We start from the raw sequence: 53700 nt of genomic DNA, 5'->3' as shown, positions 1-53700 counted from the left end.
GGACTTACCCGCGTTGGTGTATCCGGCGATGGCGACCGAGGGGACCTTGTTCCGCCGGCGCTCCTGCCGCTTGATGTCACGGCCGGTCTTCATCTCGGCGATCTCGCGGCGCATCTTCGCCATCTTCTCGCGAATGCGGCGCCGGTCCGTCTCGATCTTGGTCTCACCGGGACCACGGGTGGCCATACCGCCGCCCGAGGAGCCGGAGCCACCACCACCCATCTGCCGGGACAGCGACTGACCCCAGCCGCGCAGCCGCGGCAGCATGTACTGCATCTGCGCGAGGGAGACCTGCGCCTTGCCCTCTCGGGACTTGGCGTGCTGGGCGAAGATATCGAGGATCAGGGCGGTGCGGTCGACCACCTTGACCTTGACGACGTCCTCGAGGTGGATCAGCTGGCCGGGGCTCAGCTCACCGTCGCAGACGACGGTGTCGGCGCCGGTCTCGATCACGATGTCGCGCAGTTCCTCGGCTTTGCCGGAGCCGATGTACGTGGCCGGATCCGGCTTGCCACGGCGCTGGATGACCCCGTCGAGCACCAGCGCGCCCGCGGTCTCCGCAAGGGCTGCCAGCTCGGCCAGGGAGTTGTCCGCGTCGTGGATCGTGCCGGACGTCCAGACGCCGACCAGCACCACGCGCTCCAGGCGCAGCTGCCGGTACTCGACCTCGGTGACGTCCTCGAGCTCCGTGGAGAGTCCCACCACGCGCCGCAGTGCGGCACGCTCGGAGCGGTCGTACTGATCGCCGTCACGCTCCTCGTCTATCGCGTGACTCCAGGCGACGTCCTCTTCCATCAGGGCGTCGGCCCGAAGGCTCTCGGCGGTGCGCTGCCGGTCCTGCGGAAGGGAAGAGGAGTGGGTCAATGGAATCCTTACGTCGTGGGACATTCTCTCTCGACAACGCGTGACGGGGCCGCGGGATTCCCGCGTCCGGTCGCGTCGCCGACCCATCGATGGTCCCACGGGGTGGCCGGGGCGTCACTCGGGTTTCACGGGCGGACGCGGGGCGCGGCGCCCCCGTGCCCCCGCCCGACCCCGTCCCCCACTCCGGTTCCGCCCGCCGCCCCCGCCCCGGTTCCGGGCCCCGTACGCACCTTCCGGCCCGCCTTGGCGTCCGTCCCCGTCCCCGTCCCGGTCCTCGGCGCGGCCTTCCACGTCGGACGGCCCGGCATCGGCGGTGTCTTCGTCCCGTACAGCCAGGGGTTCAGGAATCCGGCCACGTCCCGGCCCGCCACCTCCGAGGCGAGACGCGTGAAGTCCGAGGTGGAGGCGACTCCGTCCCGGTGCCGGATCACCCACTGCCGCTCCAGCCGTTCGAACGCCTCCCGCCCGATGTGCTGCCGCAGCGCGTAGAGGACCAGGGCGCTGCCGTCGTAGACCACCGGGCGGAAGATGCCGATCTGCTGGCCGGGTTCGGCGGGTCTGGGCGCGGCGGGCGGCCCTCCGGCGGCGCGCCAGCCGTCGGACTGCCGGTACGCCTCGCGCATCCGCCGCTCCAGGCTCGCCTTGCCCCGCTCGTCCGCGTAGAGCGCCTCGTACCAGGTGGCGTGTCCCTCGTTGAGCCACAGGTCCGACCAGCGGCGCGGGGCGACGCTGTCCCCGAACCACTGGTGCGCCAGCTCATGCACCATGATCGATTCGAGGTACCAGCGGGGCAGGCCGTGGCCGGTGAACAGACCGCGCTCGAACAGCGACAGCGTCTGTGTCTCCAGCTCGAAGCCGGTACTGGCGCCCGCGATCAGCAGACCGTAGGTCTCGAAGGGGTACGGTCCGGCCTTCCGCTCCATCCAGGCCAGCTGCCCCGGGGTGCGCGCCAGCCAGGGCTCCATCCGCTTCCGGTCCGCGGCGGGCACGACGTCGCGCACCGGCAGTCCGTGCGGCCCAGTGCGGCGCAGGACGGCGGAGCGTCCGATGGAGACCTGGGCCAGCTCGGTGGCCATGGGGTGGGCGAGGCGGTACGCCCAGGTGGTGCGCGCCCCCTTGCGCACCCGCTCCAGCGGCAGGCCGCCCGCCACCACCGTCAGGTCGCGCGGGGCGGTGACCCGGATGGTGAACCGGGCCTTGTCGGACGGATGGTCGTTGCAGGGGAAGACCCGGTGGGCGGCGTCCGCCTGGTTGGCCATGGCGAGACCGTCGCGGGTGCGGACCCAGCCGCCGTTCGCCGTGTCGCGCGGATCGCTGGTGTGCCGGACGGTGACCTCGAAGGCGTCGTCCGCGCCGATCGGCTCGGTGGGAGTGATCACCAGGTCCTCGTCGGCGGTGGTGAAGCGGGCCGGGGCACCGTTGACCCGGACGGAGCGCACCCTGCCCTCGGCGAAGTCGAGATTGATGGTGGGCAGCGAGGTGGTGGCGCGCGCGGAGATCGTGGTCACGGCGCCCAGCGGACGGTTCGCGCGCCGGTAGTCGAAAGCGAGGTCGTACGCGGAGACGTCGTACCCGGGGTTTCCGAGGTTCGGGTACAGCGGATCACCGATGCCCAGGGCCCTCGGTCCCCGGGAGTCCCCCCGGCCCGATGCCGTGATCCGGCCCACCGCGGAGGACGGACCGAGCGCGATCAGCGCGGCGGCCACCGAGACGGCCGCGAGGGCGGTCCTGCCGCGCCCGGATCGGGGCGAGGGCCGCGGGCGTCGCCCCGGGGAATGGCTCATGCCCTACGGCTACCAGCGCCCCGGCACGGGCGCAGTTCCACCGGACCCGGATCCACCCGAAGGAGTTGCGGAAAGCCGCGGAGCCCGGGAACACGGGGGCACGGGCGCGGAGGGGCGGGGTCCGGTCGTGGAGGGGTGCGGTCAGGAGCGTGTGCCCGCCATGCTCCGGCTCTCGCGCGTCACGTCGTAGACGCCGGGTACGTTGCGCATCGCCCGCATCAGCACCGGCAGCCGCCCCGCGTCGGAAAGCTGGAGCGTGTAGGTGTGCCGGACCCGCTGCTCACGGGGCGGCTCGACGGCGGCGGCGACCACCTCGGCGCCCTCGGCGGCGATGGCCTCGGTGAGGTCGGCGAGCAGATGCGGACGGCTGAACGCCTCGGCGAAGAGAGTGACGCGGTAGTCCCCGCTTCCCTCGCTGTCGCCCTCGTCCGCCCACCGCACCCCGACGGTCCTGCGCCCGGCCGCGATCATCCGCCCCACGCCCGAGCACTGCTCACGGTGGACGGTCACGGCTCCGCCGCGCACCGCGAACCCGGTGACCGTGTCCGGCGGCACCGGGGTACAGCAGCGGGCGAGCCGTACGGTGGCGCCGGGCAGGTCGACGACGATGCCCGCCTCACGGCGTCCGGCGCCGACCGCCGTGGTGACCACCCCGGCGGTCGGGGACACCGTGTCCTGCTCACCGTCGGCCTGCTGTTCCCCGCCGCGGTCCCGGGGCTGCTGGGTCTGCTGCTCGGGGTGGGCCGGATGGGCGGCCAGCCAGCGGTTGATGGCGATGCGCGCGGCGGGGGTACGGGCGTGGTCCAGCCACTTCGGCGACGGACCGTGCGAGGCCGCGTCCTTGGTGTCCGGGGCCATCAGCAACTGGAGCGTGTCACCGTCGCGCAGCACCGTGCTGAGCGTCGCGATGCGGCCGTTGACCCGGGCGCCGATACAGCCGTGGGCGTCCTCGCCGAACTGGGCGTACGCCGCGTCCACACAGCTGGCGCCCGCGGGCAGACCGAGGGTGCCCCCGTCGGACCGGAAGACGGTGATCTCCCGGTCCTGGGCGAGGTCGTCGCGGAGCGAGGTCCAGAAGATGTCCGGATCGGGGGTGGCGCTCTGCCAGTCGAGGAGCCGGGACAGCCAGCCGGGGCGGGTGGGGTCGGCCCGCTCGCCCTCCGGGGCGTCGGCGGTGTCGCTGGGGGCGTAGGGATTGCCGAGGGCGATCACCCCGGCCTCCGCCACCAGGTGCATCTGGTGGGTGCGGATGAGGATTTCGGCCACATCGCCGCCGCGCCCGGCGACCGCCGTGTGGAGCGACTGGTAGAGGTTGAACTTGGGGACGGCGATGAAGTCCTTGAACTCCGAGATGACCGGAGTGAAACAGGTGTGCAGTTCGCCGAGGACCGCGTAGCAGTCGGCGTCCTCGGCGACGAGAACCAGCAGCCGCCCCAGATCGGCGCCGGTCAGTTCGCCGCGTTTGCGCCCGACCCGGTGCACGGATACGAAGTGCCGTGGCCGGACCAGGACTTCGGCGCTGATGCCCGCCTCCTGCAGTACCCCGCGTACGTCCTCCGCGGCGCGGGCCAGCGGGTCGGGGCGGCCGGCGTGGGTCTGGAGGAGCTCACGGGTGCGGGTGTACTCCTCGGGGTGGAGGATGGCGAAGACCAGATCCTCCAGCTCGGTCTTGAGCGCCTGGACACCGAGCCGTTCGGCGAGCGGGATCAGCACATCGCGGGTGACCTTCGCGATGCGGGCCTGTTTCTCGGGGCGCATCACACCGAGGGTGCGCATGTTGTGCAGCCGGTCGGCGAGTTTGATGGACATCACCCGGACGTCGTTGCCGGTGGCGACGAGCATCTTGCGGAAGGTCTCGGGCTCGGCCGCCGCCCCGTAGTCGACCTTCTCCAACTTGGTGACACCGTCGACGAGATAGCGCACCTCCTCGCCGAACTGCTCCCCCACCTGATCGAGGGTCACCTCGGTGTCCTCGACCGTGTCGTGGAGCAGAGACGCCGTCAAGGTCGTGGTCTCCGCGCCCAGTTCGGCCAGGATCAGCGTGACGGCGAGCGGATGTGTGATGTACGGCTCACCACTTTTCCGCATCTGACCGCGGTGGGAGGACTCGGCGAGGACATACGCCTGGCGCAGAACGTCCAGATCCGCGCCCGGATGATGGGCACGATGAACCTTGGCCACATGCTCGATCGCGTCCGGCAGCCGGCCGCGGGCCGTCGGCCCCAGCAGGGCCGCCCGGCTGAACCTGCGGAGATTGCGCAGGTCGATGCGGGGGAGGCCGCGCCTGCGGCCGAGAGCGGCGTGATCGGTGGCCTCTGCGCTCATGGGCACCTCCGGCGGCGTCGAGCGTCAACCGGCGTGGGCACTCCCCCGGGGCCGGTGCTTGATGCTATCGAGCCCATCACGCACGGCCGACCGGCTCTCGCCCAGAGTGAAACGGATCACCCATTCGAGGGAGGTGTCAGCCGAGGGCCGTGTCCAGCCAGGCGGCGTCGAACTCCCCCTCGGCGACGATCACGGCAGGGCCGGTCATCTCCACCGTACCGTCAGGCCGCTCGCTGATGACAAGGCGCCCTCCGGGCACGTCCACGGTGTAGGTGACGGGGTGTCCGGTGACCGCGGGGTCAACTCCGTCGCGGCGCGCGGCGGCCACCATCACGGCGCAGGCGCCGGTACCGCAGGAGCGGGTCTCACCGGAGCCGCGCTCGTGCACCCGCAGGGCGACGTGCCGGGGGCCGCGGTCCACGACGAACTCGACGTTGGTGCCGTGCGGATAGGCCGCGGCGGGGCTCACGGCGGGTGCGGTGAACAGGTTTCCGGCGTGGCCGAGGTCCTCGACGAACGCGACGGCGTGCGGATTGCCCATGTTCACGTGGCGGGCGGGCCAGCTGCGCTCGCCGACCGTGACGGTGATCGCGCCCTCGGGGCCCGGCTCGGGCAGCAGGGCCTTGCCCATGACGACGGTGACCGCGCCCTCGCCGTCCCCGGCGGCCCCGTCCGTACTGTCAGATGCCTTGGCGATGTGGACGTGGCGCAGTCCGGCCCGGGTCGCGATCGTGAGGTCGCCCTCCTCCGCGAGCCCGGCCCGCTGGAGGTAGCGGGCGAAGACGCGCACGCCGTTGCCGCACATCTCGGCGATGCTGCCGTCGCTGTTGCGGTAGTCCATGAACCACTCGGCCCGGTCGGCCATCTCCCGCGCCTCGGGGTGCGCCGAGGACCGCACGACGCGGATCAGCCCGTCGGCACCGACTCCGGCGCGGCGGTCGCAGATCCGGGCGGCGGCGGCCGGGGACACGTCGAGGTGCCCGTCCGGATCGGGGACGATGACGAAGTCGTTCTCGGTGCCGTGCCCCTTGAGGAAGGGCAGCCGGGGCGTGGTGCTCATCCCTCGATCCTACGGGTGCGCCCCGGACGGCGTCGCCCGGCGCCCGACGGGCGGACACGGCAGCGGCCGGGCCCCGGTGCGGCGGGCCGGACACGCCCTAGCGGAGGCGGGCGACCCGCCAGAACGTGAGCGCGGCGAGCACTGCCACGATCCCCACGTAGAGCAGCACGAAGCGCCAGTCGGGGCGGCGGCCGGAGCCCCGGGGCGGCAGACCGGGCCAGGTGTAGCCCACCCGGCGGGCCGCCATCAGGCCCCAGCCCGCGGCGCAGCAGCTGAGCAGCAGCCCGAGCATGGCCACCACCGCCCCGCCGTCGCCGAACTCGAAGGCGAGCGGGAAGGCGAACATCAGCGAGCCGAGGATGCCCAGGCCGACGATGGGCGCGAGCTGCCAGACCCGCAGTCTGCGCGGCGGACGGAGGTCACTGAAGGACTCCTCGGACACCGGCTCACCGGAGTCGTCGAGAACCGGATCGCCGAGCATCGCGTCGTCGAGGGCCGGATCGCCGAGGACCGGGGCTCCCGGCTCGATCGGCCCGGCGTCATCGGGACCGTCCGTGGTCAGTGGCCGCGGGTCGCCGAGCGGCGCCTGCTGTGATGCGTCACGAGGGCCGGCCTCCATCGCCACACGCCCTCCCAACTCCAGACACCGCGGCACGATCGGAGCTCGATGATGGCATGCCCGCGGGGGGCCGAATGACGAGCGGAGCGTCCCGATGCCATCACGTGATCAGGCTGTGACCGCCCGTTCAACCAACGCGAGCGCGCTCGGCAGCAGTTCCGCGCGCCGCTCGACAGCACCGCTGAGCCAGTGCACCCGCGGGTCCCGGCGGAACCAGGAGTCCTGGCGACGGGCGAACCGCTTGGTGGCACGCACCGTCTCGGTCCTCGCCTCGCCCTCGGTGCACTCCCCCGCGAGAGCGGCGAGCACCTGCTGGTAACCCAGCGCCCGGGAGGCCGTACGCCCCGACCGCAGCCCGAGCTCCTCCAGCCGACGGACCTCCTCCACCAGACCGGCTTCCCACATTCGGTCCACCCGCAGGGCGATCCGCTCATCGAGCTCGGGCCGCTCGACGTCGACCCCGATCTGGAGGGTGTCGTAGACGGCCTCATGGCCCGGCAGATTGGCGGTGAAGGGACGTCCGGTGATCTCGATGACCTCCAGCGCCCGCACCACCCGGCGGCCGTTGCTGGGCAGGATCGCCCGCCCGGCCTCGGGGTCGGCGGCCGCGAGCCGGGCGTGCAGGGCTCCCGGGCCGTGCTCCTCGAGCTCGGCCTCCAGCCGGGCCCGGACCGCGGGGTCGGTGCCCGGGAAGTCGAGCGCGTCGATGGCACCGCGGACGTACAGGCCGGAGCCGCCGACCAGGACCGGGGTACGGCCCTCGGCGAGCAGCCGGTCCATTTCCGCGCGGGCCAGCCGCTGGTACTCGGCGACACTGGCCGCCTGGGTGACGTCCCAGATGTCCAGGAGCTGGTGCGGCACCCCCTGCCGCTCCTCCTCCGTCAGCTTGGCGGTGCCGATGTCCATGCCGCGGTAGAGCTGCATGGAGTCGGCGTTGACGACCTCGCCGTCGAGGTGTCGGGCAAGAGCGACGCCCAGATCGGACTTTCCGGCCGCGGTGGGGCCGACGACGGCGATGACTCGCGGCGGGTGGCCTGCTGTATTCACCGCACCAGTCTCCCAAACCCCCGAGGGGTTCCTCGAACGAGCGACGTGACGGGACACCGCCGGGTTCGTTGCCTGTTGCGAGATTCCTAGGACCGGAACGGGGAAACCGGTCTCCGCGAGCGCTGCAATGGGACGCTCCGAGCGGCACGGGATTTCGCCCACACGAGTAGGCTATGGAGTAGATATGGGCGTGTTTTCCAGGTTTCGTCGTAGGTCGAAGGAGGCGGGGCACTCGTCCGAGGGGGCGCCATCCGAGAAGACCACGGCCGACCCCGTGACGGCGGAGCCCGAGTCCGGGACGGCCGCCGCCGAGGAGACGGCGGAGGCGGTGCGGAGCGAAGAGGAGACCGTGGCGAGCGAGGGTGCCGGGATCCCCAAGCAGCTGTCGGCCGAGGAATCGGCGGACAGCGAGGCCGGCGAGAACGCCCGCACCTAGCCATTCGATGAGGGAAGGTGGCCCATGGGCCTGATGGACAATCTCAAGGCCAAGGCCGGTGCCATGAAGGGCAAGGCCGGCAGCTTCGCGCAGCAGCACGAGGAGAAGATCGAGCGCGGGCTGGAGAAGGCCGCCAAGACGGTCGACTCCAAGACCAAGGGCAAGTACACCGGCAAGATCGAAACCGGCACGGGCAAGGCGAAGGACGCCCTGAACCGCCTCTCCCGCATGGATGAGCACGAGCACAAGGAAAAGGGCCGAAGCGACGACCAGGGCGGGGGCAAGACCTCCGGCGGCGAAGGGGTCTGACCCCCGCCCGCCCGGTTCCCGCCGGTGCGCGGCCGCGGAGCACCACGCCCCGTGGCCGCGCCCGCGCGCGCCCGGAGCAGCGCCCGGCCCGGCGTCCGGCTGCGGACCGGGGCTAGGACCAGTCGGCCACGAAGTACCCCACGCCGTACGGCGCCTCGTCATACCGCAACTCCCCCTTCAGCGCCGCCCCCTCACCCGCCCCCGCGAGCACGTGCAGCGGCGCGCGACCGGCTGCCTTGAGCTCCTCCGCCAGCTCCTCGTCCAGCGCGGCCAGGGCCGCGGGGTCGGCCGACCCCAGCGCCCGCGCCACCGCGGCGTCGAATGCCGCGGCCCGCTCGTCGAGATAGCCCGGGGCCTTCAGCGTCCGGCATGCGCTGCCATCGGCCATCACCAGCAGCGCCAGCCGCTCCGCCCCCGCGGCGAGCTCCCTTCCGACTTCTTTACACCGCTCGGCCGCGAGAGGTTCCCCCACACCCAGCCCCTCGACCGGCACGGCGCCGTCCCACCCCGCGTGTTCCAGGAGCCAGGCACCGACGGCGAGCGACGGCGGCAGCGTCCGCCGCTGGTCGGAAGCGGTATCCGGAACGGCGTCCGAGGCGGTATCCGGGACGGCGTCCGGGAACGCATCCGGTACGGCCCGGCCACCCAGCCGTACCTCGAGATCCACTCCGAAGCCGCGGAAGGAGCCGCCCGCGCCCTGGGGGTGGGTGCCCCGCCCCGCCGGGCCGGCGGGCCCGACCACGATCAGCCGCTCCGGCCGTGCCGCCGCGACCACCGCGATGGCCTCGGCGCACGCCGCGCGCAGTGGGTCCAGCTCGGGAGCGGCCCCGGCGGCGACCTCGGGCACCAGGAGGGGCGGGCACGGGCAGACGGCGGCGGCGATCAGCATGATCGGCAGCCTATCCGGCGGGTCCGCGCGGCGAGGCCGCGTGCGCAAGCCCTCGGCCACCCCGGACCGGTGTCCCGGACCCCTCGCGTACGGGATCCGGTATGCCCGGCCCGCCGCTTCGCGAACGCGTTACGCCAGCCCAGCCCTGAGCCGCCCGGACGCCGCCCAGCCCCGCCCCCGTCGCGTCAGTCGCAGCCGCAGCCCGCGGTCGGCGCGGGCGCGGGCGCCGGGGCGCCGATGGTCGGCAGCCCGAGCATGACGCCCGCGGGCTTCTTCTGCTCCGCCGCGTTCCGCCGCTCCCAGGCGTCGCCCGCGCGGGTGCTCCGCACCCCGCGGGTCGGGCCTTCGGCGAGCAGGTGGTGCGGGGCGGCGTAGGTGATGTCGACCGTGACCACGTCACCGGGGCGCACGGGCCCCTCGGGCCGGGTGAAGTGGACCAGGCGGTTGTCGGGGGCGCGGCCGGACAGCCGCCGGGTGGCGTCGTCCTTGCGGCCCTCGCCCTCGGCGACCAGCACCTCCAGCGTCCGGCCGACCTGCTTCTTGTTCTCCTCCCAGGAGATCTCCTCCTGGAGGGCGACCAGCCGCTCGTAGCGCTCCTGGACGACGGCCTTCGGGATCTGGCCCTCCATGTCGGCGGCCGGGGTCCCGGGCCGCTTCGAATACTGGAAGGTGAACGCCTGTGCGAATCGGGCCTCGCGCACCACGTGCAGCGTCTGCTCGAAGTCCTCGTCGGTCTCCCCGGGGAAGCCGACGATGATGTCGGTCGAGATGGCGGCGTCCGGCATCGCGGCGCGCACCTTCTCGATGATGCCCAGGAAGCGCTCCTGCCGGTACGAGCGGCGCATCGCCTTCAGCACGGTGTCCGAACCGGACTGGAGCGGCATGTGCAGCTGGGGCATCACGTTCTCCGTCTCCGCCATGGCGGAGATGACGTCGTCCGTGAAGTCCCGGGGGTGCGGGGAGGTGAACCGGACCCGCTCCAGACCCTCGACCTTGCCGCAGGCCCGCAGCAGCTTGCTGAACGCCTCGCGGTCGCCGATGTCCGACCCGTACGCGTTCACGTTCTGGCCGAGCAGGGTGATCTCGCTGACACCCTCCGCGACCAGCGCCTCCACCTCGGCCAGGATGTCGCCGGGACGGCGGTCCTTCTCCTTGCCGCGCAGCGCCGGGACGATGCAGAAGGTGCAGGTGTTGTTGCAGCCGACGGAGATGGAGACCCACGCGGCGTACGCGGACTCCCGTCGTGTCGGCAGGGTGGAGGGGAAGGCTTCCAGCGACTCGGCGATCTCGACCTGCGCCTCCTCCTGGACGCGGGCGCGCTCCAGGAGCACCGGCAGGCTGCCGATGTTGTGCGTACCGAAGACGACGTCGACCCACGGCGCCTTCTTCACGATGGTGTCGCGGTCCTTCTGGGCCAGGCATCCGCCGACGGCGATCTGCATACCCGGCTTCCGCGCCTTGATCGGCGCCAGTCGGCCGAGATTGCCGTACAGCCGGTTGTCGGCGTTCTCCCGCACCGCGCAGGTGTTGAAGACGACGATGTCGGCCTCGCCCTCACCGGTGTCCTCCGGCGCGCGCACGTAGCCCGCGCCTTCCAGGAGGCCGGAGAGCCGCTCGGAGTCGTGGACGTTCATCTGGCACCCGTAGGTGCGCACCTCGTAAGTCTTCGCACTCATCTCAATCGACCAGGGTACGGGGTCGTCCGCCTCCCCCGCCCCTCCCTTCCCGGGAACAAGGCCCCTCCCTTCCCGGCAGCAAGTTTGGCAGGATCGCGGTCATGGCCGTCACCCTTCCGCGTCTCGACCGGCGCCGCGCCCTCCAGTCCGCGGCCGCGGGCCTGGTCGTGCTCGCACTGCTGCTGTGGTGGCTGCTGCCGGTCGGGGGCGGGAGCTCGCCCAGCGGACGGATCACCTTCGCGACAGGGGTCTCCACCGGGGTCTACGACACCTACGGCCAGATGCTCCAGCAGGACCTGGCCCGGGACCTGCCCGACGTGGACGTCGATCTGATGCAGTCCCGTGGCTCCCCGGACAACGTCGAGCGGCTGGCCGAGGGAAAGGCCACCTTCGCGATCGCCGCCACCGACGCCGTCGCCGCCTACCGGGGCGAGGACGCGGGCCGGCTGCGGGCGTGCGCCCGCCTCTACGACGACTACATGCAGCTGGTCGTCCCCCGGGGCTCCGCGGTGCGCTCCGCGCGGGACCTGCGGCATCTGAAGGTCGGCGTGGGCGACGACGGCTCGGGCGTCCAGCTGATCACCCGGGCGCTGCTGAAGGCCGCCGGGGTCGACTTCGACAAGGACATCACCGCGGTCCGGGCCGGGATCGACACCATGCCGAAGCTGCTGCGCCAGGGGAAGCTGGACGCCTTCTTCTGGTCGGGCGGGCTGCCCACCACCGCGGTGCGCACCCTGGCGCGCGCCTATCCGATCCGGCTGGTCCAGCTCGGCGACCTCACCAGCCGGCTGCACCGGCAGGGCGGGGTGACGCGCTACTACCGGGCGGCGACCGTGCCCGCCGACGCGTACGCGGACATACGCCGGCCGGAGCCGGTCAAGACGATCGCCGTACCGAACCTCCTGGTCACCACGGACCGGGTGGACGCCGATCTGGCGGAGGGCGTCACCCGCACGGTGATAAAGAACCGGGACCGCATCGGGGCGCAGGTGCACGCCGCCCAGAAGGTGGACCTGCGGACCGCCGTCTTCACCGATCCACTCGCTCTGCACCGGGGCGCAGCGCGCTACTACCGCTCGGTCAAGCCGTAGCCGGTCCCGACAGGCCCCGTCCCCGCCCCGCCCCGCCCTGCCCCGCCTCGTCCCGTCGCCGCCCCGTCCCGTCGCCGTCCCGTCAGGCGCGGACCTGGCCCGGCCCGGCCTGGGGTTCGGTGCGCGGGAGGGTGATGGTCACGCGCAGTCCGCGCGGCTCGTTGGGGGCGTAGGAGATCGTGGCCCCGCCCGCGGCCAGCAGGGCGCGGGTGATGGACAACCCCAGCCCCGAGCCCGAGACGTTCTGGTGGCGGCTGCTGCGCCAGAAGCGGTCCCCGACCCGGACCAGTTCGTCCTCGGTCAGCCCGGGGCCGCCGTCCGCGACGGTGATCGCGACGGTGTCGCCCTGCGTGCGCGCAGAGACCTCCACATGGGCTCCCTCGGGCGTGAACTTCAGGGCGTTGTCCACCACCGCGTCCAGCGCGCTGGACAGGGCCACCGGATCCGCCCAGCCGGTGACGGCCGCGGGGCCGGTGTAGGCGAGGCCGACCTCCTCGCGCTCGGCGACCGGGAGCCAGGCGCCGACCCGGTCGGCGGCCAGTTCGGCGATGTCGGTGAGGCGGAGGTCCGCGGCGGTGTGCTCGGCCAGGGCGAGGTCCAGCAGGTCGTCGAGGACGCTGGCCAGCCGTTTGCCCTCGGTGCGCACCGAGGCGATCTCCTCGTGCCCCGGCGGCAGTTCCAGCGCCAGCAGCTCGATCCGCAGCAGCAGCGCCGAGAGCGGATTGCGCAGTTGGTGGGAGGCGTCCGCGACGAACGCCCGCTGCTGTTCGAGGACTTCCTCGACGTTGTCCGCCATCTCGTTGAACGAACGGGCCAGCCGGCGCAGCTCGGGAGGGCCGGAGGCGGCCGCGACCCGGGACTGCATCCGGCCGGTCGCGATGTCGTGGGTGGCCGTGTCCAGGACCCGCACCGGCCGCAGCACCCAGCCGGTGAGCCGGAAGGCCGCGGCCACTGCCAGCAGCATCGCGGCGACCTCGCCCGCGCCGATCAGCAGCCAGCCGTGCAGGATGCGGGAGCGCATCTGCCCGGTGGGCGAGTCGGTGACGACCACGGCCACCACGTCCCCGTCCCGGACGACGGGGGACGCCACGGTGAGCCGCCCCCGCTGCCAGGGCCACACCTGGTGCGGATCGTGGCTGCGGCGCCCGGCGAGGGCCTCGTCGAACGCCTCGGCGCCGTCGCCGGTCCGGGGCAGCCGCCAGCCCTCGGGCGCCTCGGCCATGGGCGGAGCGTCACGGTCGCGGTAGAAGACCCCGGCCTTGATGCCGTAGAGGTCGTGGTAGCGCCTGAGCTCGGACTGCAGGGTCTCCCGCCGCTCGTCCCCGTCGGGGGTGGCCTCGCCCGAGGGCCCGGCCGTGACGAACTGGGCCAGCGCCGCGAACCGCGCGGTGTCATCGATCCGGTCGACGACCACCCGCTGCTGCTCCCGCGCGGCCAGGCTCCCGGCCAGCGGGAAGCCCAGCGCGAGCAGCACGCCCGCCATGAGGACGATGAGCAGCGGAAGGAGTCGAGTGCGCACCCAGGGTTCCCGTGATCGTTCAGGGGGACGGGACGACGAGACGGTAGCCCACCCCGCGCACCGTCTCGATCAGCGCGGGCATCCGCAGCTTGGAGCGGAGGGACGCGATGTGCACCTCCAGGGTGCGCCCGGTCCCCTCCCAACTGGTGCGCCACACCTGGCTGATGATCTGTTCCCGGCGGAAGACCACCCCGGGACGCTGGGCGAGCAGGGCCAGCAGGTCGAACTCCTTACGGGTGAGCGAGACAGCCGCACCGTCCACCAGCACCTGGCGGGTGGGCAGTTCGATGGTCACCGGACCGAGCCGCAGCGGCGGCTGGGGACCGGCCACGGGCTCCTCGGCCGGCGGGGCGGGGTCCGCGGGGACGGTGCGGCGGCTGACGGCATGGATACGGGCCAGCAGCTCCATGGTGTCGTAGGGCTTCACCACGTAGTCGTCGGCGCCGAGGTTGAGGCCGTGGATACGCGAGCGCACGTCCGACCGCGCGGTCACCATGATCACGGGGGTGGCTGTGCGCTTGCGTATCCGGCCGCAGACCTCGAATCCGTCCTGGTCGGGCAGGCCGAGGTCGAGCAGGACGACACCGAAGGGCGCACCGGTGTCGGGCAGCAGCGCCTGGAGCGCCTCCTCACCGCTGCGCGCATGGGTGACGTCGAAGCCGTGCCGGGACAGCACTGCGGACAGGGCCGCGGCGACATGGTTGTCGTCCTCGACGAGCAGCAGTCTCACCGGATGCCCGCACCACCTTCATCGCTCGATTCATCACTTCGTCGCTCAAGGAATCACAAAAATTCATGGGGGGACTGGCGTCCCGTAGCCCCGGACCACGAACATGGCCACAGGGCATCCACGCCGATCGACGGCCGGTCGTCAAGACACTTTCGGTCACACAGTGGTTTCCGTTATGTAGCCGGTACGACAAGGCCGCAACCTCTTTACGGAGCGTATCCGGCAGCGGCCATATCGTTATCCTCAATTTCAGCTCAGATGTAATGACGCTGGTCGAGACAGCTCATTAATGTCCTCCCAACCGAGGAGGACGGAGCGAGACGCCGATGAGCGAAGTATCGGTGACCAAGGACGCCACACCGGACGCGTTGGTTGCGCTGTCAGGAGTCAACAAGCACTTCGGCGCGCTGCATGTACTCCAGGACATCGACCTGACCATCGCCCGGGGCGAAGTGGTCGTGGTGATCGGACCCTCCGGGTCCGGTAAGTCCACCCTGTGCCGGACCATCAACCGGCTGGAGACCATCGACGACGGTTCCATCACGATCGACGGCAAGCCCCTGCCCCAGGAGGGCAAGGAGCTCGCCCGGCTGCGCGCCGATGTGGGCATGGTCTTCCAGTCCTTCAACCTCTTCGCGCACAAGACCGTGCTCGAGAACGTGATGCTGGGCCAGCTCAAGGTTCGCAAGACGGACAAGAAGGCGGCCGAGGACAAGGCCCGCAAGCTGCTCGACCGAGTCGGCGTGGGCACGCAGGCGGACAAGTACCCCGCCCAGCTCTCCGGCGGCCAGCAGCAGCGGGTGGCGATCGCCCGGGCGCTGGCCATGGACCCGAAGGTGATGCTCTTCGACGAGCCGACCTCGGCGCTCGACCCGGAGATGATCAACGAGGTGCTGGAGGTCATGCAGCAGCTCGCCCGGGACGGGATGACGATGGTCGTCGTCACCCATGAGATGGGCTTCGCGCGCTCCGCGGCGAACCGGGTGGTCTTCATGGCCGACGGCCGGATCGTCGAAGAGGCCGAGCCGGACCAGTTCTTCAACAACCCCCGCAGCGACCGGGCGAAGGACTTCCTGTCGAAGATCCTTCACCACTGATCATCTGATCACCCGGTGGCTCCCCCAGGCCGCCGACCTGTTTCCGCGATGACGCACTGAATCGACCTGAGACGACGTACCGATACGGCGTTCCGAACCAAGAGGGATGGCACCATGAGCATGCGTAAGACGGCCGCGGCGGCCACGGTGGTACTCGCGCTGGCAGTGACGGCGACCGCCTGTGGCGGAGACTCCGGCACCGCCGGTGACAAGCCGAAGGGCGGCGACGTCAAGAGCGGCACCTACAAGGTCGCCAAGGGCGTGAAGCTGGACTCGCCGACCCTGAAGAAGGCGCAGCAGCGCGGCAAGCTGATCATCGGTGCCAAGGCCGACCAGCCCTACCTCGGCTTCGTGGACACCGAGGGCAAGCGCTCCGGTTTCGACATCGAGATCGCCAAGATGGTCGCCGCCGACCTCGGCTTCTCCGAGAAGCAGATCGAGTTCAAGACGGTCGACTCCAACGTCCGTGAGACCTCGATCTCCAAGGGCCAGGTCGACTACTACGTCGGCACCTACACCATCAACGACGAGCGCAAGAAGCAGGTCGGCTTCGCGGGCCCGTACTACGAGGCCGGCGCCGACCTCCTGGTCCGCAAGGACGAGAAGGGCATCACCGGCCCGGACAGCGTCAAGGGCAAGAAGGTCTGCTCGATCGTCGGCTCGACCCCGCTCCAGGAGATCAAGAAGTCGAAGTACGGCGCCAAGACCACCGAGCTCGGCAAGTACTCGCTCTGCGTCAAGCAGCTCCTCGACGGCCAGGTCGACGCGGTGACCACCGACGACGCGATCCTCAAGGGATACGCGGCCCAGCGGCCCAGCAAGCTCAAGGTGGTCGGCAAGCCGTTCACCAAGGAGCCCTACGGCGTCGGCATGGACAAGGGCGACAAGGCGCTCCGTGACGCGATCACCGACGCGCTGGAGAAGCACATCAAGAACGGCGACTACAAGAAGGCGTACGACGGCACGCTCGGCAAGTCCGGCTCGTCCTACGTCGCGCCGAAGACCCCCCTGCCGCGCTACTGAGCCCGCACGTCACCGAGCCTGCCGGCTCCCGCCGGCAGGCCACCGTTCGCCCTCGAAAGCCGGTGCGCTCCGCACGCCGCTGACCTGACCGCTACCGCGGAGAATCGATGAACGTACTTCTCGATCATTTGCCCGAGTTCCGTGAAGGGTTCCTGGGAACCCTCGCCATCACGGCGGCCAGTGCGGTGCTCGCTCTTGTCCTGGGCATTCTCATAGCCGGCTTCAGGGTGTCCCCCATCCCGCCGCTGCGCGCCTTCGGCACGGCATGGGTCACCCTGCTGCGCAACACCCCCCTGACCCTGCTGTTCCTGATCGCGTTCTTCGTGATCCCCCAGATCTTCTTCCCGGGGACGAGCCCGTTCGTCCTCGCGATGGGAGCGCTGGGCTGCTACACCTCGTCCTTCGTCTGCGAGGCCGTGCGGTCCGGTATCAACACCGTGCCGATCGGCCAGGCGGAGGCGGCGCGCAGCCTGGGGATGACATTCACCCAGACCCTGCGGATGATCGTCCTACCGCAGGCCACCCGGACCGTGATCCCCCCCTTGAGCAGCATCTTCATCGCGCTCACCAAGAACTCGGCCATCGCGGGCGCGTTCAGCAACACCGAGCTGTTCAATGTCTCGAAGCTGCTGAGCGACAAGGGCTTCGCGATCGGCTGGATCTTCCTCTGGATCGCCCTGGCCTACCTGGTCATCACCTTCACCATCAGCGGTGCCTTCCGACTGCTGGAGCGCCGCCTGGAGGTGGCCCGATGAGCTCGAGCGTCCTGTACGACGCCCCCGGCCCCAAGGCCCGTGTCCGCAACCGGATCTTCTCCGTCGTCGGTGTGCTGGCCGTCCTCGGCATCGTCGTCTTCGCCGTACTGCGCCTCAATGCCAAGGGCCAGTTCGAGCCGGAGATGTGGAACATCTTCAACAACGCGAGTGTGCGCACCAATATCCGCGACGGTGTGCTCACCACGCTCAAGGTGTTCGCGGTGGCGGCGGTGCTGTCACTGCTGCTCGGCACCCTGCTCGCGGTCGGCAGGCTCTCGGACCACAAGCCGGTCCGCTGGCTCGTGACCGGCTTCATCGAACTGTTCCGGGCCGTCCCGCTGCTGATCACCATCTACTCGCTGTGGCTGCTCTTCCTCACCTACAAGTCCGAGCTGGGCTTCAGCGGCGACAGTACGGAGTTCTGGGCACTGGTCATCGGTCTGACCGTCTACAACGGCTCGGTCCAGGCCGAGGTGCTGCGGGCGGGCATCAACTCCGTGCCCAAGGGGCAGCGCGAGGCCGCCTACGCCCTGGGTATGAGCAAGACCCAGGTCATGATGACCGTCCTGGTCCCGCAGGCCGTCCGGGCGATGCTGCCGACCATCATCAGCCAGCTGGTGGTCACCCTGAAGGACACCTCGCTCGGTTTCGTCATCACCTACAAGGAGCTGCTCTACTCGCTCCAGGAGATGGCCGGGAACATCCTCGTCAACGACGAGAACCCGTACTTCCCGATGATCGTCGTCGGCGGTGTCATCTACATCACGATGTGCATGGTGCTCTCCGCCCTGGCGACCTGGATCGAGCGGCGCGGCCGACGCGCCAAGACCGGGATCCCGGTCGCGGACGCCACCCAGCCGACGGCCGGCGGTGACATCGCGAATCAGGCCCCGGTGGATCTGCCGACGGATCTGCCGGACATCAAGTAGCTCCGACGACCGGAGTACCCCGGGTCCTCCAAGGGCGGTGGCGCACGCGCCACCGCCCTTCGTCGCTTGACGCGGGCACCCGCAGTCGGTTGCATGCTTTCTGTGATCGCACACCGGGTTTCAACTGCCAGTTTCCGTACGTCGCGTACGACCCGCAGGGCCACAGGAACCGCACCGTGGACCCGGTGATCATTGCCGGGGCGGGCCCGGTCGGACTCACCCTCGCCCTCGCCCTCGCACGCCACGACGTGCCCGTCGTGCTCTTCGACGAGTCCGCGGGCGCCGACGAGAACCGCCTCGCCCGCACCGTCGTCCTGCGCCAGGACACCGCCGCCCTGCTGGAACGGCTGGGCTGTCGCGCCGCCGCCCGCACCACGCCGTGGACCGGCTGGCGCACCATGCGGCGACGGCAGCTGGTCCGGCAGCTCCCGCTCACCCCGGGCCCCCTCTTCGGGGCGGGACGGCCGGCCGGCCTGCCCGCCGCCCGCGACGGCGACGACGAGGGAGCCGAGGGCGGTTCCCCGGACGACCGGACCACCCCCGCGCTCTCCCCGGTGCACCTGCCGCAGCACGAGCTCACCCGGGCGCTGCGCGGCGCGCTGGCCGCGATCGGCGACGAGGACCTGGTCCGGATCGTCACCGGCACCCGGGTCGAGACCCTGGAACAGGACGCCCACGGGGTCAGCGTGCGCACCCGCGGCGCCGAGGCCACCTGGTGGCGGGGCAGCCATCTGGTCGGCTGCGACGGGCCCCGGTCCACCGTCCGCAAGGCCCTGGGGGTGCGCTTCCCGGGGCGTACGGCGGTGGAGCGGCACGCGGTCGCGGTACTGCGCGCCGGACTCCCCTGGCCCGGTGAGGCCCTGCTGCACCGTTCGCCGCCGTGGCGCAGCATCGACGCGGAGGTGACCGCGCGTCCGCTGCCCCGCGGCCTGTGGCGCGTCGACTGGCTGCTCCCGCCCGGCCGTGACCTCGTCACCCCCGATGCCCTGCTGGTGCGGGTGCGCGACACCCTCGCCGGGTGGTGCGGGGACACCGCGCTCCCCTATGAGCTTCTGGACACCGGTGTGCACACCGTGCACCACCGGCTCGCCCTGCGGTGGCGCGTGGGCCGGGCCTTCCTGGCGGGAGACGCGGCCCATCTGCTGGGCGCGCTCGGCACTCAGGGGCTGGAGGAAGGGCTGCGGGACGTCGCCAACCTCGCCTGGAAGCTCTCGCTCGCCTGGCACCACGGCGCCTCCGACACCCTGCTGGACAGCTATCAGACGGAGCGGCGCGGGGCCGTCGGCGCCCGGCTGCGCACCGCCGACCAGGCGCTGCCGCAGGTGCGGGCGTCCGGCGGCTGGCGTGCGGTACGGCGCAATGTGCTGCCGGGCGGGGAACGCGGACATGACGCGCTGCTCACCGACGGGCACCTCGGGGACGGGCCACTGGGCGCGCCACCGGTCTACGGCCGTTCACCACTGACGCCCGCGGCACCGCCCGAGGGCGCGGTCACGGTGGGTACGGCGCTCGGGGCGCCGGTCGCCGATGTCCCGGTGACGGCGCCGGACGGTTCTGTGGTGACGCTGCGGGAGCGGCTGGGCCGCGAACTGCTGGTGGTGCTGGTCGCCCCCGGGACCGGGGTGTGGGAGCGGCGCCACTGGATGCGGGCCGGACTGATGCCGCGGCTGGCGGCCGCGGTCTCCACCCTGCCGATGCGGACCGAACTGCTGGTCGCCGAGGAGTACCCGGGAGCCCCGGCTCATACGGTGCTGCTGGTCCGGCCGGACGGTCATCTCGCCGCGGCTCTGTCCGGGGTCCGGCCCGCCGAGCTGTACGCATGCGCGGACGCGCTGCGGGGCGGGGCCAGGGCGCGGGGCGAGGCGACCCGGGACACGGAGGCGACCGCGCGCCGGTAGGGCGGGGCGGTGCGGCCGGGCGGGGGCGGTGCCGTGGGGCAGCCAGGGCCGGGGCTGTGACCGCGGTCCCAGCCAGGTGCGGTTGACCTCCGCTTCCGGCGCATGCTTCACTGCGGAGCGTGACTGACACCTGCTTGCCTCGCTTCTGGCGGAGGGTCCATCTGGACCTGGTCCGCTATGCGGGCTGTGTGTGTCGTCCGTCCTGTTGATCCGCATGTCTCCCGCGCGGTCCGGCCGCGCCCCTTTCGCGATCACTCAGGACGGTCCCTGTGCCCGACGTACGCATTCCCTCGCCTGCTCCGGCTCCCGCCGCCCCGGCGGTCGTTCCCGCGCGCCCGGTCCCCGAGCCCGGTCCGGCGTCCCCGCCCACCGAGGCGGATCTCCTCGCCTTCGTCCGCCGCACGGCCGCCGACGCCGCACTGGTCGCCTCGCTGCCCCTGGACCCGGAGGGCCGCACCTGGCTGCGGGTCGAGGGGCCGGGCGGCAGTGAGGCATGGCTGATCGGCTGGCCCCCTGGCACCGGCACCGGGTGGCATGATCACGGCGGCTCGCACGGCGCGTTCATCGCGGCCGCGGGTGAGCTGACCGAGCAGTCCCTCGCGGCACGGCTGCCCACCGAGGGCTGGAAGACCCTCGAACTCGCCGATGACGTGGACCGGCAGCGGCGGCTGCCCGCCGGAGAGGGCCGGGCCTTCGGCCCGCACCATGTCCATGAGGTGCTCAACCTGTCCACGACCCGTCACGCGGTCTCGGTGCACGCCTACTACCCGCCGCTGCCGCTGATGCGGCGCTACAGCCGCACCGGGCAGACGCTGCGGCTGGAACAGGTCGAGCAGCCGGAAGAGTGGGGATAGGGCGATGAGCACCACACCACGGACCCGAGGGACGCGGCGCAGCGTCGGCGAACTCCTGGACGAGGCCCGCGCCGACCTCGACCGGCTCGGCCCCGCCGAGGCGGCGGCGGTCTCGGCCGCGGGCGGACTGCTGGTGGACATCCGGTACGCGGCCCTGCGGGACCGCGACGGGACCATTCCGGGCGCGCTGATCGTCGAGCGGAACGAGCTGGAGTGGCGGCTCGACCCGCAGTGCGACCACCGGTTGCCAGAGGCTGTCCACCACGATCTGCCGGTCGTGGTGGTGTGCAACGAGGGCTACGCCTCGAGTTTCGCGGCCGTTTCCCTGCGGGAGCTGGGGCTGGACCGGGCGACCGATCTGATCGGCGGCTTCCAGGCGTGGCGCGCGGCCGGACTGCCCGTGGAGCCCCCCGCTTCCTCCTGAGCCCCCGTGCGGACGTGACGTCCCAGAGCTGCGCGGCCCGGATGTACGTGACCCTGAGCGCACGGACCTCACCGGCCAAGGCACCCCCACGGTCCGGGGATCCGGGCCGTCAGACGTCCGGGATGTAGTCCTCCAGCAGCTCCGGGTCCTCCCCCTCCTCCTCCAGGGCGCGGCGCACCACACGCAGTGCCAGCCCCTCCGCATAGCCCTTGCGCGCCAGCATTCCGGCGAGCCGACGGAGCCGCTTCTCCCGGTCCAGGCCACGGGTCGCCCGCAGCTTGCGCTCGACCAGCTCGCGGGCGGTGCGCTCCTCCTGGTCGGCGTCGAGCTGCCCCATCGCGTCGTCGATCAGGGCGGAGTCAACGCCCTTGGTACGCAGCTCGCGAGCGAGCGCACGGCGGGCCAGCCCCCGGCTGTGGTGCCGGGACTCCACCCAGGCCGCGGCGAACGCGGCATCGTCGATCAGCCCGACGTCCTCGAACCGGGACAGCACTTCCTCGGCCGCCTCGTCCGGGATGCCCCGGGTCCGCAGTGCGTCAGCGAGCTGCTGACGGGTGCGCGCGGTCCCGGTGAGCAGACGCAGACAGATCGCCCGCGCCTGCTCCTCGGGGCTGGGCGGCGGCCCCTGCCCGGCCCTCGACGGGGAGGGGGCGCCGCCGTCCGGGCGGGCCGGTCGCTCCGGACCGCCCGGATCCTGCGGCCATGCGGTCCGCCGGGTCATGGATCAGCTCTTGGCCGCGGCGGTCTTGGCCGCCTTGGCCCCGGACCCGGACTTGGCCGCCGCCACGGGCGCGGCCTTCACCGGTGCGACGACCGGCTCCGCGCCACCTGCGGCGTCCGCACCGGGCTCGGCCGCGGTCTCGGGCTTCACACCGATGCCGAGCTTCTCCTTGATCTTCTTCTCGACCTCATTGGCCAGGTCGGGGTTGTCCTTGAGGAAGTTACGGGCGTTCTCCTTGCCCTGTCCCAGCTGGTCGCCCTCGTAGGTGTACCAGGCGCCGGACTTGCGGATGAAGCCGTGCTCGACGCCCATGTCGATCAGACCGCCCTCACGGCTGATGCCCTGGCCGTAGAGGATGTCGAACTCGGCCTGCTTGAAGGGGGGCGCGACCTTGTTCTTCACGACCTTGCAGCGGGTGCGGTTGCCGACCGCGTCCGTGCCGTCCTTGAGGGTCTCGATCCGGCGGATGTCGATACGGACCGAGGCGTAGAACTTCAGCGCCCGGCCACCGGTCGTCGTCTCCGGGGAGCCGAACATGACACCGATCTTCTCCCGCAGCTGGTTGATGAAGATCGCGGTGGTCTTGGACTGGTTGAGCGCACTGGTGATCTTGCGGAGCGCCTGGCTCATGAGGCGGGCCTGGAGGCCGACGTGGGAGTCGCCCATCTCGCCCTCGATCTCCGCGCGCGGCACCAGCGCGGCGACGGAGTCGATGACGATGAGATCGAGGGCGCCGGAGCGGACCAGCATGTCCACGATCTCGAGCGCCTGCTCGCCGTTGTCCGGCTGGGACAGGATCAGCGAATCGGTGTCCACGCCCAGCTTCTGCGCGTAGTCGGGGTCGAGGGCGTGCTCCGCGTCCACGAAGGCGACCGTGCCGCCTGCCCGCTGGGCATTGGCCACCGCGTGCAGCGTCAGGGTCGTCTTACCGGAGGATTCCGGGCCGTAGACCTCCACCACGCGGCCGCGCGGCAGTCCGCCCACGCCGAGGGCGACATCGAGAGCGGTCGACCCGGTGGGGATGACCTCGATGGGGTCGTTCGGCCGGTCGCCCATGCGCATCACGGCGCCCTTGCCGAACTGCCGTTCAATCTGTGCGAGCGCGGCGTCGAGCGCCTTCTCGCGGTCGTTTCCAGCCATGGGCTCCACCCGGTTTGCTTGAGTCGATCGCTTCACGTCCATGACGCTAGCGCCTGCCACTGACAAGCGGCCCGGACGTCCTCGGCCTGTGGATAACCGGGCCGGGACTCCATGAGAATGGATGTTCGATTTTCGTGTCAACCGCGCCGCGACAGTGCGTGGCGTACCCGCGCCAGCGCCGAGGCGCCGCGCCGTCGCGTGCGCCCGTGCACCCGCGGATCGTCGGTCACGTCATAGCGCTTGATGTACGCGCCGAGGAACGCCTGGAGCGTCGCGGTCGCCGGAATCGCGATCAGCGCGCCCACCGCGCCCAGCAGCGCGGTGCCCGCTATCACCGATCCAAAGGACACCGCCGGGTGGATGTCGACCGTCTTCGCGGTGATCCGCGGCTGGAGCAGGTAGTTCTCGAACTGCTGGTAGATCACGACGAAGCCCAGCACCCAGACCGCGAACCAGGGGTTGACGGTGAACGCGATGAGCATCGGCAGGGCGCCGGCCAGGTAGGTGCCGATGGTCGGGATGAACTGGGAGATCAGACCGACCCACACCGCGAGGGCCGGGGCGTAGGGCACCGACAGGGTCTCCAGCAGGACGTAGTGGGCGATGCCGGAGATCAGCGCCATCAGCCCGCGCGAGTAGATGTAGCCGCCGGTCTTGGCGACCGCGATCTCCCAGGCGCGCAGCACCTCGGTCTGGCGGGCCGGGGGCAGCACCGAGCACAGGGCGCGGCGCAGCCGCGGGCCGTCGGCGGCGAAGTAGAACGCGAACAGGGTCACCGTGAGGACCTTGAACAGTCCGCCGAGCACCTGTGCCGAGACGTCCAGCACGTTGTTGGCGCTGTTCTTCACATAGTTCTGGAGCCAGTCCGAGTGGAGCAGGCTGTCCTGGACCTCCAGCCGGGACAGATCGGTGTGGAAGGTGTCGTTGACCCAGCTGACGACCGTGTCCAGGTACGCCGGGAACTCCTCGACCATGGTCACGATCTGGTCGGCGAGCATCGAGCCGAGCAGGGTGAAGAAGCCCGCCACAGAGATGAGGATGCCGAGGAAGACGACTCCGGTGGCCAGCCCGCGGCGCATGCCCCGCGCGGACATCCGGTCGACGGCCGGCTCTATCGCCAGCGCCAGGAAGAAGGCGATCAGGATGTTCAGCAGCAGCCCCGTCAGCTGGTCGAAGGCCCAGCTCGCGAGCCGGTAACAACCCACCAGCGCGAGTGCCAGCACCATCGCGCGCGGCAGCCAGCGCGGCATGCGCGCGGACTCCGCCGCGGACGGCTTCTCGGGATTCACGGCAGCCGGAGCGGCGGCTGGGGTGCCGTCAGCACTGGGCGGGAGGGTCTCTTCGGTCGGGGCCACTGGGCAAGTGTGGCGTACATCCGCCGAAAAAATCCGGCCACCCCCTTATTGGTCCGCCCGGGCGCCCGTCCTCGCGACGGCCCCGTTCAGCGCTTGTCCTCGGGGATGTCCACTGCGGTGCACACCCCGCGCCACACCTCCTTGGCGCTCCAGCCCGCGTCCAGGGCCTGGTGCACGGTCCGGCCGCCGAGCTCGGACATCACATGATCGCGCGCGAAGGAGTCGGCGTAGGACTCACCGAAGTAGTCCGCCATCCGCTGCCAGAAGACCGTCAACCGCATGCGCCCAGTATCGCGCTCCCGGGGTGCACCGGAGCGTGAGCCCCCTGCCGGGGGTGCCCCGCGCCCTACGGTCTGACCATGGATCGATCCATGAGCCTCTCCTCGTCGCCGCCCTCCCCCTCCTCCGCTCTCTCGCGGGCCGAGCGGTTCGTGTGGCTGACCGCCCGGGTGCTGGAGCAGCGCCGCTTCGCGTATCACTTCCTGGACGGGGGCGCGGAGGCGGTCGAGACAGCGCTCACCGCCTACCTCGCGCCGGACGGCGGCTATGGCCACGGGCTGGAGCCGGATCTGCGCGGACCGGTGAGCCAGCCGCTGCACGCCGTGCACGCGCTGCGGGTGCTCGACGGGATCGGGCGCTGCGGCGGGCAGCGGATCGAGCGCCTGTGCCGCTATCTGACGGCCGTGTCCACCTCGGACGGCGCGCTGCCAGTGAGCCACCCCTCGCTGCGCGGCTACCCGGCCGCCCCCTGGATCCCGCTGGCGGACGATCCGCCGAGCGGACTGCTCACCACCGGTCCGGTGGTGGGGCTGCTGCACCGCAACGAGGTGTGGCACGCCTGGCTCTTCCGGGCCACGGACTTCTGCTGGGCGGCGGTCACGGCGCTGACCGAGGGTGCGTCCGCGCACCCCTACGAGATCACTGCGGCCGTCGCCTTCCTGGACGGAGTACCGGACCGCGGGCGCGCCCAGGAGGCGGCGGACCGGCTGGGCCGCCGGGTGCGGGAGCGGGGGCTGGTGGCGCTGGACCCCGGGCGCGCCGAGGACGCGGCGGTACCCGGCCAGGGCGGCACCGGGACACCGGCGCTGGTGCGCGACATCGCCCCGGAGCCCGGTTCGCTGGCCCGCCGGTGGTTCACCGATGCGGAGGTGGAGCGGTCGCTGGACGCCCTCGCGGAGGCCCAGCGGGAGGACGGCGGCTGGCCCGCCCGCCGGCGCGCGTGGGCACCGGGGGCGGCCCTGGAGACGCGGGCGGTGGCGACCTTGGAGGCGCTGCTCACCCTGCGCGCCTATGGACGGGCGGTATGAGACCGCCCGCACACACGTTCACAGGGTGCGGACGGCGGCGGTGACGATGACCGCCACGGCGACCACTACGAGGAAGGGGGCGCGCAGGATCAGGGCGAGCGCGGCCGCGCCGAGCCCGGCCGCCCGCGCGTCCAGCACCAGATGCTGTCCGTCGGTGAAGGTCTGCTGGGCGGTCAGTGCGGCCAGCAGGGCCACCGGGAGCAGCGCCGCCAGCCGCCGGACGACCGGGCGCTCCAGAGCCCCGGCGGGCACCGAGAGGCCCAGCAGTTTGAACAGGTAGCAGCCGAACGCGGTGACGCCGATGGCGATCCAGGTGTTCATCCGCGCATCGCCTCCTGGGAGTCCTGTCGGCCGTCCTTGCCGCGCGCGGTGCGCCCGTGCACGGCAAGGACGACGGGGGCGGCGAGCGCGGCCGCGAGCACCGGCACCCCGGCGGGCAGCACCGGCTGGCAGACGAGGACGAGCAGCACACCGAGTCCGGCCACGGCACGCTCCGGGGAGGAACGGAGCATCGGGGCCAGCAGGGCGAGGAAGACGGCGGGTCCGGCGGCGTCCAGCCCCCAGGCGGCGGTGTCGCCGAGCGCTGACGCCCCCAGGGCGCCGATCAGGGTGGAGAGGTTCCACAGCACGTACAGGGTCAGCCCGGTGATGGTGAAGCCCAGGCGGGCGGTGCGCCGGTCGGACTGGGCGAGCGCGACGGCGGAGGTCTCGTCGATGACCCAGTGGGCGGCCAGGGGACGCACCGCGCGGGAGAAGCCGAGCAGTCCGGACAGCCGCAGTCCGTAGAAGGCATTGCGCGTTCCGAGGAAGAACGCACCGGCGGCGGCCGTGAACGGGTTGCCGCCCGCGGCGAGCGCCCCGACCAGGGCGAACTGCGAGGCACCGGTGAACACCAGCAGGCTCAGCGCACACGTCTGCAGCAGGCTCAGCCCGGCGCCCGCCGAGGTCACGCCGAAGGCGAACCCGGAGAGTCCGACGGCCACGCCGACGCCCAGGGCGTCGCGGACCACGGCGGAGTCCGCCGGGGGTGCGGCGGACTCGGCCCGTGGATCCGCCTGATATGCCCGCTCTTCCTGTTCTGTCGGATGAGTCTGTTCTATCCGTTCTATTCGCTCGGGCTGTTCCGTCTGCTCTCGCTGTTCTGGCACATCCCGCACGCTAGGCGAGCGCGTCGGGACTGTTCTTGTACGTTCTTGCACGCTCACGGCGGTAGGCACCCGGCGGCACACCCACGATGCGGGTGAAGTGCCGGTGCAGATGGGGCTGATCGGTGAACCCGACGGTGACGGCCGCCTCCGCCGGTGCGACCCCGTCGTCCAGCAGTCGGCGGGCCCGCCGCACCCGGGCGTCGGTCAGCCAGGTGTGCGGCGGCATCCCGTAGGCGGCCCGGAAGGCGCGCAGCAGGGCGAACGGCCCGGTGCCGAGCTCGGTGGCCAGCCGCTCCAGGGACGGCGGATCGGCCATCCGCTCCTCCAGCAGCGCACGCGCGCGCAGCGCGATCCGCGCGCCCGCGGTGGGCGTCGCGCGCGCCGGGAGCGGACCGCCATGGTCACGCAGCAGACGGGCGACGGCGACGCGCAGCAGACTGTCGGCGGCCAGCGCGTTGCCCTCCTCGGCGGCCCGGTGCACCTCGGTGACCAGCCGGGCGGTCCGCGGATCGTCGACCACCGCGGCCCCGAACCCGGCCGCGCCGCGGAGGGAGGTGATCTCGGCGGCGATGGCGGCGACCACGTCCGCGTCCGGGTACAGCACGCTGTAGCTCCACCCCTCCGGCACCCCGGCCCGTCCGGTGTGCGGGGTCTCGGGATTGATGAGCGCGAGCCCGCCGGGCCCGGTCCGCTCCACCGAGCCGCGGTGGTGGAACTCCTCGACGCCCTCGGTGATCGCCGCGATCACGAACGTCTCGTGGGTGTGCTGGACGAAGGTCTTGTGGATGTAGCGGGCACGGAGCAGGTCCACCCCCGGCAGCTGGGGGTACCGCCAGTGGCGCGCGCTCTCACCGGTGCCCATGCCCTCCATTGTGCGGCCGGTCCGGATTGTGCGGCCGGTCCGGCCACCGCTGACCAGCAGATCCGCTCGGCTGTCAGTGGCGCGGTGCACGATGGGGGACATGGCAGGCTCGGCGCTCGACGGATTCTCCCCGGCCACCCGCGCGTGGTTCACGGGTGCCTTCACCGCGCCCACGGCCGCGCAGGAGGGGGCCTGGCGGGCCATCGGCGCGGGGTCGGACGTACTGGTCGTCGCGCCCACCGGCTCCGGCAAGACGCTGGCCGCGTTCCTGGCCTCCCTGGACCGGCTGGCCGGTGAGCCCCCGCCCGCCGAGGCCAAGAAGCGCTGCCGGGTGCTCTACGTCTCCCCGCTGAAGGCCCTCGCGGTCGACGTCGAGCGCAATCTCCGCAGTCCGCTCACCGGTATCCGCCAGGAGTCCGTGCGGCTGTGCCTCCCCGAGCCGGAGATCAGAGTGGGCATCCGCTCCGGTGACACCCCGGCCGCCGAGCGCCGGGCTTTGGCCGGCCGCCCGCCGGACATCCTGATCACCACGCCCGAGTCGCTGTTCCTGATGCTCACCTCCGCCACCCGGGACGCGCTGCGCGGTGTGGAGACCGTCATCCTGGACGAGGTGCACGCCGTCGCGGGCACCAAGCGCGGCGCCCATCTCGCCCTCACCCTGGAGCGGCTCGACGAGCTGCTGGACCGCCCCGCCCGCCGCATCGGGCTGTCGGCCACCGTGCGCCCGGTGGACGAGGTGGCGCGCTTCCTGTCCCCGCGCCGCGCCGTCGAGATCGTCCAGCCGCCCTCGGGCAAGGAGTTCGACCTGTCGGTGGTCGTCCCGGTCGAGGACCTGGGCGAGTTGGGCGGCTCCCCCGTGCAGGACGGGGAGACCGGTGAGCGCCCCTCCATCTGGCCGCATGTGGAGGAGCGGATCGCCGATCTCGTCCAGGCCCACCGCTCCACGATCGTCTTCGCCAACTCCCGGCGGCTGGCCGAGCGGCTGTGCAACCGGCTCAACGAGATCGCCTATGAACGCGCCACCGGCGAGACGGTGCCCGAGGACCACGCCCCCGCCGAGCTGATGGGCGGGTCAGGGGCAGCCGCGGGCGCACCCCCGCTGCTGGCCCGTGCGCACCACGGCTCGGTCTCCAAGGAGCAGCGGGCACTGGTCGAGGAGGACCTCAAGGCCGGGCGGCTGCCCGCCGTGGTCGCCACCTCCAGTCTGGAGCTGGGCATCGACATGGGCGCGGTGGACCTGGTCGTCCAGGTCGAGTCCCCGCCCTCGGTGGCCTCCGGCCTCCAGCGGGTGGGCCGGGCCGGTCACCAGGTGGGGGCGGTCTCCACCGGAGTGGTCTTCCCCAAGTACCGCGGCGATCTGGTCCAGTCGGCGGTGGTCACCGAGCGGATGCGGGAGGGGGCCATCGAGGCGCTGCGGGTGCCCGCCAACCCGCTGGACGTACTGGCCCAGCAGCTCGTCGCCATCACCTCCATGGACGGCTGGGACGTGGACGAGCTGCTCGCCCTCGTCCGCCGGGCCGCTCCTTTCGCCTCGCTCCCGGAGTCGGCGTACACCTCGGTGCTGGACATGCTGGCCGGGCGCTACCCCTCCGACGCCTTCGCGGAGCTGCGGCCCCGTCTGGTGTGGGACCGCGTGGCCAATACGGTCACCGGGCGGCCGGGTGCGCAGCGGCTCGCGGTGACCTCCGGCGGCACCATCCCCGACCGCGGTCTTTTCGGCGTCTTCCTGGCGGGCGCCGACCCCAAGAAGGGCGGCGGCAGGGTCGGCGAGCTGGACGAGGAGATGGTCTACGAGTCGCGGGTGGGCGATGTGTTCACCCTCGGCACCACCTCCTGGCGGATCGAGGACATCACCCGTGACCGGGTCCTGGTCTCCCCCGCCCCCGGCGTCCCCGGCCGTCTCCCCTTCTGGAAGGGCGATCAGCTCGGCCGCCCGCTCGAACTGGGCCGCGCGCTGGGCGCGTTCCTGCGCGAGATCGGCGCACTGACGCCCGAGGCCGCCCGCGCACGGCTGCTGGCCGCCGGCCTGGACGCGTGGGCCGCCGACAACGTCACCGCCTATCTCGACGAACAGCGCCGTGCCTGCGGCCATGTACCCGATGACCGGACCATCGTGGTGGAGCGGTTCCGGGACGAGCTGGGCGACTGGCGGGTCGTGGTCCACTCCCCCTTCGGCGCCCAGGTGCACGCCCCCTGGGCGCTCGCCCTGGGGGCCCGGCTGTCCGAGCGGTACGGCATGGACGCCCAGGTGATGCATGCCGACGACGGGATCGTGCTCCGGCTGCCCGACGCCGATCTGATGGGCCTGGACCTCCTCGACACCGATCCGGCACGGCAGGGCACCGAATACGACACCGAGCAGTCGCCCGTGGGAGCCACCGACGCCGTCTTCGACCAGGGCGAGATCGGTGACATCGTCACCGACCAGGTCGGCGGCTCGGCCCTGTTCGCCTCCCGGTTCCGTGAATGCGCCGCCCGCGCCCTGCTGCTGCCGCGGCGCAACCCCGGCAAGCGCACCCCGCTGTGGCAGCAGCGCCAGCGCGCCGCCCAACTGCTCCAGGTCGCGAGTGAGTTCGGCTCCTTCCCGATCGTCCTGGAAGCCGTCCGCGAATGCCTCCAGGACGTCTTCGACGTCCCCGGCCTCACGGAGCTGATGGGCGACATCGAGGCCCGCCGGGTGCGGCTGGTGGAGGTCACCACCCCCGAGCCGTCGCCCTTCGCCCGCTCCCTGCTCTTCGGCTACGTCGCCCAGTTCCTCTACGAGGGCGACTCCCCGCTGGCCGAGCGCCGCGCGGCCGCCCTCTCGCTGGACTCCCGGCTGCTGGCCGAGCTGCTCGGCCAGGCCGAGCTGCGCGAGCTGCTGGACGCCGAGGTCCTCACCGAGCTGGAGCGCGAGCTGCAGTGGCTCACCGAGGACCGCCGGGTCAAGGACGCGGAGGGCGTCGCCGATCTGCTGCGGCTGCTCGGTCCGCTCACCGGGGCCGAGCTAGCCGAGCGCGGCGCCGATCCGCGCTGGGCCGAGGAGCTGACGGCGGCCCGGCGCGCCATCCGGGTGCGGATCGCGGGCGAGGACCACTGGGCGGCCGTCGAGGACGCCGGGCGGCTGCGCGACGCCCTGGGCACCGCACTCCCGGTGGGCGTGCCCGAGGCGTTCACCGAGCCGGTCAAGGACCCGCTCGGCGATCTGCTGGCCCGGTACGCCCGCACCCACGGTCCGTTCACCTCCGCCTCGGCCGCCGCCCGCCTCGGCCTCGGTACGGCCGTCACCGACGGCGCCCTGCACCGGCTCGCCGCGAGCGGCCGGATCGTCCAGGGCGAGTTCCACCCGGCCGGGGTGGGCCAGGAGTGGTGCGACGCCGCCGTGCTGCGGCGGCTGCGCCGCCGCTCGCTCGCCGCGCTGCGCCATGAGCTGGAGCCGGTGCCCCCCGCGGCGCTCGCCGCGTTCCTGCCGCAGTGGCAGCACCTGGGCACCCACAGCCTGCGCGGTCCCGATGGGCTGGTGCGCGCGATCGAGCAGCTCCAGGGGGCGCCGGTGCCCGCCTCCTCCCTGGAGAAGCTGGTGCTGCCCTCCCGCGTCGGCGACTACACCCCCACGATGCTCGACGAGCTGACCGCCTCCGGGGAGGTGGTCTGGGCCGGGGCGGGCGCGCTGCCCGGCAAGGACGGCTGGGTCACCCTCCATCTGGCGGAGACCGCCCCGCTGTTGCTGCACACCCCGCACCCGTTCGAGGCGGGCCCGCTGCACCAGGCCGTACTGGACGCCCTGGCCGGGGGGTACGGCCTGTTCTTCCGCCAGATCGCCGAGCAGGTCCGCGCCGCCGGGCACGAGTTCCAGGACCCGCAGCTCGCCGAGGCCGTCTGGGACCTGGCCTGGTCGGGCCGGCTCACCGGTGACACCCTGGCCCCGCTCCGCGCCCTGCTGGGCTCGGGCCGTACCGCGGGCTCGACCGCCCACCGCGCCAAGCGCACGGTCCCCCGGGGGCGCTACGGCGGCCTCGCAGGCCGCACCGGGCGCCCCACCGCCTCGCGCGGCGGACCGCCCACCGTCGCCGGGCGCTGGTCGCTGCTGCCGGAGCGCGAGGCCGAACCCACCCACCGGGCCCACGCCCTGGCACAAACGCTCCTGGACCGGCACGGGGTGGTCACCCGCGGCGCGGTCGCCGCCGAAGGCGTCGAGGGCGGGTTCTCCGCCGCGTACCGGGTGCTGGCCGCGTTCGAGGAGACCGGCCAGGCGCGCCGCGGCTATGTGGTCGAGGGGCTGGGCGCCGCCCAGTTCGCGATGGACGGGGCGGTGGACCGGCTCCGCGCGGTCTCCACGGCCCGTGACCGCGCCGCGGATCCCGCCCCCGGCCCGGTGTTCGACGGACGGCCGGGGGCGTCCCCGCGCGCCGTCGTCCTGGCCGCCGCCGACCCGGCCAACGCCTATGGTGCCGCGCTGCCCTGGCCCGATCCGCCCGCGGACGCGAGCCACCGGCCCGGCCGCAAGGCGGGGTCGCTGGTGGTGCTCGTCGACGGCGCACTGACCCTGTACATGGAGCGCGGCGGAAAGACCCTCCTCGCCTGGCCCTCCGGCGCGGCCGAGGCCGACTCCCCGGAGGACGACGGCAGGCTGCGGACGGCCGTCGAGGCACTGGCCGGATCGGCCCGCGCGGGCGCCCTGGGCAGTGTGACCGTCGAGCGGATCAACGGCGGCGCGGCCCTGTCGTCCGCGGTCGGCCGCGTCCTGGAGGCCGCCGGGTTCCATCCGACGCCGCGCGGTCTGCGGCTGCGCCCCTGAGAGGCCGTCCATGCCCGAAGGAGACACCGTCTGGCAGACGGCACAACGGCTGCACAGGGCTCTGGCGGACACCCCGCTCACCGGATGCGATCTGCGGGTCCCCCGGCTGGCGACGGCCGACCTCACCGGCCGCCGGGTCCTGGAGGTCGTCGCGCGCGGCAAGCATCTGCTGACCCGGGTGGAGGGAGGTCTCACCCTCCACTCCCATCTGCGGATGGACGGCGCCTGGTACGTGTTCGGCGCCGGGGAGCGGTGGCGCGGCGGTCCGCACCATCAGATCCGCGCCGTCCTCGCCACGGCCGAGCGCACCGCGGTCGGCTACCGGCTCCCGGTGCTGGAGCTGCTGCGCACCGCCGAGGAGGACCGCGCGGTCGGTCATCTGGGCCCTGATCTGCTCGGCCCCGACTGGGATCCGGAAGAGGCGCTGCGCCGGCTGCTCGCCGATCCGTCCCGGCCGCTGGGCGAGGCCCTGCTCGACCAGCGGAACCTGGCCGGGATCGGCAATGTCTACAAGTGCGAGCTGTGCTTCGTGCTGCGGCTCTCGCCCTGGCTGCCGATCGGCGAGGTGCCGTCCCCCGAGCGGCTGGTGACCGTCGCCCAGCGGCTGCTGGAGGTCAACCGGAACCGCGCGGCCCGCGTCACCACGGCGCAGTCGCGCCCCGATCGCAGGGTCTGGGTGTACGGCCGCCCGGGGCGCCCCTGTCTGCGCTGCGGTACGCCGGTGCGCGCCGCGGATCAGGGACGCGCGGGCGAAGAGCGCATCACCTTCTGGTGTCCGCACTGTCAGCCGGGACCGCAGGACCCGCCTCCCCGGCCCGGCTCGCCTTGATGCCCGGCTCACCCTGATGTCCGGCACCATAATTGACGGTTCGTCAGATCCAGTCGTACCGTCGCTCCATGACCGCCATATCGGCGTACGACCTCAGTTGTCGCACCGCCCTGGTCACGGGGGCGGCGGGGGGCATCGGACGGGCCACCGCCCTGCTGCTCGCGGCGGCCGGAGCCGCCGTCCACTGCGCCGACCTCGACGAGGCCGGAGCCCGGCGCACCGCCGAGCGGATCACCCTCTCCGGCGGCACCGCCCGCGCCCACGCACTCGATGTCGCCGACCGGGCCCAGGTCTGCGCAGTCGTCGAGGCCGTCGTCCGGGACGGCGGACGGCTGGACGTCCTGGCCGCCATCGCCGGGATCATGCACAGCAGCCCGGTACTGGAGACCGACGAAGCCGATCTCGACCGGGTCCTCGCGGTCAACTTCAAGGGGGTGCTGTACGGCTGCCAGGAAGCGGCGCGCGCCATGATCACGCAGGGGACGGGCGGCTCCATCGTCACCATGGCCTCGGGCGCGATCGACACCGGCGCCCCGGGGCTGCTCTGCTACGGCGTCACCAAGGCCGCCGTGGTCCAGCTCACCCGCACACTCGCGGCCGAGGTGGGCCGCCACGGCATCCGCGTCAACGCGGTGGCACCCGGCTGGGTCCGCACCCCCATGACCGCGCGGAACAGCGACGAGGAGCAGCGGCTGGCCGAGGGGCCCATGGCACGGCGCACTCCACTGGGACGGGTCGGCGAACCCGAGGACATCGCCCATGCGGTGCTCTACCTGGCGTCCGGCGCCTCAGCCTTTATGACCGGCCAGATCCTGCGCCCGAATGGCGGAATCGCGATGCCGTGGTGACCTCCTCTGGCCGGCGGGCCCTTCTCCGCCGCGGCGAGGGCCCGCAGTGTACCGGAAGCAGGCTCAGCCCCCAGCCGCCGACCGCGAGGGCGCCCTCCACCGGCCCGGCCGCACCGGGCGACAGGGTCAGCCGTAAGACCGCCCACCACCACAGACCCCCGAGAGCGAGCGCGAGCATCCACCGGACCGCCCGTCGGCCCAGGATGCCGGCCCCTCCGACGGCTGCCATGACTGCCTCCTTCGAGCGACGCTAGACGCCTGTTCGCACACGGCGGGAGGGCGCACAGGAGGCACGTCAGCGCGCGTCGGACACCCGGGCTCCCCCCAGTCTGCCCAGCCGGACAGCAGGGCGCACCCAGAGCGAAGCGCGCCCCCCGGCCATCGATGACCGAGGGGCGCGCGGACGATCCCGGGGAACACAGGGGTCCCGCAGACGGTGCGGCCACTGCCACGGGGGCGATGACCACACGGTGTGCGGACGGCGGGCGGCCGCCCTTAGCCCCCGTTGACGTTCTCCGCCTGGAACATCCAGTGGTGACCTACCGGATCAAGGCTTCACCAGGGCCAGAGCCCCGGACGACGACCCCGATTCCGGCAGCGTTCCGCTCGCCGCAGGAGATTCCTCTCGAGCCGCTCCCCCTTCCGGAACGAGGAGCCCGCTGCGCGCCTTCTCCCACGCGCCATCCAGGACCGTCCTCGTCTGCTCCTCCGCCTCCGCCCACAGGTGGCTGTACACCCGGAGCGTGGTGAGCACGTCCTTGTGCCCGAGCCGCTTCTGCACCACCTTCGGGTTCTCCCCGCCCGCGATCAGCACGGAGGCATAGTGGTGCCGGAGCTCATGCCAGTGCCGTGCCTTGGCCTTCGCCTTCCGGCAGATGTTCTTGATGGCCCAGTCGAGCGTGGACTCACCGATCGGCTTGTGATCACCCATCGTGAAGACCAGGCCCTCCCACTCCCCGGACGTTGCGGGCGGGTGCGCGGCCACGTAGGCCGCGAGAAGGTCAACGGCCCGCTTCGTGAGCGGCAGAGTACGGCGGCCGCTCGAGGTCTTGAGCTTGTCGAACCGCAGACCCTCCCCGGCCTCGTACACCAGCTGGTCGCTGACCCTCAACTCGCGCCGCAAGAAGTCGATCGCGTCCAGCCTCAGCCCGCGGAGCTCTCCCGACCGCAGCCCGGTCAGTGCGGTGAATTCGACCATCACGGCCCACCGATCGTGGTAGGCGGCGCCGATGAGGCGCATCACCTCCGCGATGTCCGGCGGGTCCACCTGGGTCTCTTCGAGCGTGGGCGCCTTGACGCCTGCGAACGGCGAGACGGGGATCATTCGGTCCAGCACTGCGAGGTGGAACACCGACCGCACCAGCCGGGCAACCCGGTTCGGGGTGGACCCGGTCAGCTCGTACTGGCTGGTGAGCAGCCCTTGCCAGGCGCCGGCCTCACTCGGCCGGATAGACCGGATCTCGCGGTGCCCCCACTCCGGCACCAGGTAGCGGTTCATCACGCCCCGGTACTCGCGCCGGGTGCGCTCGATGGTGCTCGTGGAGGGGAGCCAGACGTCGAACACCACGTGCTCGACCGTCAGCTTCCCGCGCTCCGGGTCGATCCAGGAGCCGGTCAGCTTGGCCCCCTCCTGCTTCAGGATCTCCTTCTCTGCTTCGACCAGGGTGCGCCACAGCGAGGTGCGCTCCTTGCCGTCTGGCCCGTCGTACCGGGCCTGCCAGCGTTTCCCCTTCCCGTGAGCGGCGGAGGCCACCTTGCCTTTGTGCTCTCCGCACGGTGGGTCGTCGGGCGAGGGCCGGGTCTTGTGCCAGCGATCAGCCACGTACCCCATTGAGAACTCCCATGATCTGCCCAGCGTCGAACCCCACCGCCAAGAGGGAGTTCGTTGCTTGACGGCGCATCTCATCGTCATGGCGGGCCATGTGGTTCACCACCCCGACCGGGCGCCCGTTTACCCGAGCGGTGAATACTGCCACGCGAGGGCCGAGATCGGCTGTTGCGAGAACGGGTTCAGTCATGCGAGGCATGCCCCCTCGTACGCGCGGCGCTCCCCTGTTGCCAGGGGCCAGCCTAGATCTGTAGCCGGACGAGTACTAGAAGTTTGCACTACCAGAATCGTCGTCCGACTCGTGCGCCTCAGGGACCACACCCCGTCGCCGCAGCTCATCGACTGCGATCTTCGTTGCGGCGCGGATCTCTGCCGCGGTGACGTTGTTCGTGGCGCGCACCATGGCCTGGCTCAGGATCGTCTCGACGTCGCTGGCAGCGAGCGCGGGCACGTCCTCCCAGCCGCCGGGGATGGGGCCCCCGTCGAGCACTGAGTCAACGGCACCCGCTGGCCATCCGAGGGCCTCGGCCACTCGGGCGAGCGTGTATGGCACTCGCGCTTTGGGTACTTTGCCGCCCTCCGCGTCCTGAACGCTCCTGGCCGAGACGTCGGCGGCGGTGGCCAGCTCGGCTTGCGAGAGGCCACGGTGCTCGCGGGCGGACTTGAGAGCTCGGCCGAGCCGGGCCCACGCCTGCGGGTCTCGGTTCATGGGGGTGGCCTCTCTTCTGTCTGTCTCCATGGTGGCAACGACAGGCAACAAGATTACGGCCGGGTAGCGGTCCAAGGCGAGTCAAGTTCACGTCATCTCCGCACGCACCGCCATCGTTGCTCATCGCGGTGCTAAGCGTTGCAACTCGTTTCCGTCCGACTCTTGCTCCGTCGCCATTCGTTGCGTATCGTTTCCGTCATGCAGGCCGACGGATCGAAAATCCGGCGGCAGCGCGAGCTACGCGGCTATGGCCTGCGGAGATTCGCGGCCGTCGCCGGACTGTCCCCCGCTCACCTGTCTCGCATAGAGCGCGGGCTACGTGACCCCCAACCCGAGGTCCTCGCACGCATCGCAGCAGCGCTGGAGTGCGACATCGAAGACCTCGAACGGAAACGAACGGAGACGAACGATGAGCGAGGTCGACTCGCCGTTCCTGACCACCCGTGAACTCGCCCGGCTGCTCCGCCGGACCCCCGAGGCGATCCGCAGCATGCGGCACCGCGGCCAGGGACCGCGCGGCCAGCGTGTCGGCCGCGGGGTGCTCTACCGCCGCAGCGAGGTCGACGCGTGGCTGGAGGCCAACGCGGCCGCCGACCCGCTCGGCCAGCGCGCCGCCTGATCAACCCATGAGGGCCCGCCCCGTAACGACCAAGCCCGGGACGGACCCGACCCACTCACCCAGTGAAAGGAGCGGGCCATGGCCACGAAGCCTATCCCGCAGAAGCGCGACATCGCCGCACTCGACGTACCGCTCGACGCACTGATCGAGACGCTGCGCACCAGCCAGCCCGGCGCCGTGCTCGCGGAGCAGCGGCACCAGTTCCTCGACATTGACCCCGACCTCCGGCGCGACGACTACACCCACCCCGCCCAGATCGGCGGCGCCCCGAAGACCGACCTGTTCCAGTCTGCGGACGGGAAGCGCTGGCGGCTCGCCGGGACCGACGCGTCCGGCGCCCGGCTGTTCGTCCCGGCCCAGTGTGACCCGGCGAAGGTGAAGCGCTGGGTGTGGGCGAAGGAAGCGGAGCTGGTCGCGACGGTCGGCGTGCTGTCCCCGGTGGTGGCGGCATGATCAACGTTCGCATCACCCTCGACAGTTACGACTTCGCGCACCCGTCCGAGAAGCAGACGCAGGTGTACCTCGAACTCCCGGAGGTCGCGCGGGTCTCGTACATGCTGCCCGCCCACTTCTACACGTCCATGCGGGACCAGGAGTGGGGCGACGTCCTCGACAACGCGCACGGCTACTACGAGTCGAGCTGTGCAGTCACCGATTCGGACTCGGCGCGCGCTCGTGCTGCGGTGCGTGAGTGGCTGGCGGTCGATGAGAACCGCGACGAGCTGAACGTCGCGTGGTTCCAGGATCGGGCTCGGCGTGATCCGGTGTCGCGGTCGCTGCTCAAGGACGTGGAGCGGCTGCGGGCGCGGGTCGCCGAGCTGGAGGTCGAGCGGGTTGCCGGGAACGCGGCGCTGGCCGACCTCACCGTGGCGCTCCGGGTGGCCGAGGGCCGGCAGTCTCCGGACACGTATCCGCCCGCGTTCCCGTGGGCGCGCTGGCTGGACGCCGAGGACCGGGCCGATTTCCTCGACGAGTTGGCCGCGTCCGCGATCACCCACGTGGACAGTGTGACGGCGCTGGCCGAGGTCGAGACGACGTGCGGGTCGTGGCGGGCGATCGCGGATGCGACGCGTGCGCATCTGACCGCGCCGGGCCCGAACTGCACCTGCTCGGAGCCGGTGGCCAACTGCGCGGGTGGGGGCTGCGGGTGCCCGGTGTGCCACCGGGCGGTGGCCCTGGCCGCTGACGAGCCGGTGCCGTACGAGCTGACCGCCGCAGCGGCGACGTCCGGGGGCGTGTCGTGACGTTTCTCCTCTACTTCACCACGGGCTACCTGGGCTGGCTGGCGATCTGCGCGGGCGTCAACGCCTGGACGCGCCCGGCCCGTCCCGTCGTGACCGACCCCGTCGCGGAGTTCCGCGCCTCCCTCTTCTCGACCGCCGTCAACGGCCGCGCTCTTCCTCCTGGAGACCACCGATGAACGGACCCGATCACTACCGCGAGGCCGAGAGCATCCTGACCTCGCTCAACGAGGACGAGTACGTCGGGAACGCGCGAGCCGAGGCCATTGCGCAGGCGCAGGTGCACGCCACTCTCGCCGTCGCCGCGGCGCGGGAGGGCGTCAACCCCGACCAGCACAACGAGGTCGTGGCCGAGCCCGCCGCGCCGACGCCGCTGCCCGTCCGCTGGGACCGGCTCGTCATCCACCCCTGCGACCCGGGCGGCGAAACGATCGTCTGCTGCCTCGCTGAGGACGGCCGCCCGGTCGCGCTCCAGCTCGACGACGAGCACCGCGAGGCCCTCGGCCTCCAGCTGCTCGACCCCGACGGCGACGGCGAGACTGCCGAGCTGACGGTCTACCGGGCGTCGCACGAGTCCATCACCTTCGGCCACTACGCCACCCGTGAGGCTGCCCGCGAGCACTGCGAGGCGCTCGTCCGCCGCGAGTGCGGTGACGCCGGATCCCTCGGCTGGATCCCGGACGACGGCTCGGACGACGCGCCCGAGGAGCTGTCCGTATTCGGTCCCGCGTGGGAGGAGGACGGCCCCGAGGAGACGTGCACCGGCTACGTCGTCACCCCGCTCACCGTGGCCACCGCGTACGACGAGGACGGTGACGAGTGATCACCGCCGACCGCGTCCGTCTCCGGACGCTCCTCTCCACCATCCGCCGCGAGGGTGGCACCTGGACCACCCGCCGCGCCCAGGACGTGTACCGGCCGCTGGGCATCGTCCAGCGCGGTACCGCCCGCCACGACCTGGCTGCGCTCGCCCGGCGCGGGCACCTGGTCGCGGTCCCCGGGCACGACCGGGCGTACCGGGTCAACCACGCGGGCGGTGAGCGCCGGTGAAGCGCGGCAACTCTTTCTCCGACGGCGGGTTCTGGCGCCCGGCCGACCGCACCGGCCGCGCCCCCTCGCTGCGTACCGCCCGCGACCGGGCCTACCTCGACCACCAGCCCAAGCGCGGCATCCTCGCCCGCCTCCTCAAGGGGAACCGCCCATGACACAGACGACCGAGGCCGGGGCCACCGCCCCGGCCGCCGGCCGCCGCCGGGCCAAGAAGCAGACCCCGGCGCCCACCGGCCCCGACCGCATCCCTCGCCCCTCACAGGGCTGGTACCGCGTCCCCGGCACCGACACCAAGCTGAGGCGCGTCACCACCATCCTCAGCCAGGGATTCCCCAAGCCGCAGCTCGTGTTCTGGGCCGCGAACTTGACCGCAGCCGACGCGTTCGCCACGCTCCCAGCCCTCGTCGCCGCCTCGCTGCGCCCGGCCGAGAAGGAAGCTGCCTACGACTGGCTGCGCAAGGGGCACGTCCGGAAGAAGGAAGAGCGGGGCGACCTCGGCACCGCCGCGCACGACTTGGTCGAAGCCCACGTCCTTGGCACCCCGCTGCCCGAGGAACTGCTGAGCGACGCGGAGATGGCTCCCTACCTCGATAACTTCCTCCGCTTTATCAACGAGTGGGAGATCGAGTTCGAGGCGTCGGAGATGGTCGTCGGGAACCTGACCGACGGCTGGGCCGGAAAGCTGGATTACCTCTTCCGCTCGCGTCTCATCGCGGCGGCGCTGAAGGTGCCTGCCACCACCCTGTTCGTCGGCGATACCAAGACTGGCGGCGAGCTGGACGAGAAGGGCGTGTATCCGGAAGCCGGAGCCCAGATGGCCGCGTATCGGCGGGCCGAGGTGGCGTGGCTGCGGGACGGCACACAGGTCCCCATGCCCAAGGTCCACGACGTCGGAATCGTCCTGCACCTACGGCCGGAGGGCTACCGGCCCATGCCGCTGAAGTGCGGCGACGACGTGTACGAGGCGTTCCTCCACGTTCAGCAGGTCGCCGAGTTCCAGCGCAGCCTCGCGAAGTCCGTTGTAGGCGAGGCCCTCACCCTGCCCACCACCGCTGAAGAGAGGGCCGCCTGATGCCCATCATCGACCTCCAGCGCCGCATGCGTCAGCTCGGCGAAATCCGTATCGGTCGTGCCGTCGACACCGGCCGCGTCTCTGAGAAGACCGGGAGGCCCATTCTGCGGCCGGAGAAGCTCCGCGCCTTCCGCTTCACTTCCCCCTCCCGCGAGATCCTCACCCAGGTCGCAGCCCTGTACGGCGGCGAGGTGCAGACGTGGACCCCTGCCAACGGCGGTCCGTCCGAATTCGAGGTGTTCAGCACCGCCAACCGGCTGCCCGTCCTCATCCCTCCGCGAGACGCCGTCTCCCAGTGGTACGAGCTGTACGCCGGGTCGAAGTGCCAGCGCCGATGCGACGGCGTCACGGAGCAGAAGAGCGACCGGCCGTGCATCTGCAACCCCGAGGACCGGGTGTGCTCCATCACCACTCGCGTGAACGTCATGCTGCGGGATGTCCCGGCGCTGGGCCAGTGGCTCCTCGTCTCCAAGGGCTACTACGCCGCCGTCGAACTGCCGCCCGCGGCCGAGCTGCTTGCGCAGGCCGGCGGTTACGTCGCCGGGTGGCTCGGCATGGAAGAGAAGTCGGTGGTCCGGGACACCGGCCCGACCCGGTTCATGGTCCCCACTCTGGACGTCGAGATCACCCCGGCCGCGCTGATGGCCGGGAACATCACCGGCGGCCCGGCCGCCGTGACGTCCAGCGAGCAGCGCCCTGCGATCGAGGCCGCTCCGGCGTCGGCAGGCCCCCCGAAGGACTACTTGTTGGAGGCCAAGCAGGCCGCCACGCAAGCCGAGGTGCTGTCCATCTTCCAGGCCGCGAAGGCGGCTGGCGCGCCGGTCGCCTACCAGGAGCAGATCAAGGCCATCGGTCTGAGCAAGCCCACCACCGCCCCGGCGGAGGACGTCCCGCACCCGGATGACACACAGCAGATCCTCAACCCGGCCGACTACGGCGACGCCTCGCCCGAGCAGATCGCCGAGTTTGTGCACGACGTCGAGATCGTCGAGGACGACGACACCGCGGACATCTGGTTCCAGATCATCGCCGCCGCCGGGAAGCACGGCATGACCACCGAGCAGGTCGAGGCCGAGTTCGCCAAGGAGAACGGCGGGCTCCACCCCTCGACTGCCAGCGCGGACAAGCTCCGCTCCTTCCTCGCCGTGCTGAAGGGAGGCCGGGCATGAGCTGGCACCTCGGCCGCCTGTGCGGCTACGACCTGGAGACCACCGGCCCCGACCCGGGGACCGCGCGCATCGTGACCGCGTGCGTGGTGCAGGTCGGCGGCGACCGGCCCGCCCAGGCAGCGAACTGGCTGTCCGACGTGGACGGCGAGGAGATCCCCGCCGAGGCCGAGCGCATCCACGGTGTCACCACCGAGCGGGCCCGCGCGGAGGGAACCGACCTGCGCGAGGTGGTCGAGCAGCTGCTCGGCGCCCTGTCTCAGGTGGTGCTGTCCGGCGTGCCGATCGTGGCGATGAACGCGCGCTACGACCTGACCGTGATCGATCGCGAGGCGCGCCGGTACGGCATGACGCCGCTGACCGACACGGTCGGCGATGGCCTGCGGGTGGTCGACCCGTACGTGATCGACAAGCGATTCGACACGTACCGCAAGGGCAAGCGGACGCTCACCCACCTGTGCCAGCACTACCAGGTACGGCTGGACGGCGCCCACTCCTCCGATGCTGACGCGCTCGCCGCCTGCCGGGTGGTGTGGCGCCAGGGCCAGCGGTACGAGCGGCTGGCCGCGATGACGCTGGACGAGCTGCACGCTGCGCAGGTCGAGTGGGCCGCCGAGCAGGCCGCCTCGTTCCAGGAGCACCTGCGCACGAAGGACCCGGAAGCGTACGTCGAGCCCGCGTGGCCGCTGGTCCCGCACCAGGCCGAGGGCGGTGACCGCTGATGTGGGGCCGTATCCGCCGCCTGCGCGAGGAGATCGCCGACCTGCGCGCCCAGCTCGACCGCATGCGCGAGCGGGCCGAGACCGCGGAGAGCAACGAGAAGACCGAGCGCCACAACCGCAGGCTGATCACCCGCCAGTTCTGCGAGGCCGACGCCACGAACATCCGGCTGGAGGGCCGCGTCCGGCGCCTCACCGATCAGCTGGAGCGCGCCCACGAGGCCGCCCAGGACGGCGCCCTCGACGAGATGGGCGGCCGTCTCGACCGGGCCCTCCGAGCCTGCGCCCGCTACCGGGCGGATGCCGACGGCCAGGCCCGTCTGATCCGCAGCCAGCAGGAACTACTCGACCGCCTCTACGGGCTCGACACCCCGGCAGTGGCCGAGGGCGAGCGGTGGCAGGAGCGGCGCCACGACCGGATGAAGGGGGTCCGGCTGTGATCACCACTGTCCTGGGCGGCCTGGTCGGCGGCGCGTTCGTCTGGATCCTCCGGCTGGCCCGCACCGTCGGCGTCCACCGCCCGGCACCGGCCCGGCCCACCGCCACGTTCCGGCCCATCGCCGAGGGCACCGTCTGGCAGCCCTGCCACGACGTGACATGCGGCCACATGACCACCCGGTGGGTCCCGACCCTCGACGGCTACCGCTGCGAGCGAGCGGCCGAGCACCGCGGCGCCATCCACCTCACCCCGGGCGGTGCCCAGTGAACCAGAACGCCACCGAGGAGCAGATCACCACGCTGCTCCGCCAGGGCCTCAGCAACGCCGCCATCGTCCGCGAACTCCGCTGCGACAAGAACCGCGTCAGCCGCATCAGGCGCAAGCACGGCATCCCCAACGTGCCGTTGCAGCCACTCACCCTCGAGGAGAAGTGGACCACCAACACCCGGCCCGTCGATGGCGGGCACCTCGAATGGACAGGCGAACGGAAGAGCATCAGCGGTACCCCCGCCATGCGGTACCGCGAGAAGCCGTACACCGCCGCCGCTATCGCCTTCCGCATCCGGCACGGCCGCGACCCCAAGGGCTACGCCTTCGCCGAGTGCGGCCTGCACCACTGCGTCGCCCCGGACCACGTCGATGACGAGCCGGGCCGCGCGCGAACCCGCGAACAGCTCCGCTACCTCAACGGCGGCCGCGAGCGGAAGCCGTACTGCCCCCACGGGCACGACCAGGCCGTGCACGGCCGGTATCAGGAAGACGGCCGGGCCTACTGCGAGAAGTGCAAGCGCCAGCGGGCGCGATCCGCGCGCCAGGAGGTGGCGTCATGACGCCCACGACCAGCACCCGATTCCACGGCGAAACCGTCGACCTCGTCGCGGTCGGCAGGTACGTCGCGGGCACTCCGCCGCTGCCTGAACTCAGCGAAGCCGAGCAGGAGTACACCGCCCAGGTCATGGTGCAAGCCGGGTTCAGCACCACCACCGTCGCCGACCGCCTCGGTGTGTCCGACCGGACCGTCACCCGCTGGCGCGCCGCCTGGTCCCAGGAGGAGGAAGCCGCCGCCGACACCCTGCACTGGCAGACGCGCGGCGCTTGTGCAGACGAGGACCCGGACCTGTTCTTCCCCACCGGGACGAAGGCCGAGGCGTACGTCATGGGCGAGCAGGCCAAGGCGATCTGCCGCCGCTGCCCGGTCATGGACCAGTGCCAGGCATGGGCTCTCGAGCACCGCATGAGCAAGGGGGTGTGGGGCGGCCTGGGCGATGGCCAGCGCCGCAACGTGCTCCGCCAGCGTGGCAGGGGGGAAGTGGCGTGAGCGCCCGGCAGCGTCTGGCCGACGCCCTTCCGGAGTGCGGCCACTGGGACGGCCCCGCCGCCCAGTACTGCCACACCCGGGCCGACGTACACCGGTATGTCATCGGCTGGCGCTGCCCGCTCCATACCCCCGCGGCGGTGGCCGGCCGTCCGGAGCCCCAGCCGGGGCCCGGTCTCCCGGCCGCCGCCTGGACCACGCTCAGCCCGCTCTCCGCGTCCCGTGTCGCTGATGCCCGCGCCATCGCCTCCGGCAAACGCCGCTCCCACCAGCCCGCGTACCGCGCCGCACAAGCCGCGGTCGCCACCACCAGGAAGGACACCACCTGATGGGTTTCCACCACTCCACCTACTTCGCCTACGGCATCCAGATCCCCGACAACGGCGCCCCGTGGCAGATGGCCGAGCGCCTCGAGGCCGAGCTGCCGAAGCTCAAGGACCAGTGCCCGGACGTCGGGTTCCTCCAGGCGGGCAACTACGACGACGACATGACGTTCCTGACCACCCGGTGCGACGAGGTCGGCCTCGGCGAGTTCAAGACCGTCACCCCGCAGACCGCCACCGGCGAGCAGCTGGCGAGCTGGAACGGGCAGCTCGTGGCGGCCGCCGCCGCGCTGGGCATCGCGGATCCCGCGGTGCCGGGCTGGATCGTCGTCCCCGACCTCGACTGACCACTCCGCCCGACCGGCCCGGGGCGGCCACCCACGCCACCGCCCCGGACACCAACTGAGAGGAACCCATGTCGTACTTCCACGGCGGCATCCCCGGCCTCAGCATCGGCGACCGCCTGCTCCCGCCGGACCGTACGGGCACCGAGCGCCGACTTTCCTCGTTCGCCGCCGACCTCGGCGGGCCGGCCCACGCGCTCCGCACGGACCTGGTCTACCTCACCACCGAGCGCCAGGTGGCCCGCGCCTACGCCGCGTTCTACCCCGACGGCGCCCTGTACCAAGTTCTGCCCGAGAGCCCGGTGGATCCGGATCCGGACTGCGCCGAACCCGGCCTGTCATGGCAGTGCCCCGCGGCTGTCGTCGTCACGGTGGTCGACCCGGTGGTGCTGTTCCGCGACCGGACGCCGGAGCGGTGGATCCGCATGCTCAACGGGCCGCAGCAAGCGGGCGCGCGTTGAGCAGGGCTGTCACCGTCGGGGGGGGGGGGGGGGGGCCCCCCCCGGGGGGGGGCCCGGGGGGGGGGGGGGGGCGGGGGGGGGGGGGGGGGGGGCGGCCCCCCCCCCCCCCCCGCGGCCCCCCCCGCCGCCGTGCCCAGAGTCCAGCGGTCAGGAGTTGTCGACGGCGAACGCGGCGGAGCCCAGTGCCTCGCGGATGGTGCGGGACTTGACCTCGTCGTACGAATCGGCGCCGGCCCCAGGGGTCTGGGTGCGTCGGTGGAGCTCGTCGATGATCGCCCGGTCGCGCAGTGCCTGCTCGTAGAACTCCGGCGGCACGACGTAGGCGCTCCGGGCGCCCCGCTCGGTGAAGGCGGCCGGGCGCCCGCCGTACCGCACCTCGCGGATCAGACGCGTCAGGTTCGCACGCGCCTCCGTCATCGACACCTCCGAGGTGCCGTCCTCAGCAATCCGAATGCCCTGGTCAGCAGCCATGGCCAGAGTGTAAGTCATGGTCAATCTCTCCATTCTTTCCAATCTTTAAAGTAGTATGGCCGGTGCAGGCCAGCGCTGCACCACGAAGACGCAGGCCCCGACCCAGCGCGACCGAAAGAAGCCCCGAATGGCACGTGGACATGGCCGGATCCTTTCCTCCATCTGGGAGGACAAGGACTTCCTGGCGCTCACCGAGCAACAACAGCGCCTCTACCTGTTCCTCATCAGCCAGCCCAACCTGAACCACGCCGGGCTGCTGCCGCTCACGCTGCGCCGCTGGGCTCGCAAGGCCATGGGGCTCACGGCGTCCGAACTGGAGTCCCACCTCACCGCGCTCGCCAACGCCCGGTTCATCGTCATGGACGAGGACACCGAGGAGCTGCTGATCCGCTCGTTCGTCCGGAACGACGGCGTGTGGAAGCAGCCCAAGGTGATGGGCGCCATGGTCTCCGGCGCCATGGAGATCGAGTCCAGGGCGCTGCGGCACGCACTCGTGAACGAGATGGACCGCATCCCGCTGGACGAGCTGAGCGACGAGCCGACCAAGGTCCGCAGCGGCGAAGGGCCCTCGATCCGCACACAGGTGCACGAGCACATCACCACCCTGCGGAAGGCATTCGGAGACTCCGGCCCAGGCCCCTTCGGAGGGGGTTGCCGACCCCCTTCCGAACCCCCTTCGGGAACCCCCTCCGATAGCCCTGACCAGGAGGGTCGGAAAGGCTCTACGCGTGCGGGCGCGGGCTCGCATGACGCGCAGGCGCACGCGGGCGCATCACGCGCGCATTCCCCTGCCCCTTCCCCTACCCCTGTCCCCAGCCCCGGAGAAGAGGGGGGGTGCAGGCCGGAACCCAACGCTGAGGGAGCAGCCCCGCTCGCGCTTCCCGGGCCTCCCGGCCCGGCCCCCATCGACGACGACGGGTTCGAACTCACCGACGCCATGCGCCGCTGGGCAGTCGCCACCTTCGGCAACACCCTCGACGTCGACTACGAGACCGAACAGTTCCTCTCCCACTTCCGCGCGGACGGCGGCCGCCGTCGCAACTGGCCCGAGGAGTGGAAGAAGTGGCTCCGCCGCTCCGCGAAGTACGCGTCCGAGCGCGCCAACCGCCCCGCCTCCGGTGGCTCCGTCGTCCCCTTCCGCGACCGCCAGCAGCAGGCGAGCGACGACATGTTCGACCGCGCCATGGCCCGCGCCCAGGCCCGCATGCAGCAGAAGGAGACCTCGTGACCGAGGAAGAGACCGTCATACTCGCCCGCTACGTCCGAGCACTCTGCCCCCAACAGCGCTTCGACGAATACACCGCCGACGCCTGGCACGACCTGTTGGCGCCCTACTCCCTCGAGGAAGCCCGCGCCGCCGTCGCCCGCCACATCGCCGCCGGGCACGCGTTCGTCTCCGTCGGCGAGATCGTCACCGAGATCCGCAAGGCCCGTAACGACCGCCTCGACCGGCACACCGAGGCCGAACCCCCGGCCGGAGACCTCGGCGACCACACGTCATACCGGGCCGCACTCCTCGCCGAACGCCGAGCCATCGCCGACGGCCGCACCGAACCGCAGCCAGTCCCCGCCCTCCCGCCCGGCAGCACCGAGCCACAGCCCACCGGACGGGCCCGCGCCATCCTCGCCGCCGCAGGCAACCACCTCCCCGGCCCCCGCGAAGGCGTCACCAACGTCCTCGCCATCCCCTGCCCCCGCTGCCACGCCCGCCCCGGCCGCACCTGCACCACCAACGGCCGCCACCGCGCCGATGTTCACCCCGCCCGACTCGAAGACGCCCGCCGCGCCGCCGCCGGACTCCCACCCGCCGACCCGGCCGAGGAGACCCGCGAGATAGAACGCCGCCGCGCCGCCTCCGCCAACGCCCTCGCCGCCCTCCCGCCCGGCGCCGTGATCCAGCCGGACGACGGCTTCGAGGAGACCGCGTGACCGGGCGCGAACAGCACCCCGAGCACGCCATCCGCTGCCCCTGGTGCGGGGCCCCACCCAAGCAGCGCTGCACCACCCAGCGCGGCCGCAAGCTCGCCATCCCCAGCCACGACGCCCGCCTCCAGGCATGGGCCAACCGCCCCAAGGAGAACGCGTGAACCCGATCCCGCCCGCCGCCCTCGCCGTCATGACCGCCGCGGCTGAGGACTACCGGCTCCTGACCCCACCCGACCAGGCCACCCCCGCCGGACTCGTGGACCACGTCGCCGAATACCTCGTCTCCAGCGGCTACCGCATCTACGACGACATACCCCTCCCCGCACGCGCCTGGCACGCCATCCGCCGCCGCATCCGGTTCCCCAGCCGCACGCGCGCACCCGGGCCAACACCCGCCCACACCAACGGGGGCTGACGTGCTCGACGTGATCGCCTACGTCGCCGCCGTGGTGCTGCTCACCGTGCCGCTCACCGGCTGCTGGGCCCACATCCGGCGGCCGGCCGCCCGCGCGGACCGGCAACTCCTCCACCTCGCCCGCACCTCTGAGACCCGAGAGGCCAACCGCTGATGGCCACCCCGCTCAAGTCACCCGTCCCGTACTTCGGCAGCAAACAGCGCATCGCCCCCTGGATCGCCGGACTCCTGCCCGAGCACGAGCACTACGTCGAACCGTTCGCCGGTGGCCTGTCCGTCCTGCTCGCCAAGCACCCCGCTCGCATGGAAACCGTCAACGACCTCGACAGCGAGCTGATGACCTTCTGGCGCGTCCTCCGCGACCGGCCGACCGAGCTGCTGCGCGCCTGCATACTGACCCCGCACGCCCGCGCAGGCCTCGAGGAGACCTTCGCGCCCGTGCCGGACGGTGACGAGTTGGAGTTGGCCCGCCGGATCTGGTCCCGCCTCGCACAGGGCCGCTCCGGCACGCTGCGGCGCACCGGCTGGCGGCACTACATCGACCCCGCCGGGTCGGTCACGTCGATGCCGGGATACCTCGAGGCCTACGTCGACCGGCTCGCTGCCGCGGCCGAGCGTCTCCACGGTGTCTCGCTGGAGTGCCTGCCCGCGCTGAGGCTGATCGGGAAGTACGGGGCGCAGCAGGAGTGCCTGCTGTACGTCGACCCGCCGTACCTCGGCACGACGCGGCCTTGGTCGAACTACCGGGTCGAGATGAAGGAGGAGCAGGAGCACCGCGAGCTGGCGGCCGCGCTCCACGACTGCCGGGCCGCGGTCGTTCTCTCCGGCTACGACAGCCCCCTGTACGCCGAGCTGTATGACAGCTGGCACCGGTACGAGCAGCAGACCATGACCGGCAACGCCAAGGTGGCCAAGGCACGCACCGAGGTGCTCTGGTCCAACCGGCCGCTTGGTGACCGGCTGGAGTTGTGGACGGAGCAGACGCTGTGACCGCCCGCTGCCGGTCGTGCGGCCGCCCCCTCCGGCGCCCCAGCCCGGACGGCTACGGCCCGAAGTGCCGGCGCGCACTCGGCCCGAGGCCCGCGACCGGCGGCGGGCAGCTCGCCCTCAACATCCCCACCCAACCCCGCCGTCGTCCGCGGCTCCGCATCCGCTGGCCACGCCGCTACCGCGGCCGCGAGGTCCACACCCTGCCCGACATCGCCACCTACCAGGAGACCCACTGATGCCCACCCGCACCTTCACCCCCGACCAGCTCGACGAGATCGGCGTCCCGCACGAACTCGGCGACTTCGACGGCGCCGCCACCGAGCTGCACCGCGAACAGACCGACACCCGACGCTGGTCGTCCACGCACTGGCTGGTCTTCCGCGCTCCGGACGACGGCAAGGCATACGGCGTCACCTATCAGCGGCCGCTGACCGAGCACCAGGAGTGCGACCGGTGGTTCGGCGACGACGAGATCGTGGCGACCGAGATGGAGCAGCACCAGGTGACCGTCACTCGCTGGAAGCCCGCCCAGGACTCGCCGACCGACTGACCCGCCCTGGCCCGGCCGCCGTCCACGCGGCCGGGCCCCAACCCACCGGAGACCACAGATGAACACCACCAGCCGCGCCGACTCCCGCGCCGTAGAGCAACTCAACCTCCTCGCCACCCTGCGCATCCCGGTACACGGCGACTACTGGATCACCGCCCCGACCCCTGGTCGGCAAAGCCTCATCGCCCCGGTACAGGGCCGTCTGGTGTGGCTCCACCTCGTCACCGTCCGCGCCCTCCTCGACGCTGAGTCGGCCGGGCTGATCACCGTCGGCCCGGTCCAGCCCATGCCCGAATACCGCGGAGGCGGCCGGCACCACTGGCGCGCCGGCCTGTACGGCCATGTCGCCGCGCTCGCCTGATACGCCCCGGCCCGGGTGGCGGAACGGAAGACGCCGCGATCTTAAAAGTCGCTGCCCCCGCGGGCGTGCGGGTTCGAATCCCGCCCCGGGCACCCCGCCCTACACCTCATCACCACTGAGGAGACCGATGACCGACACCAGCCCCGCCGCCGAACAGCCCCGCGAGACAGGCCAGGCGGCGCCCCACGGGCCTCACAGCCCCTCAGGCGCCCCCGAGGGAGCAGCGACCCCCGAACGGGCCGCACACGCCCGTACAGGAGTTCGCGTGTTCTGGCTCCAGCGGGACCGCGACATCTCGGGAGTCAGCGGCACCGGCACCGTCGCCGACGGCGTCGAGTGGCCCGACGGCAGCGTGACCATACGGTGGCGCGGCGAACGACCCAGCACCGTCAACTGGGACTCGATCGAGCACGCCGAGGCCGTCCATGGTCATGGTGGCGCCACCCGCATCGTGATGGTGGACAGTCCGGACAGCGGCCCGGACAGCACGGTGGACAGCCAGGACAGCCCGCCCGGACACGACCCGCTCACCAGCACGGACACAGCCCGGACAGGGCGGGACAACGCGCTGGACGACGCGCTGCGTGAGCAGTACGCGGCCGCCATTCGCGATGCGGCCTGCTCCGGCGACTGCGGCGAGACCGAAGAGGAATGCTCCCGCACGCGAATTCAGCCTTTCGTCTGGCATCGCGGCCGACTGGACGAGGTGTCCGGAGCCCCGGAGATGTTCGTCGACGCCGTGCTCGCGGTCCGCGACCGGCGCATGGCCCAGCTCGCCGCCGGACGCCAGACCTGGCGAACCCAAGCCCTGGAGATGGAGCGCGACCGCGACCAGGCCGAGGAGGCCACGCGACGCATCCTGGACCAGCGACAGGAGCTGGCCGCCGAACGGTACGCGTGGCAGGAGCGCGGCGACCGGGCCGAAGCCGAGCGCGACGCCGCGTACCGCGAGCGGGCCCACCTCCTCGCCTGGCTCGCCGCCCTCCACCCCGCCAACGCCGTCATCACCCCGGCCCCGGACGTGGACGAGCCCGGCTGGCAGCTGCTCTACCTCCTCGTCGGCGGCTGGCAGATGTCATGGCACATCGCACCCCGCGACGCCGAACTCTTCGCCCACGTCGAGCGCGTCACGGCCGACGACCCGCGCGCCCAGTGGGACGGGCACAGCACCACCGAGAAGTACGACCGCATCCAGCAGCACGTCCAACGGCTCACAACCGACCGCCCCTGAACAGCACGACGGGGCGCCCTACCAGTCCGGCCAGACCAGGGCGCCCCTACGGCGAGATCACCATAACGCCCCAGCACCAGGAGCAGCAGCGATGATCACCGCCACCCGCACCGCCGCCCAGAACCTCCAGACCATCATCGACCGCTGGTCAGACCTCACCGACGCCCTCACCGCCCGCCAACAGGCCACGTGGCCGCCGACCATGGGCGTGGCTCGGCTCGTCACCGACCTCGAGGCCAACGAGCACACCCACCCTCAGCGCATCGTCACCCGCCGCGACGAGCACGGCCGACCCACCTACGAATGCGCGAGCTGCGACCACGTCGGCGACGGCAACGGGCACCCCATCCGACCCGACCGCGACCAGCCCGGACCCGGCGCATCACCGGCCCCTATCTCCGTGGACATCCTCGACACCATGCGCTCCGTCGAGGCCGAGCTCGTCCACTGCGCCGACGTCATCGCCTCCCAGATCCAGCGGCCAGCCATGAACCACGCACCCCGCGGCGCCGGATGGACCGAGGCCGAGATCGCCCAACGCGACCAGCTCGCCGACCAGGACGCGGCCGACCCCCGCCGCTGGCGCTACCCCGGCACCCGCACCGCCGTGTACGCCGCCGCATGGCTCGCCGCCCGACTCGAGTCCGTCCCCGGCCCGTTCTTGCCCCTCGGCCCCCTGCGCGGCGCCCGCATCGCCACCGTCGCCGCGCAGGCCGCGACCCGAGTCGAGGCCGCGCTCCGCATCGCCCGGCAGGCCGTCGCCGTCGACTGGCCGTGCCCCGCATGCCGCGGCCTCCTGGAAGTGCACGGTGGCGACGGCCAACCGCCGGCCATCCAGTGCGCCGACTGCGGCCGCACCTGGCACGAGCAGGAGACCAACGCGGCGTGACAGCAGGGGTCCGCTCCGGAGGGTGGACGGAGCGGACCCCGTGCACACTCTTCACCTGGCCCCGGCCCGGCGAGTAGCCTCCTCCACCCGGAACTCGACGGAACGGCGGCAGCCATGAGCGACCACGAGATTCACGAGATCCAGGACGGCAGCGAGACCAGCTACATCGCCACGGCCGCGGGGACGACCCGGGACGAGGCCGAACAGATGGCCGCCCGTGCTCGCGCAACGGCCCTAGCCGCGCGGGCAGGCGACCAGCCGGACGTCGACTTCGTTGCGCGCGAGATCTCCGGCTACGACACCGGCTGCCGCATCATCGCCACCCTCCCCAAGGCGCAAGCGGACTCCATGACCGAGGACGAACTCGCCGAGTGGGACGCCGCCCGACTGCGGACATCCAGCACGAAGCACCAGCAGGCCAGCGATGCACCGGACGCGGACGGGTACGTCACCCGGGTCCACGACGACGGCGACCGGCGGATGATCGCGGTGGTGAAGAAGGGCTCAGCCGAGCACCTCACCGACGAGGAACTGTTCCGCGACCTGGAGATCTGGGCCGCCCAACGGCGCCTGCGATCCGTAGAAGACCCCGGCGAGGACTGACCGCCCGGGGGGTTACGCCCAGACGTCCGGGCCACCACCGCGCCACTCGATCAGCTCGGGGTCATCGAGCCGGACATCCTCGGCGCCGGCCCGGCGCAGGAACTCCAGCAGGTCAGGCGGGCCCATGGCCAGTCCGGCGATCTCGCCGCGGATCGTGACCCGCCGCCCGCCGCTGGGTGACGGCGGGTGCACGACCACCGGGGGATGCGCAGCCACACCTCCAGCGTGCGCCCGGCCGCCGTCGGGCGCATCCGGGCATGCTGTCGGTCGCGTGCTCTACCCTCACAGCAGGCGCGGGGCCTCGATCCGACGGATCGAGCAGTTCCGGAATGGGGAGATCCCATGACGTACGCCCGCCCAGCCGCACCCGCCAAGTTCCTGCCGCGCAAGCTCACCGAGCCCTACGAGACACTGCTCGGCGGAGAACCCGCGCACCACCTCATCGCCACGGCCCACGCTGACCGCGTCTGCCCACCCAGCGGCCACACCATCTCCTGGGGAGACGTGTACGCCTCAGCGAACCTCTACCCGCTGCCCTGGAAAGCCGCCCTGCTCCTCGAACCAGACGGCACCGCCAGCCCGATCGCGGACCACCTCAGCGGCGCCGCCCGGGACCTAGCCGTCGAAGCCGGGCGTTGCGCCGAGCGCATTTGGTGCGACGC

Annotated in this window: 67 protein-coding genes and 1 tRNA gene (2 of these 68 only partly in view); 47 read left to right on the top strand and 21 right to left on the bottom strand. The window is 72.0% G+C overall.

The features are described 5' to 3' along the window. The 6 genes from hflX to miaA form a co-directional block, all read right to left on the bottom strand. A protein-coding gene (gene hflX / locus NMK44_RS00670; RefSeq protein ID WP_254737140.1) for a GTPase HflX crosses the window boundary here: on the bottom strand, positions 1–864 show its 5' portion. Its footprint begins 636 nt before the window's first position; only the first 864 of its 1500 coding nucleotides appear in the window; it begins with the start codon at positions 862–864; its stop codon lies beyond the left edge, outside the window. Positions 865–989: 125 nt separating this feature from the next. Next, entirely contained in the window at positions 990–2648 is a 1659-nt protein-coding gene (locus NMK44_RS00665; RefSeq protein ID WP_254737139.1) for a M1 family metallopeptidase, read from the bottom strand. A 141-nt stretch (positions 2649–2789) separates the two neighbouring features. Beyond that, positions 2790–4973: a RelA/SpoT family protein gene (locus NMK44_RS00660; protein WP_254737138.1), complete on the bottom strand. Its 2184-nt coding sequence runs from the start codon at positions 4971–4973 to the stop codon at positions 2790–2792. 136 nt (positions 4974–5109) lie between these two features. Continuing rightward, complete coding sequence (dapF, locus tag NMK44_RS00655; protein WP_254737137.1) at positions 5110–6033, bottom strand: diaminopimelate epimerase; 924 nt, start codon at positions 6031–6033, stop codon at positions 5110–5112. A 97-nt stretch (positions 6034–6130) separates the two neighbouring features. Then, on the bottom strand, positions 6131–6652 hold the full coding sequence (locus tag NMK44_RS00650; protein WP_254737787.1) for a hypothetical protein: 522 nt from the start codon (positions 6650–6652) through the stop codon (positions 6131–6133). A gap of 108 nt (positions 6653–6760) precedes the next feature. Beyond that, entirely contained in the window at positions 6761–7699 is a 939-nt protein-coding gene (miaA, locus tag NMK44_RS00645) for a tRNA (adenosine(37)-N6)-dimethylallyltransferase MiaA (RefSeq protein WP_254737136.1), read from the bottom strand. A 274-nt stretch (positions 7700–7973) separates the two neighbouring features. Between miaA and NMK44_RS00640 the strand changes: the two genes are divergently transcribed. Together NMK44_RS00640 and NMK44_RS00635 are read left to right on the top strand one after the other, a co-directional pair. Beyond that, entirely contained in the window at positions 7974–8135 is a 162-nt protein-coding gene (locus NMK44_RS00640; RefSeq protein WP_254737135.1) for a gliding motility protein, read from the top strand. Between the two features lie 24 nt (positions 8136–8159). Beyond that, the gene (locus tag NMK44_RS00635; protein WP_254737134.1) at positions 8160–8444 is read left to right on the top strand and encodes an antitoxin; all 285 of its coding nucleotides are present in this window, start codon (positions 8160–8162) and stop codon (positions 8442–8444) included. 112 nt (positions 8445–8556) lie between these two features. On the opposite strand, the gene NMK44_RS00630 is transcribed toward NMK44_RS00635, so the two are convergent. Together NMK44_RS00630 and miaB are read right to left on the bottom strand one after the other, a co-directional pair. Then, positions 8557–9333: a class III extradiol dioxygenase subunit B-like domain-containing protein gene (locus tag NMK44_RS00630; RefSeq protein ID WP_254737133.1), complete on the bottom strand. Its 777-nt coding sequence runs from the start codon at positions 9331–9333 to the stop codon at positions 8557–8559. A gap of 185 nt (positions 9334–9518) precedes the next feature. Continuing rightward, positions 9519–11009, bottom strand: coding sequence for a tRNA (N6-isopentenyl adenosine(37)-C2)-methylthiotransferase MiaB (gene miaB, locus NMK44_RS00625; RefSeq protein ID WP_254737132.1), 1491 nt, complete (start codon positions 11007–11009; stop codon positions 9519–9521). Between the two features lie 101 nt (positions 11010–11110). On the opposite strand from miaB, the gene NMK44_RS00620 reads away from it, so the two are divergent. After that, entirely contained in the window at positions 11111–12100 is a 990-nt protein-coding gene (locus tag NMK44_RS00620) for a TAXI family TRAP transporter solute-binding subunit (protein WP_254737131.1), read from the top strand. Between the two features lie 82 nt (positions 12101–12182). Here the strand turns inward: NMK44_RS00620 and NMK44_RS00615 are convergent, their stop codons facing one another. Beyond that, positions 12183–13619, bottom strand: coding sequence for a sensor histidine kinase (locus NMK44_RS00615; protein WP_254737130.1), 1437 nt, complete (start codon positions 13617–13619; stop codon positions 12183–12185). A 19-nt stretch (positions 13620–13638) separates the two neighbouring features. Continuing rightward, positions 13639–14349: a response regulator transcription factor gene (locus NMK44_RS00610; protein ID WP_254737129.1), complete on the bottom strand. Its 711-nt coding sequence runs from the start codon at positions 14347–14349 to the stop codon at positions 13639–13641. 326 nt (positions 14350–14675) lie between these two features. Between NMK44_RS00610 and NMK44_RS00605 the strand changes: the two genes are divergently transcribed. The 8 genes from NMK44_RS00605 to NMK44_RS00575 all read left to right on the top strand — a co-directional run bounded on the left by NMK44_RS00605 (position 14676) and on the right by NMK44_RS00575 (position 21329). Continuing rightward, positions 14676–15446: an amino acid ABC transporter ATP-binding protein gene (locus NMK44_RS00605; RefSeq protein ID WP_254737127.1), complete on the top strand. Its 771-nt coding sequence runs from the start codon at positions 14676–14678 to the stop codon at positions 15444–15446. A 114-nt stretch (positions 15447–15560) separates the two neighbouring features. Beyond that, entirely contained in the window at positions 15561–16469 is a 909-nt protein-coding gene (locus NMK44_RS00600) for a glutamate ABC transporter substrate-binding protein (RefSeq protein WP_254737126.1), read from the top strand. A gap of 107 nt (positions 16470–16576) precedes the next feature. Continuing rightward, the gene (locus tag NMK44_RS00595; protein WP_254737125.1) at positions 16577–17224 is read left to right on the top strand and encodes an amino acid ABC transporter permease; all 648 of its coding nucleotides are present in this window, start codon (positions 16577–16579) and stop codon (positions 17222–17224) included. Beyond that, positions 17221–18153 carry an amino acid ABC transporter permease gene (locus NMK44_RS00590; protein WP_254737124.1) on the top strand — a complete coding sequence of 311 codons (933 nt, stop codon included), beginning with the start codon at positions 17221–17223 and terminating at the stop codon, positions 18151–18153. The genes NMK44_RS00595 and NMK44_RS00590 overlap by 4 nt, the downstream gene beginning before the upstream one ends. A 176-nt stretch (positions 18154–18329) precedes the next feature. Then, on the top strand, positions 18330–20051 hold the full coding sequence (locus NMK44_RS00585; RefSeq protein ID WP_254737123.1) for an FAD-dependent monooxygenase: 1722 nt from the start codon (positions 18330–18332) through the stop codon (positions 20049–20051). Between the two features lie 119 nt (positions 20052–20170). Further along, entirely contained in the window at positions 20171–20260 is a 90-nt protein-coding gene (locus tag NMK44_RS42610) for a putative leader peptide (RefSeq protein ID WP_309471148.1), read from the top strand. A 60-nt stretch (positions 20261–20320) separates the two neighbouring features. Beyond that, positions 20321–20905: a cupin domain-containing protein gene (locus NMK44_RS00580; protein ID WP_254737122.1), complete on the top strand. Its 585-nt coding sequence runs from the start codon at positions 20321–20323 to the stop codon at positions 20903–20905. 4 nt (positions 20906–20909) lie between these two features. Further along, complete coding sequence (locus tag NMK44_RS00575; RefSeq protein ID WP_254737121.1) at positions 20910–21329, top strand: rhodanese-like domain-containing protein; 420 nt, start codon at positions 20910–20912, stop codon at positions 21327–21329. A 109-nt stretch (positions 21330–21438) separates the two neighbouring features. Here NMK44_RS00575 and recX read toward each other — a convergent pair whose 3' ends face one another. The 4 genes from recX to NMK44_RS00555 form a co-directional block, all read right to left on the bottom strand. Then, positions 21439–22050 carry a recombination regulator RecX gene (recX, locus tag NMK44_RS00570; RefSeq protein WP_254737120.1) on the bottom strand — a complete coding sequence of 204 codons (612 nt, stop codon included), beginning with the start codon at positions 22048–22050 and terminating at the stop codon, positions 21439–21441. A 3-nt stretch (positions 22051–22053) separates the two neighbouring features. After that, positions 22054–23190 (bottom strand): recombinase RecA, encoded by a 1137-nt coding sequence (gene recA / locus NMK44_RS00565; RefSeq protein WP_254737119.1) that lies wholly within the window; start codon positions 23188–23190, stop codon positions 22054–22056. 137 nt (positions 23191–23327) lie between these two features. Further along, positions 23328–24545 carry an AI-2E family transporter gene (locus NMK44_RS00560; RefSeq protein ID WP_254737118.1) on the bottom strand — a complete coding sequence of 406 codons (1218 nt, stop codon included), beginning with the start codon at positions 24543–24545 and terminating at the stop codon, positions 23328–23330. A gap of 86 nt (positions 24546–24631) precedes the next feature. Continuing rightward, complete coding sequence (locus NMK44_RS00555) at positions 24632–24826, bottom strand: DUF3046 domain-containing protein (RefSeq protein ID WP_254737117.1); 195 nt, start codon at positions 24824–24826, stop codon at positions 24632–24634. 78 nt (positions 24827–24904) lie between these two features. Here NMK44_RS00555 and NMK44_RS00550 point away from each other — a divergent pair, with 78 nt between their 5' ends. Continuing rightward, positions 24905–25852 carry a hypothetical protein gene (locus NMK44_RS00550; RefSeq protein WP_254737116.1) on the top strand — a complete coding sequence of 316 codons (948 nt, stop codon included), beginning with the start codon at positions 24905–24907 and terminating at the stop codon, positions 25850–25852. A gap of 18 nt (positions 25853–25870) precedes the next feature. On the opposite strand, the gene NMK44_RS00545 is transcribed toward NMK44_RS00550, so the two are convergent. Genes NMK44_RS00545 through NMK44_RS00535 form a run of 3 tightly spaced genes read right to left on the bottom strand, consistent with a single transcriptional unit; the run spans position 25871 to position 27862 of the window. Continuing rightward, the gene (locus tag NMK44_RS00545; protein WP_254737115.1) at positions 25871–26173 is read right to left on the bottom strand and encodes an AzlD domain-containing protein; all 303 of its coding nucleotides are present in this window, start codon (positions 26171–26173) and stop codon (positions 25871–25873) included. Continuing rightward, a complete protein-coding gene (locus NMK44_RS00540) occupies positions 26170–27000 on the bottom strand; it encodes an AzlC family ABC transporter permease (protein WP_374215207.1) in 831 nt (276 codons plus the stop codon). The genes NMK44_RS00545 and NMK44_RS00540 overlap by 4 nt, the downstream gene beginning before the upstream one ends. A 10-nt stretch (positions 27001–27010) precedes the next feature. Then, positions 27011–27862 (bottom strand): AraC family transcriptional regulator, encoded by an 852-nt coding sequence (locus tag NMK44_RS00535; RefSeq protein ID WP_254737114.1) that lies wholly within the window; start codon positions 27860–27862, stop codon positions 27011–27013. A 100-nt stretch (positions 27863–27962) separates the two neighbouring features. Here NMK44_RS00535 and NMK44_RS00530 point away from each other — a divergent pair, with 100 nt between their 5' ends. From NMK44_RS00530 to NMK44_RS00520, 3 genes are all read left to right on the top strand, one after another. Continuing rightward, positions 27963–32639, top strand: a complete 4677-nt coding sequence (locus NMK44_RS00530) for an ATP-dependent helicase (RefSeq protein ID WP_254737113.1) — start codon at positions 27963–27965, stop codon at positions 32637–32639. Positions 32640–32649: 10 nt separating this feature from the next. Continuing rightward, positions 32650–33468, top strand: coding sequence for an Fpg/Nei family DNA glycosylase (locus NMK44_RS00525; RefSeq protein ID WP_254737112.1), 819 nt, complete (start codon positions 32650–32652; stop codon positions 33466–33468). 68 nt (positions 33469–33536) lie between these two features. Next, complete coding sequence (locus tag NMK44_RS00520; RefSeq protein WP_254737111.1) at positions 33537–34316, top strand: SDR family NAD(P)-dependent oxidoreductase; 780 nt, start codon at positions 33537–33539, stop codon at positions 34314–34316. Between the two features lie 547 nt (positions 34317–34863). Here NMK44_RS00520 and NMK44_RS42365 read toward each other — a convergent pair. Both NMK44_RS42365 and NMK44_RS00505 read right to left on the bottom strand, forming a co-directional pair. Then, positions 34864–36069, bottom strand: coding sequence for a tyrosine-type recombinase/integrase (locus NMK44_RS42365; RefSeq protein ID WP_254737109.1), 1206 nt, complete (start codon positions 36067–36069; stop codon positions 34864–34866). 340 nt (positions 36070–36409) lie between these two features. Further along, positions 36410–36883, bottom strand: coding sequence for a helix-turn-helix domain-containing protein (locus NMK44_RS00505; RefSeq protein WP_254737108.1), 474 nt, complete (start codon positions 36881–36883; stop codon positions 36410–36412). A 168-nt stretch (positions 36884–37051) separates the two neighbouring features. Between NMK44_RS00505 and NMK44_RS00500 the strand changes: the two genes are divergently transcribed. From NMK44_RS00500 to NMK44_RS00410, 18 genes are all read left to right on the top strand, one after another. Then, positions 37052–37300 (top strand): helix-turn-helix domain-containing protein, encoded by a 249-nt coding sequence (locus tag NMK44_RS00500; protein WP_254737107.1) that lies wholly within the window; start codon positions 37052–37054, stop codon positions 37298–37300. After that, the gene (locus tag NMK44_RS00495; protein WP_254737106.1) at positions 37263–37472 is read left to right on the top strand and encodes a helix-turn-helix transcriptional regulator; all 210 of its coding nucleotides are present in this window, start codon (positions 37263–37265) and stop codon (positions 37470–37472) included. The genes NMK44_RS00500 and NMK44_RS00495 overlap by 38 nt, the downstream gene beginning before the upstream one ends. Before the next feature lie 78 nt (positions 37473–37550). After that, positions 37551–37925, top strand: a complete 375-nt coding sequence (locus NMK44_RS00490) for a hypothetical protein (RefSeq protein WP_254737105.1) — start codon at positions 37551–37553, stop codon at positions 37923–37925. Then, positions 37922–38716, top strand: a complete 795-nt coding sequence (locus NMK44_RS00485) for a hypothetical protein (RefSeq protein ID WP_254737104.1) — start codon at positions 37922–37924, stop codon at positions 38714–38716. The genes NMK44_RS00490 and NMK44_RS00485 overlap by 4 nt, the downstream gene beginning before the upstream one ends. Then, the gene (locus tag NMK44_RS00480; RefSeq protein WP_254737103.1) at positions 38713–38892 is read left to right on the top strand and encodes a hypothetical protein; all 180 of its coding nucleotides are present in this window, start codon (positions 38713–38715) and stop codon (positions 38890–38892) included. Before NMK44_RS00485 ends, NMK44_RS00480 begins: the two co-directional genes overlap by 4 nt. After that, complete coding sequence (locus NMK44_RS00475) at positions 38889–39536, top strand: hypothetical protein (RefSeq protein ID WP_254737102.1); 648 nt, start codon at positions 38889–38891, stop codon at positions 39534–39536. Before NMK44_RS00480 ends, NMK44_RS00475 begins: the two co-directional genes overlap by 4 nt. After that, positions 39533–39763, top strand: a complete 231-nt coding sequence (locus NMK44_RS00470; protein ID WP_254737866.1) for a hypothetical protein — start codon at positions 39533–39535, stop codon at positions 39761–39763. Before NMK44_RS00475 ends, NMK44_RS00470 begins: the two co-directional genes overlap by 4 nt. Further along, complete coding sequence (locus NMK44_RS41925; RefSeq protein WP_302887640.1) at positions 39760–39918, top strand: hypothetical protein; 159 nt, start codon at positions 39760–39762, stop codon at positions 39916–39918. The genes NMK44_RS00470 and NMK44_RS41925 overlap by 4 nt, the downstream gene beginning before the upstream one ends. Beyond that, the gene (locus NMK44_RS00460) at positions 39915–40835 is read left to right on the top strand and encodes a hypothetical protein (RefSeq protein ID WP_254737784.1); all 921 of its coding nucleotides are present in this window, start codon (positions 39915–39917) and stop codon (positions 40833–40835) included. The genes NMK44_RS41925 and NMK44_RS00460 overlap by 4 nt, the downstream gene beginning before the upstream one ends. Then, complete coding sequence (locus NMK44_RS00455; protein ID WP_254737101.1) at positions 40835–42004, top strand: recombination directionality factor; 1170 nt, start codon at positions 40835–40837, stop codon at positions 42002–42004. The genes NMK44_RS00460 and NMK44_RS00455 overlap by 1 nt, the downstream gene beginning before the upstream one ends. Then, the gene (locus tag NMK44_RS00450) at positions 42001–42723 is read left to right on the top strand and encodes an exonuclease domain-containing protein (RefSeq protein WP_254737100.1); all 723 of its coding nucleotides are present in this window, start codon (positions 42001–42003) and stop codon (positions 42721–42723) included. Before NMK44_RS00455 ends, NMK44_RS00450 begins: the two co-directional genes overlap by 4 nt. Beyond that, a complete protein-coding gene (locus tag NMK44_RS00445) occupies positions 42723–43160 on the top strand; it encodes a hypothetical protein (RefSeq protein ID WP_254737099.1) in 438 nt (145 codons plus the stop codon). Before NMK44_RS00450 ends, NMK44_RS00445 begins: the two co-directional genes overlap by 1 nt. Beyond that, complete coding sequence (locus tag NMK44_RS00440; RefSeq protein WP_254737098.1) at positions 43157–43426, top strand: hypothetical protein; 270 nt, start codon at positions 43157–43159, stop codon at positions 43424–43426. Before NMK44_RS00445 ends, NMK44_RS00440 begins: the two co-directional genes overlap by 4 nt. Beyond that, positions 43423–43989, top strand: a complete 567-nt coding sequence (locus tag NMK44_RS00435; protein ID WP_254737097.1) for a hypothetical protein — start codon at positions 43423–43425, stop codon at positions 43987–43989. Before NMK44_RS00440 ends, NMK44_RS00435 begins: the two co-directional genes overlap by 4 nt. Beyond that, positions 43986–44477, top strand: a complete 492-nt coding sequence (locus NMK44_RS42360; protein WP_308357982.1) for a WhiB family transcriptional regulator — start codon at positions 43986–43988, stop codon at positions 44475–44477. Before NMK44_RS00435 ends, NMK44_RS42360 begins: the two co-directional genes overlap by 4 nt. Beyond that, a complete protein-coding gene (locus NMK44_RS00420) occupies positions 44474–44803 on the top strand; it encodes a hypothetical protein (protein ID WP_254737096.1) in 330 nt (109 codons plus the stop codon). The genes NMK44_RS42360 and NMK44_RS00420 overlap by 4 nt, the downstream gene beginning before the upstream one ends. After that, positions 44803–45144 carry a hypothetical protein gene (locus tag NMK44_RS00415; protein ID WP_254737095.1) on the top strand — a complete coding sequence of 114 codons (342 nt, stop codon included), beginning with the start codon at positions 44803–44805 and terminating at the stop codon, positions 45142–45144. The genes NMK44_RS00420 and NMK44_RS00415 overlap by 1 nt, the downstream gene beginning before the upstream one ends. A 68-nt stretch (positions 45145–45212) precedes the next feature. Further along, entirely contained in the window at positions 45213–45602 is a 390-nt protein-coding gene (locus NMK44_RS00410; RefSeq protein ID WP_254737094.1) for a hypothetical protein, read from the top strand. 147 nt (positions 45603–45749) lie between these two features. Here the strand turns inward: NMK44_RS00410 and NMK44_RS00405 are convergent, their stop codons facing one another. Next, positions 45750–46073, bottom strand: a complete 324-nt coding sequence (locus NMK44_RS00405) for a type II toxin-antitoxin system Phd/YefM family antitoxin (RefSeq protein ID WP_254737093.1) — start codon at positions 46071–46073, stop codon at positions 45750–45752. A 127-nt stretch (positions 46074–46200) separates the two neighbouring features. Here NMK44_RS00405 and NMK44_RS00400 point away from each other — a divergent pair, with 127 nt between their 5' ends. The 13 genes from NMK44_RS00400 to NMK44_RS00340 all read left to right on the top strand — a co-directional run bounded on the left by NMK44_RS00400 (position 46201) and on the right by NMK44_RS00340 (position 53038). Next, positions 46201–47301, top strand: coding sequence for a hypothetical protein (locus tag NMK44_RS00400; RefSeq protein ID WP_254737092.1), 1101 nt, complete (start codon positions 46201–46203; stop codon positions 47299–47301). Further along, positions 47298–48002, top strand: coding sequence for a zinc finger domain-containing protein (locus NMK44_RS00395; RefSeq protein ID WP_254737091.1), 705 nt, complete (start codon positions 47298–47300; stop codon positions 48000–48002). The genes NMK44_RS00400 and NMK44_RS00395 overlap by 4 nt, the downstream gene beginning before the upstream one ends. After that, positions 47999–48160 (top strand): zinc finger domain-containing protein, encoded by a 162-nt coding sequence (locus NMK44_RS00390; RefSeq protein WP_254737090.1) that lies wholly within the window; start codon positions 47999–48001, stop codon positions 48158–48160. Before NMK44_RS00395 ends, NMK44_RS00390 begins: the two co-directional genes overlap by 4 nt. Beyond that, positions 48157–48414, top strand: a complete 258-nt coding sequence (locus tag NMK44_RS00385) for a hypothetical protein (RefSeq protein WP_254737089.1) — start codon at positions 48157–48159, stop codon at positions 48412–48414. Before NMK44_RS00390 ends, NMK44_RS00385 begins: the two co-directional genes overlap by 4 nt. A gap of 1 nt (position 48415) precedes the next feature. After that, positions 48416–48568: a hypothetical protein gene (locus NMK44_RS00380; RefSeq protein ID WP_254737088.1), complete on the top strand. Its 153-nt coding sequence runs from the start codon at positions 48416–48418 to the stop codon at positions 48566–48568. Then, positions 48568–49404, top strand: a complete 837-nt coding sequence (locus tag NMK44_RS00375; protein ID WP_254737087.1) for a DNA adenine methylase — start codon at positions 48568–48570, stop codon at positions 49402–49404. The genes NMK44_RS00380 and NMK44_RS00375 overlap by 1 nt, the downstream gene beginning before the upstream one ends. Beyond that, positions 49401–49640, top strand: coding sequence for a hypothetical protein (locus tag NMK44_RS00370; RefSeq protein ID WP_254737086.1), 240 nt, complete (start codon positions 49401–49403; stop codon positions 49638–49640). Before NMK44_RS00375 ends, NMK44_RS00370 begins: the two co-directional genes overlap by 4 nt. Beyond that, positions 49640–49954: a hypothetical protein gene (locus tag NMK44_RS00365; RefSeq protein ID WP_254737085.1), complete on the top strand. Its 315-nt coding sequence runs from the start codon at positions 49640–49642 to the stop codon at positions 49952–49954. The genes NMK44_RS00370 and NMK44_RS00365 overlap by 1 nt, the downstream gene beginning before the upstream one ends. A gap of 58 nt (positions 49955–50012) precedes the next feature. Next, positions 50013–50315 (top strand): hypothetical protein, encoded by a 303-nt coding sequence (locus tag NMK44_RS00360; protein WP_254737084.1) that lies wholly within the window; start codon positions 50013–50015, stop codon positions 50313–50315. A gap of 9 nt (positions 50316–50324) precedes the next feature. Continuing rightward, positions 50325–50407, top strand: a tRNA-Leu gene (locus tag NMK44_RS00355). 35 nt (positions 50408–50442) lie between these two features. Next, positions 50443–51546 carry a WDGH domain-containing protein gene (locus NMK44_RS00350; RefSeq protein WP_254737083.1) on the top strand — a complete coding sequence of 368 codons (1104 nt, stop codon included), beginning with the start codon at positions 50443–50445 and terminating at the stop codon, positions 51544–51546. A gap of 91 nt (positions 51547–51637) precedes the next feature. Further along, positions 51638–52435: a hypothetical protein gene (locus NMK44_RS00345; RefSeq protein ID WP_254737082.1), complete on the top strand. Its 798-nt coding sequence runs from the start codon at positions 51638–51640 to the stop codon at positions 52433–52435. 114 nt (positions 52436–52549) lie between these two features. Beyond that, positions 52550–53038 (top strand): hypothetical protein, encoded by a 489-nt coding sequence (locus NMK44_RS00340; RefSeq protein WP_254737081.1) that lies wholly within the window; start codon positions 52550–52552, stop codon positions 53036–53038. A gap of 12 nt (positions 53039–53050) precedes the next feature. On the opposite strand, the gene NMK44_RS00335 is transcribed toward NMK44_RS00340, so the two are convergent. Continuing rightward, positions 53051–53254 (bottom strand): hypothetical protein, encoded by a 204-nt coding sequence (locus NMK44_RS00335; RefSeq protein ID WP_254737080.1) that lies wholly within the window; start codon positions 53252–53254, stop codon positions 53051–53053. A gap of 126 nt (positions 53255–53380) precedes the next feature. On the opposite strand from NMK44_RS00335, the gene NMK44_RS00330 reads away from it, so the two are divergent. Continuing rightward, on the top strand, positions 53381–53700 hold the 5' portion of the coding sequence (locus tag NMK44_RS00330; protein ID WP_254737079.1) for a hypothetical protein. Its footprint extends 25 nt past the window's final position; 320 of the gene's 345 nt are visible here — the first part of the coding sequence; the start codon lies at positions 53381–53383; its stop codon lies beyond the right edge, outside the window.

Source organism: Streptomyces cucumeris (assembly GCF_024295805.1).
GTDB lineage: Bacteria > Actinomycetota > Actinomycetes > Streptomycetales > Streptomycetaceae > Streptomyces > Streptomyces cucumeris.
The sequence above is the reverse complement of the archived record's forward strand: the minus strand, read 5'-3'. Positions and strand labels throughout refer to the sequence as shown.

Coding starts and splice junctions, on each gene's coding strand:
- NMK44_RS00665 (WP_254737139.1), bottom strand. CDS start 2,648: ATGAGCCATTCCCCGGGGCGACGCCCGCGGCCCTCGCCCCGATCCGGG.
- NMK44_RS00660 (WP_254737138.1), bottom strand. CDS start 4,973: ATGAGCGCAGAGGCCACCGATCACGCCGCTCTCGGCCGCAGGCGCGGC.
- dapF (WP_254737137.1), bottom strand. CDS start 6,033: ATGAGCACCACGCCCCGGCTGCCCTTCCTCAAGGGGCACGGCACCGAG.
- NMK44_RS00650 (WP_254737787.1), bottom strand. CDS start 6,652: ATGGAGGCCGGCCCTCGTGACGCATCACAGCAGGCGCCGCTCGGCGAC.
- NMK44_RS00635 (WP_254737134.1), top strand. CDS start 8,160: ATGGGCCTGATGGACAATCTCAAGGCCAAGGCCGGTGCCATGAAGGGC.
- NMK44_RS00630 (WP_254737133.1), bottom strand. CDS start 9,333: ATGCTGATCGCCGCCGCCGTCTGCCCGTGCCCGCCCCTCCTGGTGCCC.
- miaB (WP_254737132.1), bottom strand. CDS start 11,009: ATGAGTGCGAAGACTTACGAGGTGCGCACCTACGGGTGCCAGATGAAC.
- NMK44_RS00620 (WP_254737131.1), top strand. CDS start 11,111: ATGGCCGTCACCCTTCCGCGTCTCGACCGGCGCCGCGCCCTCCAGTCC.
- NMK44_RS00605 (WP_254737127.1), top strand. CDS start 14,676: ATGAGCGAAGTATCGGTGACCAAGGACGCCACACCGGACGCGTTGGTT.
- NMK44_RS00600 (WP_254737126.1), top strand. CDS start 15,561: ATGAGCATGCGTAAGACGGCCGCGGCGGCCACGGTGGTACTCGCGCTG.
- NMK44_RS00595 (WP_254737125.1), top strand. CDS start 16,577: ATGAACGTACTTCTCGATCATTTGCCCGAGTTCCGTGAAGGGTTCCTG.
- NMK44_RS00590 (WP_254737124.1), top strand. CDS start 17,221: ATGAGCTCGAGCGTCCTGTACGACGCCCCCGGCCCCAAGGCCCGTGTC.
- NMK44_RS00575 (WP_254737121.1), top strand. CDS start 20,910: ATGAGCACCACACCACGGACCCGAGGGACGCGGCGCAGCGTCGGCGAA.
- recX (WP_254737120.1), bottom strand. CDS start 22,050: ATGACCCGGCGGACCGCATGGCCGCAGGATCCGGGCGGTCCGGAGCGA.
- recA (WP_254737119.1), bottom strand. CDS start 23,190: ATGGCTGGAAACGACCGCGAGAAGGCGCTCGACGCCGCGCTCGCACAG.
- NMK44_RS00555 (WP_254737117.1), bottom strand. CDS start 24,826: ATGCGGTTGACGGTCTTCTGGCAGCGGATGGCGGACTACTTCGGTGAG.
- NMK44_RS00550 (WP_254737116.1), top strand. CDS start 24,905: ATGGATCGATCCATGAGCCTCTCCTCGTCGCCGCCCTCCCCCTCCTCC.
- NMK44_RS00545 (WP_254737115.1), bottom strand. CDS start 26,173: ATGAACACCTGGATCGCCATCGGCGTCACCGCGTTCGGCTGCTACCTG.
- NMK44_RS00535 (WP_254737114.1), bottom strand. CDS start 27,862: ATGGGCACCGGTGAGAGCGCGCGCCACTGGCGGTACCCCCAGCTGCCG.
- NMK44_RS00530 (WP_254737113.1), top strand. CDS start 27,963: ATGGCAGGCTCGGCGCTCGACGGATTCTCCCCGGCCACCCGCGCGTGG.
- NMK44_RS00525 (WP_254737112.1), top strand. CDS start 32,650: ATGCCCGAAGGAGACACCGTCTGGCAGACGGCACAACGGCTGCACAGG.
- NMK44_RS00520 (WP_254737111.1), top strand. CDS start 33,537: ATGACCGCCATATCGGCGTACGACCTCAGTTGTCGCACCGCCCTGGTC.
- NMK44_RS00505 (WP_254737108.1), bottom strand. CDS start 36,883: ATGGAGACAGACAGAAGAGAGGCCACCCCCATGAACCGAGACCCGCAG.
- NMK44_RS00500 (WP_254737107.1), top strand. CDS start 37,052: ATGCAGGCCGACGGATCGAAAATCCGGCGGCAGCGCGAGCTACGCGGC.
- NMK44_RS00495 (WP_254737106.1), top strand. CDS start 37,263: ATGAGCGAGGTCGACTCGCCGTTCCTGACCACCCGTGAACTCGCCCGG.
- NMK44_RS00490 (WP_254737105.1), top strand. CDS start 37,551: ATGGCCACGAAGCCTATCCCGCAGAAGCGCGACATCGCCGCACTCGAC.
- NMK44_RS00485 (WP_254737104.1), top strand. CDS start 37,922: ATGATCAACGTTCGCATCACCCTCGACAGTTACGACTTCGCGCACCCG.
- NMK44_RS00475 (WP_254737102.1), top strand. CDS start 38,889: ATGAACGGACCCGATCACTACCGCGAGGCCGAGAGCATCCTGACCTCG.
- NMK44_RS00460 (WP_254737784.1), top strand. CDS start 39,915: ATGACACAGACGACCGAGGCCGGGGCCACCGCCCCGGCCGCCGGCCGC.
- NMK44_RS00455 (WP_254737101.1), top strand. CDS start 40,835: ATGCCCATCATCGACCTCCAGCGCCGCATGCGTCAGCTCGGCGAAATC.
- NMK44_RS00450 (WP_254737100.1), top strand. CDS start 42,001: ATGAGCTGGCACCTCGGCCGCCTGTGCGGCTACGACCTGGAGACCACC.
- NMK44_RS00445 (WP_254737099.1), top strand. CDS start 42,723: ATGTGGGGCCGTATCCGCCGCCTGCGCGAGGAGATCGCCGACCTGCGC.
- NMK44_RS42360 (WP_308357982.1), top strand. CDS start 43,986: ATGACGCCCACGACCAGCACCCGATTCCACGGCGAAACCGTCGACCTC.
- NMK44_RS00415 (WP_254737095.1), top strand. CDS start 44,803: ATGGGTTTCCACCACTCCACCTACTTCGCCTACGGCATCCAGATCCCC.
- NMK44_RS00410 (WP_254737094.1), top strand. CDS start 45,213: ATGTCGTACTTCCACGGCGGCATCCCCGGCCTCAGCATCGGCGACCGC.
- NMK44_RS00405 (WP_254737093.1), bottom strand. CDS start 46,073: ATGGCTGCTGACCAGGGCATTCGGATTGCTGAGGACGGCACCTCGGAG.
- NMK44_RS00400 (WP_254737092.1), top strand. CDS start 46,201: ATGGCACGTGGACATGGCCGGATCCTTTCCTCCATCTGGGAGGACAAG.
- NMK44_RS00375 (WP_254737087.1), top strand. CDS start 48,568: ATGGCCACCCCGCTCAAGTCACCCGTCCCGTACTTCGGCAGCAAACAG.
- NMK44_RS00365 (WP_254737085.1), top strand. CDS start 49,640: ATGCCCACCCGCACCTTCACCCCCGACCAGCTCGACGAGATCGGCGTC.
- NMK44_RS00360 (WP_254737084.1), top strand. CDS start 50,013: ATGAACACCACCAGCCGCGCCGACTCCCGCGCCGTAGAGCAACTCAAC.
- NMK44_RS00350 (WP_254737083.1), top strand. CDS start 50,443: ATGACCGACACCAGCCCCGCCGCCGAACAGCCCCGCGAGACAGGCCAG.
- NMK44_RS00345 (WP_254737082.1), top strand. CDS start 51,638: ATGATCACCGCCACCCGCACCGCCGCCCAGAACCTCCAGACCATCATC.
- NMK44_RS00340 (WP_254737081.1), top strand. CDS start 52,550: ATGAGCGACCACGAGATTCACGAGATCCAGGACGGCAGCGAGACCAGC.